General features: G+C 67.6%; 36 protein-coding genes, 1 tRNA gene and 1 pseudogene (1 of these 38 running past the window's edge). 21 read left to right on the forward strand and 17 right to left on the reverse strand.

Going from position 1 to position 45,813, the window contains the following annotated elements; all coding sequences use genetic code 11:
* On the reverse strand, positions 1–1,034 hold the 5' portion of the coding sequence (locus tag ABZ855_RS31155) for a dynamin family protein (protein ID WP_360812509.1). The gene continues 586 nt to the left of window position 1, outside the view; only the first 1,034 of its 1,620 coding nucleotides appear in the window; the start codon lies at positions 1,032–1,034; the stop codon falls past the left edge of the window.
* Positions 1,035–1,356: 322 nt separating this feature from the next.
* Between ABZ855_RS31155 and ABZ855_RS31160 the strand changes: the two genes are divergently transcribed.
* Positions 1,357–1,432: transfer RNA gene (locus ABZ855_RS31160), tRNA-Arg, on the forward strand.
* 246 nt (positions 1,433–1,678) lie between these two features.
* On the opposite strand, the gene ABZ855_RS31165 is transcribed toward ABZ855_RS31160, so the two are convergent.
* The 3 genes from ABZ855_RS31165 to ABZ855_RS31175 all read right to left on the reverse strand — a co-directional run bounded on the left by ABZ855_RS31165 (position 1,679) and on the right by ABZ855_RS31175 (position 4,400).
* On the reverse strand, positions 1,679–3,070 hold the full coding sequence (locus tag ABZ855_RS31165) for a site-specific integrase (protein WP_360812511.1): 1,392 nt from the start codon (positions 3,068–3,070) through the stop codon (positions 1,679–1,681).
* Entirely contained in the window at positions 3,070–3,267 is a 198-nt protein-coding gene (locus ABZ855_RS31170; protein ID WP_319112242.1) for a helix-turn-helix domain-containing protein, read from the reverse strand. Before ABZ855_RS31170 ends, ABZ855_RS31165 begins: the two co-directional genes overlap by 1 nt.
* Positions 3,268–4,076: 809 nt before the next feature.
* Complete coding sequence (locus tag ABZ855_RS31175; RefSeq protein ID WP_360812512.1) at positions 4,077–4,400, reverse strand: hypothetical protein; 324 nt, start codon at positions 4,398–4,400, stop codon at positions 4,077–4,079.
* A gap of 244 nt (positions 4,401–4,644) precedes the next feature.
* Between ABZ855_RS31175 and ABZ855_RS31180 the strand changes: the two genes are divergently transcribed.
* From ABZ855_RS31180 to ABZ855_RS31220, 9 genes are all read left to right on the forward strand, one after another.
* The gene (locus tag ABZ855_RS31180; RefSeq protein WP_360812513.1) at positions 4,645–5,115 is read left to right on the forward strand and encodes a GNAT family N-acetyltransferase; all 471 of its coding nucleotides are present in this window, start codon (positions 4,645–4,647) and stop codon (positions 5,113–5,115) included.
* Positions 5,116–5,296: 181 nt separating this feature from the next.
* Complete coding sequence (locus ABZ855_RS31185) at positions 5,297–6,115, forward strand: hypothetical protein (RefSeq protein WP_360812515.1); 819 nt, start codon at positions 5,297–5,299, stop codon at positions 6,113–6,115.
* A 152-nt stretch (positions 6,116–6,267) separates the two neighbouring features.
* Positions 6,268–6,558: a hypothetical protein gene (locus ABZ855_RS31190; protein WP_360812517.1), complete on the forward strand. Its 291-nt coding sequence runs from the start codon at positions 6,268–6,270 to the stop codon at positions 6,556–6,558.
* Positions 6,559–6,592: 34 nt separating this feature from the next.
* On the forward strand, positions 6,593–7,315 hold the full coding sequence (locus ABZ855_RS31195) for a 2'-5' RNA ligase family protein (RefSeq protein ID WP_360812519.1): 723 nt from the start codon (positions 6,593–6,595) through the stop codon (positions 7,313–7,315).
* 332 nt (positions 7,316–7,647) lie between these two features.
* Entirely contained in the window at positions 7,648–9,180 is a 1,533-nt protein-coding gene (locus ABZ855_RS31200; RefSeq protein WP_360812521.1) for a TIGR02677 family protein, read from the forward strand.
* Positions 9,180–10,616, forward strand: coding sequence for a DUF2398 family protein (locus tag ABZ855_RS31205; protein ID WP_360812523.1), 1,437 nt, complete (start codon positions 9,180–9,182; stop codon positions 10,614–10,616). Before ABZ855_RS31200 ends, ABZ855_RS31205 begins: the two co-directional genes overlap by 1 nt.
* The gene (locus ABZ855_RS31210; RefSeq protein WP_360812525.1) at positions 10,616–14,923 is read left to right on the forward strand and encodes a TIGR02680 family protein; all 4,308 of its coding nucleotides are present in this window, start codon (positions 10,616–10,618) and stop codon (positions 14,921–14,923) included. Before ABZ855_RS31205 ends, ABZ855_RS31210 begins: the two co-directional genes overlap by 1 nt.
* The gene (locus tag ABZ855_RS31215; RefSeq protein WP_360812527.1) at positions 14,920–16,185 is read left to right on the forward strand and encodes a TIGR02679 family protein; all 1,266 of its coding nucleotides are present in this window, start codon (positions 14,920–14,922) and stop codon (positions 16,183–16,185) included. The genes ABZ855_RS31210 and ABZ855_RS31215 overlap by 4 nt, the downstream gene beginning before the upstream one ends.
* Before the next feature lie 142 nt (positions 16,186–16,327).
* On the forward strand, positions 16,328–17,083 hold the full coding sequence (locus tag ABZ855_RS31220; protein ID WP_360812579.1) for a phytanoyl-CoA dioxygenase family protein: 756 nt from the start codon (positions 16,328–16,330) through the stop codon (positions 17,081–17,083).
* Between the two features lie 424 nt (positions 17,084–17,507).
* Here ABZ855_RS31220 and ABZ855_RS31225 read toward each other — a convergent pair whose 3' ends face one another.
* The 3 genes from ABZ855_RS31225 to ABZ855_RS31235 form a co-directional block, all read right to left on the reverse strand.
* Positions 17,508–18,341, reverse strand: coding sequence for an SAM-dependent methyltransferase (locus tag ABZ855_RS31225; protein WP_360812529.1), 834 nt, complete (start codon positions 18,339–18,341; stop codon positions 17,508–17,510).
* A gap of 103 nt (positions 18,342–18,444) precedes the next feature.
* Positions 18,445–18,675 carry a DUF397 domain-containing protein gene (locus ABZ855_RS31230; protein WP_360812531.1) on the reverse strand — a complete coding sequence of 77 codons (231 nt, stop codon included), beginning with the start codon at positions 18,673–18,675 and terminating at the stop codon, positions 18,445–18,447.
* A gap of 3 nt (positions 18,676–18,678) precedes the next feature.
* On the reverse strand, positions 18,679–19,542 hold the full coding sequence (locus ABZ855_RS31235) for a helix-turn-helix transcriptional regulator (protein ID WP_360812533.1): 864 nt from the start codon (positions 19,540–19,542) through the stop codon (positions 18,679–18,681).
* Positions 19,543–19,899: 357 nt separating this feature from the next.
* Between ABZ855_RS31235 and ABZ855_RS31240 the strand changes: the two genes are divergently transcribed.
* The 6 genes from ABZ855_RS31240 to ABZ855_RS31265 all read left to right on the forward strand — a co-directional run bounded on the left by ABZ855_RS31240 (position 19,900) and on the right by ABZ855_RS31265 (position 27,803).
* On the forward strand, positions 19,900–20,313 hold the full coding sequence (locus tag ABZ855_RS31240; RefSeq protein WP_360812581.1) for an ATP-binding protein: 414 nt from the start codon (positions 19,900–19,902) through the stop codon (positions 20,311–20,313).
* A gap of 619 nt (positions 20,314–20,932) precedes the next feature.
* Positions 20,933–21,991, forward strand: a complete 1,059-nt coding sequence (locus ABZ855_RS31245; RefSeq protein WP_360812535.1) for a hypothetical protein — start codon at positions 20,933–20,935, stop codon at positions 21,989–21,991.
* Positions 21,988–22,863: a DMT family transporter gene (locus ABZ855_RS31250; RefSeq protein WP_360812537.1), complete on the forward strand. Its 876-nt coding sequence runs from the start codon at positions 21,988–21,990 to the stop codon at positions 22,861–22,863. The genes ABZ855_RS31245 and ABZ855_RS31250 overlap by 4 nt, the downstream gene beginning before the upstream one ends.
* Before the next feature lie 1,253 nt (positions 22,864–24,116).
* Entirely contained in the window at positions 24,117–24,488 is a 372-nt protein-coding gene (locus tag ABZ855_RS31255) for a transposase (protein WP_360812539.1), read from the forward strand.
* A 511-nt stretch (positions 24,489–24,999) separates the two neighbouring features.
* Positions 25,000–26,430 carry a group II intron reverse transcriptase/maturase gene (gene ltrA, locus ABZ855_RS31260; protein ID WP_360812583.1) on the forward strand — a complete coding sequence of 477 codons (1,431 nt, stop codon included), beginning with the start codon at positions 25,000–25,002 and terminating at the stop codon, positions 26,428–26,430.
* Between the two features lie 320 nt (positions 26,431–26,750).
* Positions 26,751–27,803, forward strand: coding sequence for a transposase (locus ABZ855_RS31265; protein ID WP_360812541.1), 1,053 nt, complete (start codon positions 26,751–26,753; stop codon positions 27,801–27,803).
* On the opposite strand, the gene ABZ855_RS31270 is transcribed toward ABZ855_RS31265, so the two are convergent.
* Positions 27,800–29,254, reverse strand: coding sequence for an IS4 family transposase (locus ABZ855_RS31270; RefSeq protein ID WP_360812543.1), 1,455 nt, complete (start codon positions 29,252–29,254; stop codon positions 27,800–27,802). The two genes, ABZ855_RS31265 and ABZ855_RS31270, sit on opposite strands and share 4 nt — an antisense overlap.
* Positions 29,255–29,621: 367 nt before the next feature.
* Between ABZ855_RS31270 and ABZ855_RS31275 the strand changes: the two are divergent.
* A pseudogene (locus ABZ855_RS31275) lies at positions 29,622–30,145 on the forward strand (glutamate--tRNA ligase); the annotation flags it as partial.
* 31 nt (positions 30,146–30,176) lie between these two features.
* Here ABZ855_RS31275 and ABZ855_RS31280 read toward each other — a convergent pair.
* Entirely contained in the window at positions 30,177–31,349 is a 1,173-nt protein-coding gene (locus ABZ855_RS31280; RefSeq protein WP_360812545.1) for a serine hydrolase domain-containing protein, read from the reverse strand.
* 75 nt (positions 31,350–31,424) lie between these two features.
* The gene (locus tag ABZ855_RS31285; RefSeq protein ID WP_360812547.1) at positions 31,425–32,792 is read right to left on the reverse strand and encodes a transcriptional regulator; all 1,368 of its coding nucleotides are present in this window, start codon (positions 32,790–32,792) and stop codon (positions 31,425–31,427) included.
* Positions 32,793–33,351: 559 nt separating this feature from the next.
* Here ABZ855_RS31285 and ABZ855_RS31290 point away from each other — a divergent pair.
* Both ABZ855_RS31290 and ABZ855_RS31295 read left to right on the forward strand, forming a co-directional pair.
* Entirely contained in the window at positions 33,352–33,570 is a 219-nt protein-coding gene (locus tag ABZ855_RS31290; protein ID WP_360812585.1) for a helix-turn-helix transcriptional regulator, read from the forward strand.
* 356 nt (positions 33,571–33,926) lie between these two features.
* Positions 33,927–34,913 (forward strand): aminoglycoside phosphotransferase family protein, encoded by a 987-nt coding sequence (locus ABZ855_RS31295; protein WP_360812549.1) that lies wholly within the window; start codon positions 33,927–33,929, stop codon positions 34,911–34,913.
* Positions 34,914–34,919: 6 nt separating this feature from the next.
* Here ABZ855_RS31295 and ABZ855_RS31300 read toward each other — a convergent pair whose 3' ends face one another.
* From ABZ855_RS31300 to ABZ855_RS31325, 6 genes are read right to left on the reverse strand one after another with little or no spacing between them, the layout of a single operon-like run.
* Positions 34,920–35,858 carry a hypothetical protein gene (locus tag ABZ855_RS31300; RefSeq protein WP_360812551.1) on the reverse strand — a complete coding sequence of 313 codons (939 nt, stop codon included), beginning with the start codon at positions 35,856–35,858 and terminating at the stop codon, positions 34,920–34,922.
* Between the two features lie 20 nt (positions 35,859–35,878).
* A complete protein-coding gene (locus ABZ855_RS31305) occupies positions 35,879–37,129 on the reverse strand; it encodes an ATP-grasp domain-containing protein (RefSeq protein WP_360812553.1) in 1,251 nt (416 codons plus the stop codon).
* Positions 37,126–38,271, reverse strand: a complete 1,146-nt coding sequence (locus tag ABZ855_RS31310) for a glycine amidinotransferase (protein WP_360812555.1) — start codon at positions 38,269–38,271, stop codon at positions 37,126–37,128. Before ABZ855_RS31310 ends, ABZ855_RS31305 begins: the two co-directional genes overlap by 4 nt.
* Before the next feature lie 41 nt (positions 38,272–38,312).
* Positions 38,313–39,284: an aspartyl/asparaginyl beta-hydroxylase domain-containing protein gene (locus ABZ855_RS31315; RefSeq protein WP_360812557.1), complete on the reverse strand. Its 972-nt coding sequence runs from the start codon at positions 39,282–39,284 to the stop codon at positions 38,313–38,315.
* A 26-nt stretch (positions 39,285–39,310) separates the two neighbouring features.
* The gene (locus ABZ855_RS31320) at positions 39,311–40,708 is read right to left on the reverse strand and encodes a hypothetical protein (protein ID WP_360812559.1); all 1,398 of its coding nucleotides are present in this window, start codon (positions 40,706–40,708) and stop codon (positions 39,311–39,313) included.
* Entirely contained in the window at positions 40,696–41,898 is a 1,203-nt protein-coding gene (locus ABZ855_RS31325) for a cytochrome P450 (RefSeq protein WP_360812561.1), read from the reverse strand. The genes ABZ855_RS31320 and ABZ855_RS31325 overlap by 13 nt, the downstream gene beginning before the upstream one ends.
* A gap of 730 nt (positions 41,899–42,628) precedes the next feature.
* Here ABZ855_RS31325 and ABZ855_RS31330 point away from each other — a divergent pair.
* Positions 42,629–43,477 (forward strand): phosphotransferase, encoded by an 849-nt coding sequence (locus ABZ855_RS31330; protein WP_360812563.1) that lies wholly within the window; start codon positions 42,629–42,631, stop codon positions 43,475–43,477.
* A 305-nt stretch (positions 43,478–43,782) separates the two neighbouring features.
* Here ABZ855_RS31330 and ABZ855_RS31335 read toward each other — a convergent pair whose 3' ends face one another.
* Positions 43,783–44,760 (reverse strand): asparaginase, encoded by a 978-nt coding sequence (locus ABZ855_RS31335; RefSeq protein ID WP_360812565.1) that lies wholly within the window; start codon positions 44,758–44,760, stop codon positions 43,783–43,785.
* 675 nt (positions 44,761–45,435) lie between these two features.
* On the opposite strand from ABZ855_RS31335, the gene ABZ855_RS31340 reads away from it, so the two are divergent.
* Positions 45,436–45,600: a hypothetical protein gene (locus tag ABZ855_RS31340; protein ID WP_360812567.1), complete on the forward strand. Its 165-nt coding sequence runs from the start codon at positions 45,436–45,438 to the stop codon at positions 45,598–45,600.
* Positions 45,601–45,813 lie beyond the last annotated feature (213 nt).

Genomic DNA, 45,813 nt, shown 5'->3' on the forward strand with positions numbered 1-45,813 from the left:
TGCAGCCGCCCCCGTACGCGCGCGTGCTCGCTGTCGTAGGCGCTGTCGACGGCGGCGGTGAGCCGTAGTGCGGCCGAATACTGCGCGGCGGCGGCGCCGGCCAGCTCGGGCATGCGGGACTTGAGGGAGTCGAGGACGCCGTACGCCGTACGGGCCATGGCGTGCTGGCGGCTGGCCGGGTCCTGCGCCTGCTGGATGAGCCAGGCGCGCAGCGGGGCCACCGCCGTGGCCGGAAGCAGCCCACCGCCCCAGGCGGATTCGGGCAGTTCGGGCACGGTGAAGCGCGGTACGTCGCCGAGGCCGGCCTTGGTGAGGAGGGCGCCGTACTGCCGGGACACCTCGGACACCACCTGGTGGGGCACCCGGTCGAGGACGGTGACGAGAGTGGCCCGGTACTCCTTGGCGGTGCGCAGGAGGTGCCAGGGGACGGCGTCGGCGTAGCGGGCGGCCGTGGTGACCATGATCCAGATGTCGGCGGCGCAGATCAGTTCGGCCGCGAGGACGCGGTTGTCGGCGACGAGGGAGTCCACGTCGGGGGCGTCGAGGAGGGCGAGCCCGCGCGGCAGGCTCTCGGCGGTCTCGATGCGCAGCACGCGCGACCCGTCCTCGCCGGGGAGCAGCAGATCGTCGCCGGAGTCCTGTCCCGGCTCCTGTTGGGGCACCCACACGCGCGTGAGGTCGGGCAGTACGCGCATTCCGCTGAACCAGTGGTGGTCCTCGGGATGGCAGACCAGCACCGGTGTCCGGGTAGTGGGGCGCAGGACGCCGGCCTCGCTGACCCGGCGTCCTACAAGGGAGTTGACGAGGGTCGACTTACCGGCCCCGGTGGAGCCGCCGACCACGGCGAGCAGGGGTGCTTCGGGTTCTCTGAGGCGGGGCACCAGGTAGTCGTCGAGTTGCGCGAGCAGTTCGTCGCGGTTGGCACGCGCGCGTGGAGCCCCGGCCAGGGGCAGCGGGAAGCGTGCGGCGGCGACACGGTCGCGCAGGGCGGAGAGTGCGTCGAGCAGCTGAGGCCGTACGTCCAAGGTCACCACATGTGAAGAATGCCCAATTTTAGGGGAATTTTGAAGCATATAGGCATGCCTGCGCGCCGACGGAACACAAGGGACGGAAGGGACGACTGGGGCGTAGGCGCAGTCCAGGCATAACGAGTGCACAACACCCGATGCGCCAGACGGCAAAAGCGGTGCACGATTCGTACCTGCCTGCGATTATCAGGACCGCTTCACCGAACCTCCACATTGAGCCACGGAGGCGAAGCAACCAGGACAAGGACCCGGGAGCCCTATCCTTGTCTGCGGCAACGTCACGGCCGGCCCACACCCGGGCCCACCACGACCGAGGCCACCACACCCGGCCCCCGTAGCTCAGTGGATAGAGCAGGCGCCTTCTAAGCGCTTGGCCGCAGGTTCGAGTCCTGCCGGGGGCGCCATTGCTATACCGCCAATTCGCCGATGTTTTCGCAGGTCAGGCCGCGTTTGGGCCCCTGTCCGCACGAGAGGGACCTGAGTCCTCCGTCGAGGGCTCAGTCCGGCTGACAACGGCCAAATCCGGGCTTCTACGGGTGTCTGTCCCACATACGTCCCACAAAATCGGAGCGCCTGAGCCCTCCTCCCAGGCCCCGCTCACACACGCGAAAGCGGCCTCGGACCCGCTGTTCGCGGGCCGAGGCCGCTCGTCACGCCGCCGCTGGCTGAAGGTCTTCATCCTCCTCGAGGAGCTTGAGGTAGTCGTTCAATTGGCCGGCGATACAGCGTGCGTAGATGGCGAGGAGTACCGGCACGCTGTTACCAGCCCACTCGGCGACCTGGGCGGGCGGGATGCCCTTGTTGAGCCACGTCGTCAGGCAGGTGTGGCGCAGGTCGTACACACGCTTGCCCATCGGCGTCTTGAAATCGCGCTCCGAGAGGACTTCCTCGCGTGCCTTTGCCCATACGCGCCGGAACACTGAGCCCGCGAGCATGCCGCCCTTCTCTCCTGGGAAGAGGAGGTCGTCCTCCCCAAGGAGGTACTCCTTGATGATCTCGCGAAGGATCCTGACAAGGAGTGGGCGGATGGGGACGAGGCGCGTGTCGCCCTCGCCACGCCCCTTGAGGTCTCGTTCTTCATGGACTTCACCGGTGTCGGTCCACTGGCTTCCGACTTCCGGCTGAGCTTCGTGAACGAGGAACTCGCCCCACCCAGTCTCTGGCAACGTGGCGTCCCCGACACGCAGGGCAACTGCCTCCTCGGGGCGAAGTCCCGAGTAGTAGAGGGTGGCGAAAAATGCCCGGTAGAGGCGTCCGCGTCGTGGACGCTGGCCTATCCAGTCCAACATCTGCGCGATCAAGTCGCGGTTCAGCAGGCATCGCTTGTCGATGGCCTGCGCCACCTTCGGGGCAGTGCGTTCCTTGCCCTTCGGAAGCGGGTTCTGCTTCAGGTAGCTGTGCCTGATGGCGTAGCCCATGACCAAGTTCATGATCCGATCATTGCGCGTGACCGAGCTGGCGGCTGCCGCAGTCCCGTCCAAACGCGTGCCTAGCGCGGTGACGACCTTGTCCACGTTCTCGGTCTTCTCCCAGGCGCTCATCGGGAGAGAATTGCGCTTGACCCAGTCGAGGATCGTCTGCACCTCGGCTGGAACAGGCTTGTTGGGGTCATTGCGGCGGTTGACGTTGAAGGCGTACTCCCGCAGCGCCCTGCGTACCTGCACCGGATCGAAGTGTGTCGGCGGCGGTGTGCGCAGCAGAGCAATGGTCGTGGGTGTTAGCGCCTTGGCCATGTTCTTGCGCGTGTTCCCAGAAGCGCGCGGCCACTTCCAGTCGACGTACTCGATGGCGAATTCGAACCACTTCACCTCGGCTGCCTTAGACGACCACGAGACCGGCCGTCCGATCGCGATGTCGAACGGCTCACGCTTCCGGTGCGCGGCCATGAGCTTCGAGCGTTCATCGTCGGCGACGGCGTACTTCTTGTAGGTCTTGCTGTGCTTCTGGGTCGCTACCTTCCAGCGGACGGTGTAGGTGCTGCCCTTGGCTCGCTTATTCGTCTCAATCGGGTAGAAACGAACGTCCAACGAGCTGGTGTCCATCAGGAAGGGTCCTCGCAATCAATGAGCCAGTTTTCAAAATCGCTGCGCCGTATTCGCAGAGAGCCGTTGGGGAGCCGGATACAACGCGGCCCTCGCCCCTTCTGACGCCAGTCGTAGAAAGTGCTGCGAGCAATTCCCAGCTCGTCGCACACCTCATCGACGGTCAGCTTTGCCCCAGGTCGCACTGCTACTGCCACAGCGCTCCCCTGTTATCGCAGCGTGTAACGAGGGCGGTAGCGGTGACTACGGGGGATGCCAAATTGGGGCGAAAAATGGCAGGGGGTATCGCGGATCGGCACATGCGGTAGGGGTTCCTAGCGAAAGGGCGCGCAGGGCGACGGAGCAGAATCAGCAGCCCTGGTTCCCCGCCATCTTGGCGGAGCATCGCTGTCTTTCAGCGAGCAGGGGCTGTGCGTCAGGGCAGCAGTAGCCGAGAGCCGCGCATTTCCTCCTCGTTTCTTTGCGACACGGTCAACTGCGTCCGCCACGGCTCCACCGCCAAGCGCAACCGCCGCGAACACCCTCAATGGTCTTCACGATCGCCGGTTTGGCTAACCGGCGATCGTCGGCTATGTTGCGCCATCGCCTGCCCAGGACCGGCTCGAAGTCATGCGCTTGGCATCAGCCCATCGAGACTCAGGCTCAGCCTGACGAACATGCGCCTCGCGCGTGGTCCGAAGGTTGGCGGCAACCTACGCCCGGCAACCAGGGCTGAAGTTTCGGAGTTGAACGGGCCAGTCGCAATAAAACAAGCACCTCGCCAAAGCCGCCGTCGAGCCGCTCATAGGCCCTATCTCCCTGGGGTGTTGTACGTTGACATAGCCCCAGACCGAGTTCCAGTCTTTCGAGGATCATTCTCGTCTGCCGTGAGCGAATGGGGCCAAGTCCGTTGGGACGCCATCGAAGCGTCCAACGCCTGGCTGCGCGTCGCCAGGATCGCGGCGGAGGAGGTCGGCGACAGCAACGTCCAAGCCTGGATCCTGGCCGAAGACGCGCACGCGCTGTTCTACTGCGGTGATCTCACCGGAGCGGCCCGCGCCGCGCCCAAGTCTCCAGCGTCCAGCCCACCGTCGGCGCAGCCGTGGCCGCTCCGCTGGAAGCTCGGGCCCACGCCGTCATGGGAAACCGCCGGGAAGCCGAGGCCGCCCTCGGCCGGGCGGAAGATACGCTGGCGCACCTGCACGGAGACGACACCGCAGAGTCGGCGTTCGGCTACAACGAGGCCCAACTGCGCTTCCACCAAGTCAACGCCCTCACCCACCTCGGCCAGACGGACCGTGCCCGGGAAGCACAGCAGCGAGCTCTCCAGCTCTATCCGGCAGATGAACATCTCGACCGGTCCCTGATCGAGCTGGACGCCGCCATGTGTCTATTCCTGGACGGCGAGCCGGCCGGGGCCGCCGACAGTACGGCGGAGATCCTTCGAAAGCTCCCGGCGCAGCACCGTTCCGGGATTATCTTGACCAGGGCCTGCCAACTCGAAGGACTGCTCTCCACTATCCCCAGCGGACACCGTTCCGTCCGGGTACTCCGCGACGTACTCGCCCCACTCCAGCAAGGCAAGGAAAGCCGCCGTGAGCGAACTCACCGTGACTCGTGCCGAGTCAACCGATGTGCCGTGCATCGCGGAACTCGTAGCGGACATCGAGCAGTACTACGGCGGCGCAGTCGAAGGCGAGCTGCCCGACCGCGTCGGCCGACTGCGGGACATGCTCTTCGGAGATCATCCGGCCGCCTCCATCCTTCTGGCGCGGATCGGCGTCGACGTGGTCGGTATGGCCTCCTTCTCGCTGCTCTGGCCTGCCGCAGGTGACAGGAGCTCGCTGTACCTCAAGGAACTGTTCGTGCGGGAAGCCCACCGCCGCAGCGGGGTGGCAAAGGCCCTGATGACACAGCTTCACGAGGTCGCCGCCCAGCTCGGATGCAGCCGGATAGAGTGGACCACCGACCGCGACAATCCCGATGCCCAGAAGTTCTACGAGGCACTTGGTGCGGCCCCGCAGGACACCAAGATCTTCTACCGTCAGACCGTCACTCCGGCATAGATGCTTCAGCCGGAAATTGCCTCCGGGTCGGCACTTGGCCATGGCGTGGGGACCGACCAAGAGGTAGCAGCCGGGCGCGCTTGCTCCACCGGCCACAGGCCCAGGAGGGAATTCACAGGTGACCGTGCGCACCAACTACTTCCGTGTACTCGTCCAGGAGCGCCGCTGAACCTACGAAGCCTTGTGCATCCAGTGGAAGAGGGCGCGCGCGGAGCTGGCGGAGAAGGACAGCGACCCGCGCCTGACCGGCGTCGACCTTCCCCGCCGAACCTTCGACCGGTGGATGAAGGGCGAGCTCAGCGAGAGAGGCCCGCGCCCGGACTCCGCCCGTGTCCTGGAGCATCTTTTCGGCATGACGACCGCGGTCCTCTTCGGACCGCCCCCGGACCGCAACACCGCCCGGCGGCCAACTGGTGTTTCCCCTCCCGTTCTCACCAGTGGCGGATGGGGAAGCCCCGGTGAGATCCTCCTCCAGGCGCAGGAGCTGACGACCAGCAACACCGATCCCGCCCTGCTGAGTCTGGCGGCTGAGTCGATCGAGAGCATCGTCCAGCGGTACGAGGACCAGGGCCCACAGCAGCTCGCGGGTGAGGCGCGGCTGCTCCGTAGGATGGTGCGCACCCTCCTTCTCGGTCGGCAGAGCTCCGGACAACGACAGGAGCTCTTCGGTCTGGCAGCCCGGTCGTCCGGCCTGCTGGCGTACATGGCCGTCAACGCTGGCCACGCCGACGTGGCTGAGGCGTACTGCGTGGAGGCCGAAGCGTTCGCCGACCAGGTCGGCGACGTGGGGGCGAAGATGTGGGTTCTGGACACTCGGGCCCTGAACCTCTACTACGTCGGCGAGTACGCCGCCTCCGACGCAGCGGCTGCTCAGGGGATCGCGCTGTCACCGCAGAGTCCGCAGGCGATCAGGCTCTGGGTGAACGGCCGCGCCCGCGCCCTCGCCAGGCAGGGGGACGCCCGCGGAACTGTGCGAGCGATCGGGCGAGCACTCACCTGAGCGACCAGCAGCAACACCTTCCCGGCGGTGTCACCTCCTGCATCTCCTTCGAGGCGTACAGCCCCGCTCGTACGCTCGCCAACGCCATCACGGCCCATCTGTCGACCGGCGATGTCGCGAAGGTCCTTGAGTACGCCGGGCAGATTGAGGACTTGGTCGAGCAGTCGCCTTCCCAGTGGACCCGGACACTTGTGTCCCTGGCCGTCGCTACCGCGTTGCTGCGGCAGCGTCGCCCCGACCTGGAGCAGGCGTCGTCTCTGGGCACCCGGGCCCTTCACACCAGCGGCAGCACGCCCATCCATTCGGTGTGGCAGCGCGCTACCGAACTCCTCCAGCACACGGGAAAGTGGCAAGCCGAGCCCGTCGTGCGCGACTATGCCAGTGAACTGGCGGCACTGAACTACCAGCCGGCCGTCCAGGCGCAACCCGACCCGCCACCGTGACCGACGGCCCGAGCTACCAAGGAGACTTCTGGTGATGAGCCCGCTGATCGACAACAGCAGGGCCTTCCCCGCGGCGCCGCCTCCCGATCTGGACGATCCCCGGAAAATCATCTCGAACGACTGGGACGCCTTCCGTGCCGTCGAGAGGATGACCGACCACTGGGACCGGCCTGGGTGGCCCCCGGGTCACCGGGCCTACTACTGGATGCTGGCCTTCCCCGAGGAGCCGGAGCTGATCGCCCAGGCACGTTCGTGCCAGCAGGCCCTGGCCGATCTGGACATGGACGAGGTTCCCCACGACGGTCTGCACATCACCATGAACAAGATCGGTAGCTGCGCGGACGTCGAGCCCGGCACGGTGGACGCGCTCGCCCAGCTGGCAGACGGCACGCTTAGCGGTGGGTTCGAGATCCGCGCGGAGCCCATGGCGGGGTCCACGGGGGCGATCCGGTTCAGCGTTACGCCCTGGACACCGCTGGTGGACCTGCACGCCGCCCTTCACCGCGCGGGGCAACGCGTCGGCGTCCCAGGCGGAAAGTCGAGCAGTCACTTCCGCCCTCATCTCGGAATTCTCTACAACAACCGGGCCCGGACCGCCTCACCTGTGATCGACGCTGTGGCCCTTCTGAGGAACCGCCCCTCCGTCACGCTCCCGATCAAGCGGGTCCACCTGGTCGAACTGCACCGGGAAGTGCGTACGTACCGATGGCATGTCCTGCACAGCCTGGCCCTGCCGGGCCGGTCGCCCGCCCTCTGACTCCAGCGGCGCAGCTGGTACGGGGGGATTGGGGACCGGGACGTTCCGGTGCCCAATCCGTCGGCTCAGCTGTGCCACGCCACCCGCATGCTCCGGGCCTTGAGGGCGATCTCGGCCGCCGCCTCAGACCGGGTTTCGGTGCCACACCTCGGAAAGTCCTCTGTAGCGGATTGTGTTGCTTCGTTGACGTCCTGTATCAGTCCGCAGGTTGTCGTAGGGACGTGTCAGAGTTGAAACTGATGGTCGCCCGGGTGTCCAGGCTGCAGGGAGGGACGTAGGTGCCGCAGTTTGACGGTTCCGATTCGCTGGGGTCGTTTGATCTTGATGGTCTGGTGGTCGCTGACCGGCTGAGGCTGTTCAACTTCACCCAGCGTGACGACGCGGCATCGTATCTGTGGGTGCTGCGGGCGATGAACGCATTGCGGGCGGTTCACCAGGTGCAGGTGCACACCAGCGACGTGGCGGCGACGTTGGAGGACCTGGCTGCCGGCCACGCCGACGTTCCAGCCGTTGCCGATCTCAATCTGCGGGCGATGCTGGACGTCCTGGCCGGGGACCGGGACCGCGAACGGGACGGCGGCCGGGTCCTGTGCCGGGTGGAGGATGCCGCTCGGGCGGGAAGTCTGGCTGCGTACCGGAACCGGCAGTCGGTGTACCAGTTCACGGAGATCGGCTACCGGGCCTATATGGCGGTGGAGGATGTGCTCGGCGCTCGCGTGGAGGACGCCAACCTGTCCCGGCTGGTGTTCGCCGACATCCTGGCCGATCTCAAGGCCCTGGCCGCCGCGAACCTCAGTGCGGACCGGGAAGAGATCTACCGCAAGCTCTCCCGGCTGGACAGCGTGCTGGATGACATGGCCCGTCGGGCCGCACGGTTCTATCTGACGTTGAATGACGTGGCGCGGACCACGGACATCTCTCCGGAGACGTTCCTGCGGCACAAGCACGCCCTACTGGCACACATGAGCGATTTCTCTGCTGAGCTGGAGCGGTACGCGCCGCGCCTGGCTGACGCGGTACGCGCGGTGGAGGACAGCGGGATCGAGACGCTGCTGGACCGGGCAGCGGAGGCAGACGAGCGGCCGATGATGCGGCCGGAGGCCCGCCGGGAGGACTGGCGGCGGCGCTGGGTTGGGCTTCGCCAGTGGTTCCTGGCCAGTGAAGTGGCGGATGCGAAGGCAGAACAGTTGCAGGGGGCGACGCGTACGGCGATCTCGGGTGTGATCGCGTTGCTGCGGCAGGTCACCGAGTCGCGGCGGAGCGGGGTGAGCCGCACGACGCAGTTGCGGCATCTGGCGGCCTGGGTCGCGGGGGCGCCGGACGAGCAGGCGGCGAACGCGCTGATCGCTGCGGCGTTCGACCTGCGGTCGGCCCGGCATCTGGGCGGGGCCCATGACGACGGTGAGCAGATCTCGTCCCGTTCCACGTGGTGGGACGCTCCTGGCGTCGAGGTGAGCATCAGCTTGTTCCGGCATGGCAAGCGGCCCTCCCCTGGGGGGCCGCAGCCGATCCGTACGGAGCGCGGAGCGCGCGCCCGACTGCGGGAGAAACAGCGGGCAGTCCGGGCAGCTGAGCGGGCGGCGGCCGAGCAGCTGCTGGAGCACGGTCCCCATGAGCGGGTGCTGGACGAGGCCGAGACCCGGGCGGTGCTGAAGCTGCTCACCCGGGCACTGGAGGCCCGGACCGTGGTCGCGGGGCAGCTGCGGTCGGCCACCGGGACGAGCGATGTGATGACGCTGCGGCTCATCTCCAGCCAGACCGGCAGTCGGCTGCGCACTGTGCACGGCACGCTGGTGTTGCCCGGCTTCACGCTGGAGCTCGCCCCTGCCGGACCAATCCGGCACGGCGCGGCGGAGGCGGGCTGATGGCCACCGTCCACCGGGTCGCTGCGGCGGTGGAGCCGGCGCAGCTGGGCTCGTACCAGGAGGCCGCCCGGCTGGTGTTGCTGCACAGCGTGATCAGCGAGGGCCACCCTCGCCCCGGGGCGCTGGCGGTGGTGCTGCGCTGGGCGGACGAGCTGGCTGAGGACTTCCGCTCGCTGTTCGGCTACACCCTGCACACCACCGCCCGGCACGCGAGGCTGATTCGGCGTCTGGATGTGTTCGATGGCAGCCAGGCGATCGTCGCGGCTAACAGCGGCCGGAGGCCGTTCGACCGGCGACGGTTGGCGTACCTGTGTCTGGTGCTGGCGTGCCTGCACGGTTCCCGGGTCGAGATCGCCCTCGCCGACCTGGTGAAGGACTTCAGTCCGCACGCCAACGCCATCGATCACCTCGGCTTCGACCCGACCGCCCCTGGGCACAAGGACGCCATCGTGGACGTCATCGACTGGCTGGTGCAGTACGGGGTGCTACGCGTCTCGGACGGTTCGACCCAAGCCTGGGCTCGAGATCCGGATCGCGGGGACGCCCTGTTCGACATCGACCATGAGCTGTGCAGCGCACTGTTCCGTCCCGGCAAGCCCCTGCAGCACCTGACGAGCGCCGCCGGATTGTTGGAGATCCCAGCCAGCGGTGTCGGCCGCGATGCCCGCCGCCGGCACGGCGCGCAGCGGGCGCGCCGCGCCGTCATCGAGCATCCGGTGGTGTACTTCGCCGACGCCGACCCGGAGACCGCCGCCGCACTGCGGCAGCCCACACTGGCGGAGGATTTGGTGCGGCTGACGGGATTGCAGATCGAGCGCCGGGCCGAGGGCATCATGCTCGTCGACACCACCGGTCACTTCACCGACAGGCGCTTCCCGGGCCGTGGCGGCGCGGTCAACCGTACGGCCGGGCTGCTCCTGGCCAAGATCGCCGACCTGCAGGAAGACCCCGACCGGTCCCGCGAGCTGAAGCGCATGCGACCGCCGGATCCCACGGAAGAGCACGCCGACCTGCTCGCCCGTATCGACCTGGCGCTGCCTCACGCCGGAACTCTGGACGCTCTCGCGCTGGACGCACCCACAGCCGACAGCAGCGCTTCGCCGGAAAGAGCCGAAGCCGATGACGCGGTGGCCGAGCCGCTCCGGGTCGTGGAGCTGCCCCTGGTCGAAGACGCCCGCCTGGCCGAGATGATCAACGAGCTCTATGAGGAGTTCGGTCCGGCCTCGTTCACCAACAAGTGGCAGGCCGACCCGCGTGGCCTGCTGACCGAGGCACTCGTCCTCCTCGCCGATCTGCGATTGGTGCACCCGGTGCCCGGCGGCGTGCTGGTCCGCCCGGCCGCTGGCCGCTACCGCAACATCACCGCCGTCCTGCCCCATCCGAAGACCGACGGGCAGTTCGCATTCGACTTCTCCGCTGCGGAGGACACCTTCTGATGACGATGCTCGCCGAGCCCAGCCCGTCTGGCGACGCTCCGACCATCCGCTTCAAGCCCACGCGCGCCGGGATCATCGGCCTGTGGGACTACCGGGACGAGGAGTTCGTCTTCGCCGACGGCCGTCTCGTCCTGCGCGGCCACAACGGGTCGGGCAAGACCAAGGCGCTGGAGGTGCTCTTCCCTCTGGTCCTCGACGGCAGCATCGACCCGCGCCGGCTGGATCCGTTCAGCGGCGAGGAACGCACGATGAAGTCCAACCTGCTCTACCGGGGCCAGGAATCGGCATACGGGTACGTGTGGATGGAGTTCACCCGCACCACCGCTGACGGCGAACTGCTGGAGGCGGTGACCGTCGGCCTCGGCTTGCTGGCTCAGAAGAGCAAGGAGCGCCCGGGCCGCTTCTTCTTTGTCGCCGAGGGCCGGATCGGCGTGGACTTCGGCCTGCTTACCGCCGATTCCCGGCCGCTGCGCAAGAAGGAACTGGAGAAGCTCCTCGGCCCGGACACGGTCAAGAAGACCGCTACCGAGTACCGGGAGGCCCTCGATGACCGCCTGTTCGGTCTGGGCCGTCAGCGCTATGCCCAGCTGATCAACCTGCTGCTCCAGCTGCGCCGCCCGTTGCTGGCCAAGGACCTCGACCCGGACAAGCTCTCCGACACCCTGACGGCCGGGCTGCGGCCCGTCGACGATGCCTTGATCGCACAAGCCGCACGGGATTTCGAGAACCTCGCCGAAATCCAAGCCGTCCTGGACTCCCTGACCAAGGCCGATGGTGCCGTCCAGGACTTCCTGCGGGACTACACGGCCTACCTGCGGGCGCACGCGCGGGACCGCGTCGAGCAGATCAACGCGCGCCGCGAAGCCACGACCGGTCACTGCGACAAGATCGCCACAGCGGCCCAGGACCGACGTGCGGCGGACGCGGCCCTCCAGGCCGCGAAGTCAGACCGGGACGAGGCTGCGGCGAAGCGTAAGAAGCTCGGCGCCCACGTGGAAGGGCTGCGCAACCACGACGCGCTGCAGCAGAAGCGCGGGCTGCAAGAGCTCCGTGACCGCGTCCGTGGCGAGGGCAAGGACATCGCCAGCACGGAAGGCCGCCTGGAGAAGATGCGGCAGCGCGTGGCCCGCCTGGCATCTGAGGCAGACGGGGTCGAGAAGGGACTCGATCAGCTGCGTGGAGCAGCCGACCGGCACACGCAGACTCTGTTGTCGGCAGGGCAGGCCGCCAGTCTGGTCACCGACGACGACCCGCTGGACCTCACCGTTGATCTTCTGACCCAGGTCGAGAGCCGGGCCACGGTGCGCCGCCATGACATCGGTGAGGTGCGCGGCTACCTGGACACGGCCGAACGCGCTGCCCAGGACCAGCGGCGCGAACAAGACCGGTTCGACTCCGCCGACAAGGAGGTCACGGACTACGACGCCGCCTGCACTCAGTCCGCCGACATTCTCGCCGCCGCCCGGTCCGATGCCGACGCCGAGCTGCGGAAGACGATCGGCCGCTGGACGGGCACGGACCCGACCGCCGTCCTCATCCCCATGGACGCGCCGACTCTCGTCGACGCGCTGGAAGCCGTCGGCGAGCCGGATGCGCCCGCGCTGCCCGAGGTCTTCCGTTCACTCACCGACGAGCGCCGGACCAGCGCTCTTTCCCAGCAGGAATCCCTCAAGCGCCGCCATACCGAGACGCAGGGGCAGCTCGCGGCGGTCCGCGCCGAGCGCGCGCAAGTGGCCGCCGAACGAGATGACGCTCCTCCCGCCAGCGACCTGCGCCCGGCAGACCGTAGCGATCGTGCCGGCGCCCCACTGTGGCAACTCATCCGCTTCGCCGACCACGTGCCACACGAGCAGGCCGCGGCGGTGGAAGGTGCCTTGTATGGGGCGGGGCTCCTCACAGCCTGGCTTCACCCCCACGCCGACGCCACCGTGCAGGCGTTCACCGACACCGAGTCCGACGGCTACCTGCTGCCACTGCCGACTGCCCAGCGCCCCACCGGCCAGACCCTGGCCGACGTCCTCGTCCCTGAGGAACAGTCCCGCGTCCCGGCCGAAGCCGTCGCCGCGGTCCTGGCCTCGGTGCTTCTCACCGACGACCTCTCCCCCGACATGGGCGACACTCCCGCAGTGAGCACCCGAGCGCAGTTCACCCTGGGGATCCAGCTCGGCGCCCACCCAAAGGCCCGGCCCGAGTACATCGGCGCCACCGCTCGCGCCGCCCGGCGCCGCGAACGCCTGCACGCCTTGGACCAGACGATCAACGAGCTGGAAGACGACCTCGCCGACCTGGTCACCGCGCAGCAGGCCGCCGCCGAGACCGTGGCGGACTTCGACACCGCTCGCCAGCAACTGCCGCCCACGGCGTCGATCGCCAAAGCCGTCCGTGACGTCGAGGTCGCCGCCGTCCAGCTCGCCGGCGCTCGGAAACGGCGGGATGCCGCACACCGGGCCCTCGATCTGGCCATCGCCAACACCCACGACAAAGAGCGCCAGTTGCGCCGCGCCGCCACCGCGGCCCGCCTACCCGCCCAGCGCGAAGCACTCGCCGACGTCGAACGCGCGGTCAACGATTTCGTCACCGCCGGCAATGACCTCCACACCACGCGATCCTCCATACGCGGCACTGAGAAAGATCTTGACGACCGCCGTGCGAGCATCACCGAGCAAAGCCAGGACTATGCCGAACAGACCGAGGCGCTGACCACCCGCAAGGCCGACCACGAGGCCCTGGTGGAACGGCTGCGCACCGAGGAAGCACTGCTGGACGCTCCCTTGCGCGATCTTCAAAGGCAGCTCGAGGAAGCCCAGAGCGCGCTGGAGGAAGCCACTACGGCCTACGACCAAGCCGACGCGGAGGCACAGGCGCAGCAGACCCGCCTCACCACCGCCGAGAACGCCCTGGAGCACATCAGCGAAGCCCTCACCACAGCCCTGGACGAACAACTGCGTACCACCGCCGGCCTCAAGCCATACACCCGCCCCGACCTGCTTCGCCTGCTGGAAGCCCCCACCGACACCCCCTGGACACCCGTCAGCGCGTGGCCCACCGCCGAACAGGCCGCCGCCCAGGTGATCACCCAGCTCACCGCGCATCCCCCGCAACTGTCCCCGGATGACGCCGCCCGCAGCGCCCTGCCGTCCACCACAGTCACGCTCCTGGACGCCGTCGATGCCGCCACCCACGGCCGACGGGCCACCGAGAACGTTCTCAAGACCACCACCACGAAGATCTCGACCGCCCTGACCGACCTCGAAAACGCGCTCGCGGAATCCGATCAGGGCTACCACCTTGAGTGGGAACCGGACGGCGACATCATCCTCGCCCGCGTCTCCGACGCCGAAGGCCCCGCCCCCGTCGCCGAGTTCGGCCGCCGCCTGGCCGAGCAGGTCGCCGACCAGCACATCCTGCTGGAAGACCGCGAACGCACCGTCATGGAAGACGCCCTGCTGACCGGACTGGCCCAGCAGATCCACTCCCGCACCATCGACGCACGCAACCTGGTCAAGGCCATGGACGCCGACACCCGCGCCAAACCCATGTCCTCCGGCACCACCGTCGGCATCCGCTGGGTGCAGTCCGACGCGCTCACCGACGAACAGCGCGCCGTCAACCAGCTGCTGAAGAAGGACGCAGCCGCCCTGGGCCCCGCCGGGCTGGCCGAACTGCGCTCCCTCCTACGCGCCCAGATCCGCGCCGGCAAAGCACGCGACCGCCGCAAGACCTACCAGCAGATCATCGCCGACGTCCTGGACTACCGCTCCTGGCGCACCTTCGAACTGCTGCTGTCCCGGCCCGGCGAGAAGGAGGAAAAACTCACCCGCTCCAAGCACAGCGAGATGTCCGGCGGCGAGAAATCCGCCTCCATCCACCTCCCGCTGTTCGCCGCCGCCCACGCCCAGTACGGCTCCGCCCGCCCCACCTGCCCCCGACTGATCGCCCTCGACGAAGCCTTCGCCGGCATCGACGAGCAGTACCGCCCCGATCTGCTCGCCCTGACCGTCAAATTCGATCTCGACCTGTTCATGACCGGCCACGACCTGTGGGTCACCTATCCCACCGTTCCCCGTATCGCGCACTACGACATGAACTACGACAAGGCCAGCCACACCGTCTCCGCCATGCTCATGCTCTGGGACGGACAGCAGATCCTCGACGACCTCGGCTATCCCGGATCCGATGAACTGGCTGCCTCCCTCCTCGGCTTCACGCCCAGCCGGCATGCCCGCGCCGCTGACGGCCTGCTCGCCGGCCTGGACGACCACGACACCCCAGATGATCAGCCGGACGACGAAGCGGACGAGGCATGACCACCCCTGTGACAGCCAGTGAGCGCTACCTGCAGCCCGAATACGCACGCCTGCTGGCAGCCGCACGCCGCTCACTGGAACGCACCGGCGGACGCCTCGACGGCACCATCAGCGTCAGCACACCGGACGACACCGAACGCGAAGCCCTCATCGGTCTCACCGGCACCTACCGCCCACCCGGCACCGCAAAGATCACTGTCCGGCTCGCCGACCTCGACGCCGCCATCCGCACCGCCACCGGGTCCCCGCTCGCAGACCTTCTCACCCAAGTCGGCGGACCGCTGCGCAACCGCCCCGCCGAGAAATCTGCCCTCCAGCACACCCGCACACAGCTCCTCGCCCAAGCCGAGGCCAGCCCACTCCACGCCAGACACCCCTGGTACCGGGCCTGGTTGAGTGACCTCGCAACCGACGGAACAGTGACCACCCTGATCAACAAAGGCGACACACCAGCACTCGCCCGCGCCATCCGGGTCCTGGAACACCTCGACGCCCGCCCCGCCGACACCCCGCCGCTCATGCTGCCCGCCCTCGCGGAGACCGCCACCGGCGACACAAAAGCCCTCAACCACGGCCGCGGCCCTCTGCCCAACCTCGTCCTACGTGCCCTGACCCACGCCCACAGCGTCCCCCTACCGTCCACCGCCGAAGAACGCCGGGAACTCTGGGACGCCTTCGACGTCATCGTCGACGACCTCGCCAGTCGCGTCCTCGTCCTCAACCTCCCCGCCCACGGACAGGGTCTGGGCGAGTGGCTCACCGGTGCCGCCACCTACGGAACCCCCTTCCACATCACCCTCCACCAACTGGTCACCCTGCCCATCACGGTCAACCTGCCGACCGTTTACGCCTGCGAGAACCCAGCCGTCCTGCGCCGCGCCGCACAAGAACTCGGCCCCGACAGCCCGCCGCTGATCTGCGCAGAAGGCCGCCCCTCCACCGCCTTCCACCGCCTCGCTCGCGCCATCACCTCCGGCGGCGGAACCCTGCTGTACCACGGCGACTTCGACTGGCCCGGCATCGACATGACCAACCACCTCATCGCTCGTCACAACGCCCGCCCGTGGATGATGACCGCAGCCGACTACAGCACCGGCATCGCCCAGGACGACGACCACATCCGGCTCGGCGGTAAGCCGCAGTTCACGCCATGGGACCCAGAACTCGCACACGCCATGAAACACGCCAACCAGGCTCTCTACGAAGAGGCCGTCGCCGACGCCCTCCTCAACAGCCTGACGGCATCCGGGCCTGGAAACTGATCCGCCTGCGCGATTCCGAGACAGAGCAAGTCAGCACCGCCCGTCAGAGCCGCTCGCACAGGGCATAGGTGCCCCCGCGGAGTGCCGAGGGTGGCAAACAATTTGGTTGCTGGCGAAAGGCGCTGCCTGCTGCACTGACGGTATGGCAACGACAATCACCAGCGAGACACGGACCGCGTTCCGCCGACAGGGGTTCGTGGTGATTCCCGGCGTGCTCACCGGCGAGCAGATCACCGAAGGGCGCAAGATCGTCACTGCGCTGCTGGAGCAGCATCCCTTCGCCGACGATCACGTCGGACCGTATTTCCTGTGGCCACGCTTCGCTGCGGAGGGTCATCCGCTGCTCGACTTCTACCGCGAGACCGGCATCGGGGAGCTCGCCGCCCAGCTGCTGCGTTCGGATCTCACTGTCGAAGACCCGAATTTCGCGCAGGTGGCGACCACGATCCCGCCCTGGCCGCACCGGCCGGGCGGCCCGCACGTCGACGGCCTGACGCCGTGCGAACCGGACGGGCGCCCCGGCTCCTTCTCGCTGCTGGCCGGCGTGTGGCTCACCGACCATGACCGGCCACACCAGGGGAACCTGTGGATCTGGCCGGGCACACATCTGCGATTCGGGCAATACCTCGCCGAACGCGGTGCGGATGCCCTGGCACAGATCGAGGAGATGAATCCGGGCCCGTACCCGAAGATCGAGCTCGGCGAGCCGCTGCAGGCGGTCGGCCCCGCCGGCAGCGTACTGTTCGCGCACTACCTGCTCGCCCACAACATCGGCGACCACGACGGTACGGCCGACGGGCGGCGGCGCGAGACGGTGTACTACCGGCTCCACGCGGCCAGCCACCGGGAGCGCTGGCAGCAGGTGGTCACCAACCCACTCGCCGAATTCCGCTCATAGGGAGCGGTGCAGGGCGTCCAGGCCGGCGTGTGATGTCCGTCAACCAGGTCCGGTTGGCCTGGGCCCTGTCGAAGCTGTAGACCTTCCACCCGACTCACCTATCAACCCGCCCGTGCAGGTGGGTCCCGTCCCCCAGCCTCGTACGGGGCGGGCCATCCCTGGAGAGCCTCGGCTGGCGACCTCGACCTCGTCAACGCCATGACGAGGACTGGCCCAGCCCGAGGTTGGTGCGGCAGCTCGTCTGCGCCCTGCCACCCGGGAGGGCCGCACGGGATCCGGGGTGACGGTCCCGTAGGACGACGCGTTCCACATCAACCGGATGCAGATCGCCACTATGGAGACCGTACGGTCCGCGCACACCTGATTCTGGACCGGACGCCGGCGTCCCGTGTGTCGAAAAGCCTCATGAGTCGGGAAGCGATGGTCACGGCTTCAGCGCCACGCCCCCGTACATGGCGACGTCTGAGTCCTTGACGTCCTTCTCAGTGCCGGCCGGCCGCCATTTGTGCACGAGCGTCACTCCCGGCTCGACCAGCTGCAGGCCGTCGAAGAAGGGCTGGACTTCGACCTTGGTGCGGTTTCGGGCGGGCATGCCACGTTTGGTGTATTCGGCCACCACGGTGCCGATCGGTTTCGGGCTGGAATCCGTGGTGACCGTGGACATCGCCAGGAAGCTCCCGGGCGGTAGCAGCTGCAGGTAGTGCTTGACGAGGTCGTATGCCTTCTGGTCGTCGAGGACGAACTGCAGTACGGCGATGATCGACAGCGCGACTGGCCGGTCGAGGTCGAGGGTGTCGGTCAGCTCCGGTGCGCGCAAGATCGCATCGGGGTCGTTCATGTCGGCGTGGATGTAGGCGATGCGGCCCTCGGGGGTGCCCGTGAGCCGGGCTCCGGCGTGCGCGAGGACGATGGGATCATTGTCGACGTAGACGACCCGGGCGCCGGGTATGACCCCCTGGGCAATCTCGTGAAGGTTCGGGGAGGTGGGGATCCCAGTGCCGATATCCAGAAACTGGTCGATACCCTGCTCGGCCAGATATTGCACGGCCCTGTGCATGAACTTGCGGTTTTCACGCATGGATATCCGCAGGTTGGGCCAGCCAGCGAGCATCTGATCCGCTGCTTCACGGTCGGAGGGATAGTTGTCCTTTCCTCCGAGTATGTAGTCGTAGACCCGCGCTGAATGCGCAATGCTGGTATCGATCTCAGGAGGTTTGTACGCCAGAGGTCGATGTGTCCAAGTCATGTCATCGGGCATTCACGTACTCCTCCTGATTATGCGCATTGGAACGCTGTGCATCGTGGATGTAAGCCGTTCTGGCATGCTTCGCCCCGGTTCTTGCGCCTGGACCCGAGTGCCGTCAGGGGGACAGCAGACTGGCCTGCCCTGCCTCCCAGCCCTGGGCGAAAACATCGAGCTCGATCTGCGTGAAGATCAGCGCCGGCCCTTCCGGGTCGGTGGATTGGCGGACTGCGAAACGGCCGTCGGGCAGTTTCCTGACCTCGACGCAGCTACCGCCGTTGCTTCCGCTCCATGGCTTGTGCCAGCCTTCCGCCCCTAGCGCCCGAACGGCGTCGTGTATGCGATCCATGGGCTAGAGCTCCTTGCGAATATCACCGAGAAATTCCGCGGTGCGTTGTACGGGTAGGGCCTGCGCGCACATCCGGTCCAGGGCCTCCTGGTAGGTCGTGACATCGTCGTACTCGTCGAGATACACCGCGCCAACGAGATTCTCCGCGTAGACGATGTCCGATATCTCCTCGTGCGGGAACCGGAAGACATGGAATGGTCCGTACATGCCCTCGTGCACGCACAGCCCGAACGGCATGATCTGGAGTTTGATGTGCGGCAGATCGATCACTTCGATAAGGCGGTCGATCTGCATCCGCATCACATCGGGCGCAACCATGGGGCGGCGCAGCACCGTCTCGTCCATCACCACCCACAGTTCGGGCGGTTGGGACCCGCTGAGCAGTTTCTGACGCTCCATGCGGACGGCGACTCTGCGCTCCAGTTCCTCGTCCGCACCGCGGAGGCCGGCACGCAGGACGGTCCGCGCGTAGTCCTCGGTCTGGAGCAGCCCGGGGATGTAGTGCGGCTCGTATGCCCGGATGAGGCTCGCCTCTTCCTCCAGGCTCACCATGGCGCTGAACCAGGCGGGCAGCGCGTCCCGGTAGCGGTGCCACCATCCCGGCTGATTGGCCTCCTTCGCCAGGGCGAGGAAGGTCTTGGCCTCGTCTGCGGGGACTCCGTATGCCCCCAGCAGGGTCTGGATGTACGGGAGCTTCCACTTGACCTTGGCGAGTTCCATCCGGCGGATCGTCAGGGGGGTGACATCGAGCACGAGTGCGGCGGCGTCGAACGACATCCCGGCGCTCGTCCGTAGGTCGCGCAGCCGCCTGCCCAGGACCATCAGGCGGACGGTCGAGGCGCCAGTCGCAGACTGAGCTGGGGTCACGTCCCGCCTCCTCGCACAGCATCCATAGGAGGAGTGTGCCACTCCGGGTGATACCGACTCCCCTGGCCATGTCTCCGTGAAATTATCACGGAGCACCTTGCTTCGTGACCATGTCGGCGAGCATAGTGGCGTGGTGACCGCGTTCACTCAAGCGTGGCAGCCGACAGGCACGCAGACCTGGGCACCAGGTCTGCGCGCGAAGCCCGCATCGGATGTCCCACCTGCGGTGCAGACCTGTCCCGCTGCCGTACGGCCCTGGCCCGGGACTGCATTCACGCCGTTGCGGTTCGGCCCCTGACACGGCCACGTGCGGAACTCGCCCCCCATCGTTAGGAATCAGCCGTGGCACTCACTGACATGACGTTCCAACGGGCTCCCTCCACCCCGGACTTGTCCTTTGGACTTCCGGCGCACGGAGCCTCCGTCGGTGAGGCCCGGCGCCGTGTCCGCGCCCACCTCAGAGATCAGAGTTGCTGTGAGGACACGTGCGAGACCGTGGTCTTGCTGGTCAGCGAACTGGTGACCAACGCGGTGCGGCATGCCCGGGGCCCTCTGGTGAAGTGCTCCGTCGGGCTGGAGGCGGGCGGGGTCCGTATCGAGGTGGAGGACCAGGGCGAGGTTGGCACCCTGGTCGCGCTGCTCCAGGCTGCCGCCGACGACGTGCACGGCCGCGGTCTGCACCTTGTGTCAGTGCTCTCACAGGACTGGGGGGTCCGGGAGCGAGACGGCGGTCCCGGCTGCGTGGTGTGGGCTCTTGTGACCGCCGAATGAGTACGCAGGAGGCGGCGGACCGGGATGGCGTGGACCGCATGACGTGCCGGATGTGAGCGAGGGGCGGGAGGTAATGACAGCGGAGAGTCGCATGAAGGGCCCTGATCGCAATGGCCGCGGCGTTAAGCCGCCCAGGACCATGCTGGCGGCTGCTCGCCGCGAGATGCTCGCCCTGGGAATGGATGCCGGGCAGATCGCCGCCGACTTTGTGCGCAACCACGGGCTACGGCCGCGTGCTGCGTACCGGCACGCGCATGGATGGACCCAGGAACAGGCAGCCGAGCAGATCAATCTCCAGTCCGCGGCGACGGGCGACAGCGCCGGCGGACAAGCCACAGTCTGGGCAAGCCAAGTCTCCGGGTATGAGGCATGGCCTCACGGCGGACGTCGGCCCCCAGCCAAGCATCTGCGCTGGATGGCCCTCGCGTACCGCACCGCGGTCCGCAACCTGCTGGATGAGCAGGACCGTGAGCACTTCCCCCCAGACGACCTGCGCAGTCTCGCCCCGGACGTTTCACCGGCCATCATCCGCCTCCCCACCAGCCACTCGCACGCAGGAGCTGCCGGTCAGGACAGACAGAACCCGGACACAACGAGGGACATCCACGTTGGAGACCACGTGCGTATACCGCGCACACTGGAAGTCTTCGACGAATGGGACCAACTCATGCGGCGACGGACCCTCCTCACCGCTGGCGGCACCTCTGCCATCGGCATGCTCGCGCCACAGCTCATCACGTCCCCGCCCCTCACCATGCAGCCCACGGCCCCCGAGATCTTTCACCTGCGGGCCCAGCTCACCGACAGCTACCGGCAACTGGACAACCTCCTGGGCGCCGCCGCCGTCTACCAACAGACCCTGGACCACCACCGCCAGCTGGTGGCGTGGCGGCGTGCGGTGCCCGCCGCCGAACGGCCCCGCGCCGCGATGCTGGTCGCAGACTCCGGCGCCCTGATGGGCTGGCTGAACACGGACTTGGAGCAGTACGCCGAGGCGGGCAACTGCTACCGGGAAGCGGCCCAGGCCGCTGGCGACGCCGGTGACGCGAGCATGTACGCCTATCTCATCAGCCGGATGAGCCGGGTGCTGAGCGATTGCGGACTACATCGCGACGCGCTCGGTTTCGCGAACGCGGCCAACCGCGCTGCGCGTCGCGCCCATCCGGTGGTGCGCTCCTGGGTGGCGGTCACCCGCGCCTACGTGCACGCCTGCCTGAAAGACGAGTGGTCCTGCCGCCGCGATCTCGACGCGGCCGAGCAGTTGCTGGACACTGCGACGGCCGATGGGCAACCCCCGCCGGCGTGCGTGAACTTCTTCGACGCGGTCCACTTGCGCAAGTGGACCGGCTACTCCCTGATGCGGCTCGGGACGGTCCGTTGGACATCCGCGGCGCAGGCAGCCCTTGATCAGACCGCAGCCCAGTGGTCGGGAGACTTTGTGCGCGGATCGGCCGAGGTGAGCACCGCGTGCGCCACCGCCCGGATCGCCCAGGGCGAGATCGAGGAGGCCGTCCGGTGGACGCGCCGGGCGTACGACGTGGCCGCCCGCACCAGCTCCGCACGCAACTTGCGCCGGGTCCACGAGGCCAGGGCCCGGCTCGCCCCGCACGCCCGGACGCGAGCGGTCCAGGAGCTGGACGAGTACCTCCTCACCATGGCGGGTAGCGTCACCGGGTGACGCGCCGGGACGCAGCCCTCCTCATCGCGCTCGGTGCGATCTGGGGTGCGGTCTTCCCGCTGGCATCCGTGGTCCTGCAGGAGTTATCAGCGCCCATCGTGGTGGTAGCCCGAACCGGCCTGTCCGCGCTGCTGCTGGTACCCCTGGCCCTTCGGGGCGGCGCTCTGGTCCGCGAACTACGCCGCCACCCCGCTGCGCTGCTGATCGCCTCCGTGCTGCAGATGACCGTCCCGGTCGTGCTGCTCACCGTCGGACAGCAGCACGTCAACGGCGGGCTGGCCGGGATCCTCCTGGGCACCCAGCCCGTATGGGCCACGGTGCTCACCGCCGTGATGGACCGCCGGCTCGGCTCCGGGGCGGCGATCGGAGTCACGCTCGGACTCACTGGCACCGTGCTGCTGTTCTGGCAGGACCTGGGCGGCGGTTCCGCTCCAGCCCACGGAGTCCTGCTGGTCGCTGCCGCCGGCGGGTACGCAGCCGGAGCCGTCTACATCCAGCGGGTTCTGCCGGACGTCCCCCCCATCACAGTCGCCGCAACCGCCCTGGGCCTGAGCTGTCTCCTGCTCGCGCCCACACTGGCGCTGGTGCCCAGCCGACTGCCCAGCCCGGCAGCCGCCGGGTGGCTGATCGTACTCAGCACGGTGGCCACCGGCGGCGCCCTGCTGCTGTTCTACCTCCTGATCGGCCGCATCGGCGCCGTCCGCGCGAACCTCGCCGCCTATCTGGCCCCGGCCTTCGCTGTCCTGTATGACGTGCCCCTCGGACATCTGCCATCAGCCAGCGCCCTGGCCGGTCTCGCCCTGATCCTCATCGGTTCCGTCATGGCAGCCCGCACCCCCGTTCACCAAGGGGAGCCGTGCCCGAGTATCTGACCTCACTGGGGTCTCCCGTAGTGCCGGTACCCACAAGGCATGACGTTCCGGTTTTGAACAGACTGGCCAATCCCGAGTCCAGCAGTCCGGAACCGGCGACCAGTAACGCCGAGCACCACGATATCCAGGAGAACGCCGAACGCCGCAGAAGAAACCCCACAAGCGGCAGTCCACCGACACTGGGTATCTCTATCCGCTCCGCATCCTCCGCGTTCTGTCCAGTAGGCGGAGGGCGCTACGAGCACCTTGGCTAAGTTCTCGCACGCGACTCCCACATATTGCCAGGTCACAGCCTTTCAGATTGTTAAGTTGACACCCCCGTTCCAGTTATGGACTGCCCCCCAAGCCAAGGCAGAGAATCAGACAGTGCCGAAGAAACAAGAGCTTCACAGCTGATGCTTTTGCTACGCGGACCCGATGCCACGCGGCAGCCCATGCCGAAACCGCGAACAGGAAATCATGTGAACGACAAGGGTTGGCCACATTGCCGCGAGGCGGATGACTCCGAGACAGCACCGCCACCCGCCTCCCGCGACGTATCACCATGGGCAGCGTATTACACGAGCGTGCTGGGTTGGCCGGCTTTCACAGCGGTCACGACCCGACTGACCGGGCATAGCGAGCAAGCGCTGCAGGGAAGTTCCTCGCCGGATGGGCACCACGTGGAGGAATCCAGCGCGCTTCCCGAGAGTCAGGTGCCGACGGACTCGGGAATACCTCCTGCTTCTGTTGTGACCCCCTGTATCGCGTTTGACGCCCTGGCCTTCCCCCGCGACTTGGGCTTGGCGTTCTTGGCGGAAATCTGGTCGAGCATCCCTCCCTGCTTCACCACCAAGACCACCGTTACGGTGCTGGTCCAACCCGGCACCGGCGATGCCCTCCTCGGCCAAGACACCCGGCTGGAACTCCGCAGGGGGCATGACGAACAGGTCACTCTCCCTCCCTCACCCGGCCACGAGTGGGATACCGCACCGTGGCTCACGGAACTCACCCATGGTGATGAACTCACCGGTGCGCTACAACGGGCCAGTTCGGCATATCCGCCCGCTCCCCCCGCCCAGACCAATGGACGAGCCGAAGACACCCCGACAGCCAACGTGCATCGTCCCGCTTCGCCACAGGAAGCTGCGCAAGGCACCCGGCGAGGTAGCACTGAGCGACACTTTCGGGAATCTTGAGGACGGCATTTAAACGATCGTGACGTTGCGTCAGGCTCGCTGGAACGTCCCGTCCTCGTTCCTCAGGAGCCCGATGTGTCCCTCCAACCTCACTCCGGAGCCGAGATCCCGCCGCTGACCGCCCGGGTTGCCCGCGCGGCCAACCCCACGGGCACCACCGCGATGTGGATCCGCGACCGCCTCGACGGCCTCTGGAGTGACGAGGACTTCACCGCCTGGTACCCGCGTGACGGCCGCCCTGGGCTCTCACCCGCCCAGCTCGCCACCGTCTGCGTGCTGCAGTACGCGATGAACCTCTCCGACCGCCAGGCCGCCGAGGCGGTGCGCTGCCGAATCGACTTCAAGTACGCCCTCGTGCGCCACGAGGCGCCGCTATTTCCGGGCGGGGGTGGAAGACCCCCGCCGCTGGTCTGTCGCAGCAGGCTGGTGAAGCTGAGGGCAGCCTGACCGCGGAGACGCGCGGGAGGGCGGCAAGCAGCCCTGACAACGACGGGACGTACTGGCACTGCCAGACGGTACGGGCCCGGCAAGCGAGACGAGAAGCCGTACGAGAGGAACCAGCGCCCGAAGCCTCGTAACACTTGAACCGGCTCGAACCTGGTGGATCTGGGCCGGGTGCAGTGCGCGCGACCGCTGAATGGCGGTGGTCGCGACTCCGCCACCGGTGAAGTGCGCTGGTGCGGAGGCCATGTTGAAGGTCTGCGGCGTAGACATGGCGATGCTGCCGGGGTACAGCTGGGCGGCTCACTCGACAACCGGATAGCGGTGAACGTGGGAAGCGGTCCGATGCCGCCCAAGGCCCGGCAGCCATCTGGGTGGAGGGAAGGCCCGTCGTCGGCTGATGGCGCCGGACCGTGGCGGAGTCCTCGTAGTAGTCCGAGCGCGCGAGAGGCGCGTACATGGCGAAGGGGGACAGCAAGTCAGCAGCCGAAGGACTGGAAGACCAGGAGGATCGTTGGTGAATACCGACGAGTTGGAGTACGTCCTGACCAGGGCGGAACGCCGGGTACTGGAGATCCAGACGAAGCTGCACCGATGGGCCCGTGAGGACCCCCATCGCACATTCAGTGATCTGTTCAACCTCGTTGCCGACCCTGCGTTCCTGTTGGTCGCGTGGGCTCGGGTGCGGGGCAACAAGGGAGCCCGCACGGCCGGAGTGGACGGCGAGACCGCCTACTACGTGGAGACCGTGCGGGGCGTCGAGAACTTCCTCGGCGGACTGCGGAACTCGATCAAGGACCGCAGTTTCTGCCCGCTCCCGGTCCGGGAACGGATGATCCCCAAACCGGGCGGCAAGAAGCGCCGTCTGGGGATCGCGACCGTGACCGACCGGGTGGTGCAGGCGTCCCTGAAGCTGGTACTGGAGCCGGTGTTCGAAGCGGATTTCCTCCCGTGTTCGTACGGGTTCCGCCCGAACCACCGGGCCCATGACGCGGTGGCCGAGGTCCGCCACTTCACCTCCCACTCCTACGAGTGGATCGTGGAGGGCGACATCAAAGCCTGCTTCGACGAGATCTCGCACCCCGCCCTGATGGACCGGGTGCGCGCTCGCGTCGGGGACAAACGCGTCCTGGCCCTGGTGAAGGCGTTCCTGAAGTCCGGAATCCTCGGCGAGGACCGGGCGTTCACGGAGACCAGCGCCGGAACCCCGCAAGGATCAATCCTCTCCCCGTTGCTCAGCAACGTGGCCCTCTCCGTCCTGGACGAGCACATCGCCCGGGGCCCGGGAGGTCCAGCGAGCACCTTCAACGACCGCCAGAAACGCCGCCGTCGCGGACTGCCGAACTACCGGCTGATCCGTTACGCCGACGACTGGTGCCTGGTCGTGTCGGGCACCAAGGCCGACGCGGAGGCGCTCAAGGAAGAGGCCGCCCATGTCCTCTCCACGATGGGCCTGCGCCTGTCACCGGAGAAGACGCTGGTCACCCACATTGACGAGGGCCTTGATTTCCTCGGCTGGCGCATCCAGCGCCACCGAAAGCGAGGCGCCAACAAGCAGTACGTCTACACCTACCCGGCCCGCAAGGCCCTCGCGGCCGTGATGGCCAAGGTGAAAACGCAGTGCCGCAGAACAGGCACGGACGTGCCCTTCGACACCCTGCTCATCTGTCTCAACCGGATGCTGCGGGGCTGGTGCGCCTACTTCCGGCCGGGAGTATCAAGCGCCGTCTTCCAGTACCTGAGCTCGTACGTCTGGGGCCGGGTCATCTGGTGGCTACGACGCAAACACCCCCGGATGAACTGGAAACAGCTGCGCCGCCGCTACTGCGGCGGAGGCTGGTGGCCGGCCAGCGAGGAACGGGAACTGTTCAGCCCGGCGAGAGTGCACACCACGCGCTATCGCTATCGCGGATCAGTCATTCCCTCCCCATGGCCGATCACCGGATGAGGACAACTCTCAAGAGTCTCAAGGGGCTTGTGGAGCGCCCGTTGCGTTGAGAGGCGCACGGCGGGTGCGGGAAGCGGTCCGGAGAAACGGCCCGGCCGAAAGGCCGGGACCGCGCTCCGGGCCGACTTCACGGACTGGACCTGGACGACCCCGGGTTCCACCACAGTGTCCCGGCCGACTTCCGCGACCGGCTCGCCGAAGGCGACCGCGCCGACCGGCTACTGGGCCTCGCACTCACCCGGATCCGACGGGCCGGCCTCGTCAAGGGGCGCGTCACGCAGCGCACCGACTCCACCCACGTCCTGTCCGCCGCACGGGAGTTGACCCGCCTGGAGCTGGTGACCGAGGCGGTCCGCGCCGTGCTGGAAGAGGTGGCCCGCGACGCGCCAGAGGTGCTGGATGAGCTGGTCACCGCCGAATGGGCCCAACGCTACGGCCGACCGGTTCGCCTGTGCTCCCAGCCCAGCCGCCCCGTCGCCCGCCTGGAGCAGGTGGGCGACGACGCCCGCGAACTGCTTGGGCGCCTTGACGCCCGGTTCCCCAGCGGCGCTCCGGCGCAGGCGAAGGTGCTTCGGACGATCCTGGTGCAGCACTTCCTGGTGGATGCCAAGGGGCGGTTCAGGCCGCGCACGAAGCGCGACGGCCGGCCGCCCTCCCGGATTCAGATCGAGTCGCCGTATGAGACCGAGGCGCGCTGGTGTCGCCGCGGCGACACCCGCTGGACCGGCTACCTCGTGCACGTGACCGAGACCTGCGACGACAAGCGGATCAACGTCATCACCGACGTGGCCACCGTCGTCTCCAGCGCGGACAGCCAGGCGCTGCCCGGCATCCACGCCCGCCTCAGGCGGCGGCGCCTGCTGCCGGACCGGCACCTGGTCGACGGCGGCTACACCTCCGTGGCCGGCATGGACGCCGCCGCCCACCTGCACCTCGTCACGCTGATCGGGCCGCTTCCGCCGAGCACCACCCCGCAGCACCGGGCAGGCGACGGATTCGGCCGGGAGAACTTCGTCATCGACTTCGACCAGCGCGAGGTAACCTGCCCCAACGGGCAGGTCAGCGGTAACTGGCAGGACCTGCCGGTGGCCGAGCCGACCAAGGTCACAGTGCGGTTCGACGCCCGCCAGTGCGGCCGCTGCCCCGAGCGGGCCAAGTGCACTCCGGGCCCGTTTCGCAGCCTGTACTTTCCCACCCGCCGCCTGCACGAACTCCAGACCAAGAACCGCGCCGACCAGCAGGATGCGGACTGGCGCCGACTCTACGGGCGACGCTCGGGGGCCGAGGGCACCATCGAGGAGTTCGCGGGCAGCCACCGCGGACGCCGGTGCCGCTACCGCGGCCTGGCCAAGACGCAATACCGGGAAGTTTAGGTTCGCCATCGCCGTGTTCGATCGGTGGCTGTGGTGATGGTGATGGCGATCTTCGCGTTCGGGATCGGAGTGTTCTTCCTGGTCATGTTGTAGGCGAAGGTCGAGATCGGGCGTTTGACGCGGCGTGGCTGGATCCTGGTCGGGCGGTGCGAGGCGGCCAGCTCGCGGGGGTGCAGGATGGCGCGGCGGATCACGGGAGTGGGCGGCCACGCCTGCCGTGTCAGGGTTCCGGTCGCGGTGATCACGGTGTTGCGGGCGGTGCGGATGGTGACGGCCAGCGAGATCCGGGACGGATCGATCCCTGCGTCCAAGGCGGCGCCGACAGCGACATGTCGTGCGACCTGATAGACGATGAGCAGGGCGAACAGTTCCTGTTGGGCGTCGTCGGTGTGGTGCGAGCGCAGGACACGGTCCGCCCCGCGTAGCGTGACCTTCAACCCGAGGTAGGCCGTCTCTGCCTGGCACCTTCGGTGGTAGAGCTCGGCGAGTTCGGCAGCTGGGTAGCGCTCGTGGTCCAGCAGCGTGGTGACCAGCCGCAGACTCGTGGGTGTGGTCGTCCCGTCGGTGGCGCGGACCGTCACCGTGGCCTCGATCACCCGAATGGCCACGCCGGTGATCTGCGGCGCTACCGTGCGGCGATGTCGGCTCCACCGGCGCAGCCGGTCCCGTTCGTTGGTCCCCGTGGACATCGACAGGTAGGTGCCGTCGGGAAGAGCGTGCAGCACCGGCGGTTGCAGGTCGGAGCTCATCCGCCACAGCAGTTGCGCGCCGGTCGCTGCGGCTGACCGGCAAAGCGCGAAGCCCTTGCTGCCCCGGTCGGCCAGCAGCAGCATTCCCGGCCTCAGCGCTCGGCACAGCACCGTGCACTGCGATTCCTCGGCCTGGGTCCATGGCCCGAGCACCGCGTCGACCAGCACCCTGGTGCCGCACTCCACCAGTGCCGACATCCGGATCATGGGGAATCCGCAGACCCCATTCTTTCCGGAGGCCCGACCGCAGTAGGAGCGGTTGGCCTCGCTGTCCGCGACCAGGAAGCCTGTGCTGTCCCAGGCCACCGTCCGCAGCCCCCGCCACCACGAGCTGACCGCGTCCTCAGCCGCTACCGGCCCCTTCAGCTGATCGAACAGTGCGGAGAGCGGTGCCGAGCCGAGTCGGCGGCGGGCCTGGCGCAGGGCCGCCGCGGACGGGTCGACGTCCGGCATGCCCGGCGCGGCAACCAGTGCGGCCCACACGCCCCGATACCCGCACTCGCCGAACAACGCCATGGCCAGCACGAAGTACACCATCACTCGCGAAGGTAACTTCCGCACCCGCGACTGCACCCGCCCGGTCCTCGACAGGACCGCGTCCACCAGCGACGGTGTGATGATCTGCGTCAACTCTCCCAAGTGCCCGGCCGCGAAAGCCTTTCCACCGGCATCAGCTCGTACAGGCATGCCAGACTGAATCATCGGGGCTCCTCGTAGAGCGGTGTCTTGGTCGACTTCCGTCCTACGCGGAGCCCCGCCTCTCTACATCAACTTTGCTGAACCGCTTGACAGCAGCCCCGGACCGCAAACTTCCCGGTATTGGGCCAAGACGCACGTCCAACACGTCCTGACCGCACTCGCGATCAACGTCGAGCGGCTGAACCTTCAAGAACCCGCCGACGGCTCGTACCGGCCCCGCCCTCCCACAGCATTCCAGCAGTACCTCGACACACGCGACTTACCCCGGCCGCTGTGGTGGCGCCAAGGAAAGTGACGCCCGTCCTCAAGATTCCCGACAGAGTCGCTCACTGGACACCGTGGTGCGCCGTCGTCACGGGGGTTCCCGTGACCGGCCTTCTTCGACATCAAGAAGCTGACCGCCTTCAACGGCGAGTACATCCGAGCCCTGCCGCTGGAGACGTTCGTCGCGACCTGCGAACCGTGGCTGCGTGCCCCTACGCCAACTGGACGCCCGAGGACTTCGACTAGGCCGCGTGATAGGCGATCGCCCCGCATGCCCAGACCCGCGTGGCCGTCCTGTCGGACATCACGGCCAACGTCGACTTCCTGTTCCTGAAGCAGCCGGTGAAGGACGAGGCGTCCTGGGACAAGGCGATGAAGGTCGACCCGGCGGCCCTCCTCACCACGGCCCGCGCCAAGCTGGAGACAGCCGACTGGACCAGCCCCGACTCCCTCAAGGAGGCGGTCCTGGCCGCCGGCGAGAAGCACGGCCTGAAGCTGGGCAAGGCCCAGGCCCCGGTGCGCGTCGCCGTCACAGGCCGTACCGTCGGCCGGCCCCTCTTCGAGTCCCTGGAGTTCCTCGGCAAGGACCACATGCTGGCCCGGATCGACGCGGCTCTGGCTAAGCTCGCAGGCAGACTACTTCGTGATCAAGGTCTCGCCACTACCCCAGTGACCTTCGCACTGCGTCAACCAGCGACGTTGCACGCACATCGTTGGGGCCGCCGATGATGTGGTTCATCACATAGCCGAAGGCGATGCCGTGCTCTGGGTCGGCGAAGCCGAGCGAGCCGCCTCGACCGGTGTGGCCGAGAGAGTTCGGGCCGGTCATGGGGTTGGTCTGAGTGGGCAGCATGTATCCAGAGCTGAACCGGCTCGGCGCCACCATCACCTGGTCCACCCCGCTGGCCTGCTCCTTGAGCGCCGATGCGAGGGTCTCCGGCGTGAGCAGACGTACGCCATCCACCTCGCCGATCAGCGCGGCGTACATGCGCGCCAGACCGCGCGCGGTGCCGATGCCGTTGGAGGCCGGGAGCTCCGCAGCCTGCACCTCGGGCGAGTTGAAGTCGATCTCGGCCGGATCGGTGACCTGGAACGCCCTGTTGCTGAATGAGTTCGGGTCACGCCAGGCCGCGACCAGTTCGCGGAGTTCCTCGGGGATCGCCTCCGGCGGCACGGTGGTGAAATCGACCTCGGGCTGCCGGTACACCATCCGGCTGACCCTGTCGCGTTCACTAGTCGGCAACCCAATGAAGAAGTCCAGCCTTAAGGGGCCGGCGATCTCGTCGGCGAAGAAACGGCCCGGGGTGTGGCCGGACACCCGGCGAATCACTTCGCCGACCAACCAGCCAAAGGTACGACCGTGATACCCGTGCGCGATACCTGGAGTCCACTGGGGACGCTGAGCGCCCAGCGCGGCCACCATCGGCTCCCAAGCCAACGCCTCGGCCAGCGGCACCGGTTGGTCCAGCGCAACCAAGCCTGCCTGGTGGGACAACAGCCAGCGCACCGGGATGTCCGCCTTGCCGTTCGCGGCGAACTCCGGCCAGTACTCGGCCACCGGCGCGTCCAGGTCCAGCGCGCCGCGCTGGGCCAGCAGATGCGCCGCAGTCGCGGTCGCTCCCTTGGTCGCCGAGTAGACGAGTTGCAGCGTGTCCCGCGCCCACGGACGACCGGCGAGGAGATCGGCCACCCCACCCCACAGGTCCACCACCGGCCGGCCATCCCGGTACACGCAGACTGCCGCGCCGATGTCCCCGTGTTGGGCGAAGTTCGCCGCAAACGCCTCGCGCACCGGCTCGAACCCGGCCGCGACCTCCCCGTCGATAGTCGTCATGCCGCCCATCCTGACATTTCGGCCGTCAGCTCCGAGGGGGAGCTGGCCCGCTCTCGGTCGTCAAGGCGATACCGATCAGGCTGTGACGGGCAGCGCCTGAAGACGCTCGCGGAACTCACGGACGGCTGGAACGGACTTGTGCGGTTGGAGCTGCTCGGAGAACTCCTTGAGCCGGTCCAGAGCTCGAACGGAGCTGACCTTGTCTTCGAGGAGATCGGCGCCGTAGTTGGCGGCGTCGAGCGCCCCATCCAGGTCGCTACCGGCGAGCCGAGCCTCGGCCAGCCGGCTGGACCGTACTGCCTTGTCCCGGGGGGCGGCCTTCTTGACGGAGGTCTCCAGCGAGCTCGTGGCGCGTTCCACCTGGCCCGAGCGCAGCAGGACCTTTCCCTCGGTGGACTTCAGTTGTGCCTCGCCGAACCAGTCGAGCCAGTCCGGGTTTTCCTCCAACGTGTGGCGTTCCCAGAGGGAAGCGGCACGGTTCAGCGCCGCTCCAGCTCTCCGGTGGTCGCCGTCGCGGGATAGCGCCTCGGCTTTGTGCAGGTAGAGGAAGGACTGGGGGCGGAGCGACAGCGTTCGAGGAGCGTTGTCGATGGCAGTCGTGATGAGATCGACCCGCTCGGCGGTCCGTCCGGCCTCGGAGACGTGGACCCCCATCTCCGCCAGGACGAAGGCCCCGAAGGCGTCGTCTCCAGCGGTACGGGCGCTACGCAGGGCCCCGACGTAGTACCGCTGCCCGGCGGACCGTAGCCCCGCGTCGTAGGCCATCCAGCCGGTCAGGTGGGACACCCGAGCCGCCAGCTCGTACAGGCGGATGCGGATCTTGTCCGAGTACCGGCCAGCGTCCAGGAGACCAGTAATCAGGGCGAGATCGCCGCGGGCCTGCTCCAGAAGTCGGGCCCCCCCGAGTTGATCATCGAGCGTACGGAGTGTGCTGATGCGCTGCTCGATCGTCGAGACCATGGTGTCGGTGACTCGATCTCCGTTGAGTGCTGAGGCGAATGTGGAGGGCGCCTCAGCCCAGCTCGCCACGAGCCCCGTCATGGCGGCGCCGGTGATGGTGAGAAACCCCCGACGGTCCATGCGGCCACTCCCAACCAGGTCAGCCAGTGCCTCGACGGTACCGGCCTCGGTCCAGGGAGCGGTGAGCCCGGTGACTTCCCATACGGGGAGCCAGCGCGGCCATCCTTCGTCCTGGACCTGTTCGTACGGGACGCGCAGCAGGTCAGCGAGGACGCGCTGAGCGTCGGCGTCCGGCTCCTGGCCTTGCTCCCACTTCCATACGGTTGTGCGATTGGTGGCTAGGGGGACGCCAAGTTCCTTCCCTCGCGCCTGCATGATCCGGGCGAACTCTGCCTTCCCCCACCCGCTCGACTGGCGGACGAAGGTCAGTGGGTGCACTGCTAACGACTCGCCGGCCACGTCGTGCCTCCCCGTGAAGCTCATTCGGTAATTGGGAGGTTACCCGCGCTGACGTGTCCATGAGCACCCTCGACGTCGAGAGAAACCCCCTAGAAACGTTCCCGCCTGGTCACCTGATGGCTTGACTGATGCACCAGGCCGCTAGTCGTCGAGCCCGAGGACCAGGATGTCGTCGGGTTGCAGATACACCGCTGGCAAGTGAGCCCGGTTCTGCACGAGATCACCGATCTACTGATGGAGCCTCGCCATGCGCTATCCGGCGACGAGCACCCCCTTGTCGACGAGTCGGTCCGCGATCACCCCCCACCCGGTGGGCGATGTACTGCTTGGCGCTTCCATTCGGCGGGGTTCATGGACGGAGGGCAGCGCCGACACCGGCGAGATTCGAGATGTCCGCCGGTGCCAGCGCTGCCAATGCGTCCTCAGTCGGTATAACGAGGAGCCGTACTGCAGCGGCTGTTCACGCAGGGCGCGGCATCAGCCTGGGCCCACTCCCTGCGTGCCGACTGCGGTTTGGGCGCGTGCGGACGTTCGGCAAGCCCTGTTCGCTCGCGACTTCGGCAGGCTGTGCCACCTGGTGCGCGTGGCGGGCGATCTACGCCAGAGCGACATGGCCGAGCTCACAGGACTGAGTCAGGCGTTCTTATCCATGCTGGAGTCAGGCGCACGAAGGCTGACCAACATCGACAAAATTGTCGAACTCCTGGGCGGACTCGACACTCCGGCGGAACTTACTGGGCCCATGCTCCGAATGCCGAACCGGATGGACGAGCCAGACGGATGGCGTGCCGTGCGCGAATGATCGGATGCTGAAGGGCTGGTCGCCTGCGGCCAGAACATCACCAGAAGTCACGGGAGGGAATCGGACACCATCATGTGAAGGGTCCACACTCCCCGGCCAAAGATCGCGGGGTGGGCCACGTGGATCACAGGCAGCGCCATCACGTCCATGGTGGGAACGAAGATGCTCGGGCGGTTTACTGAAGGGGTCTCACCTCACTGTCAACATGCCGGCAAGTGCGCTGTCCGCCTCTCCAACTCTGCAAACCGCGATTGTCTCAAACGGATACGCTCGACGCGTTCTAGTCCAACCTCTGAGGCTTCCGTCGTGATGCGCCTCGGACAGGACCAGGGGGAAGCCAAGTGATGGGGAGCAGCATGGAATTCCGGCCGATCGAGCGCACTTCTGAGGCGTTTCAGCAGTCGGTGACCACCAACGAGATCCACGGGATCTGCCGACGTGTCTTCGGTGCCGACGCCCGGGTCATGTCTGCAACCGAATTGGGCGCAGGCATGTACAACAACACCTACCGGATTGAACTCGAAGGCCAGGACCGGCCGGTCATCCTGCGGGTTGCGCCGGAGCCAAGGCGGCAGTTCCGCTCCGAGCACCAGTTGATGCGCAACGAGTACGCCAGCGTGCCGTGGCTCGCGGTGATCGCACCGCTGATGCCGCAGGTGATCGCTGCGGACTGGTCGCATGAGGTTATCGGCCGGGACTACATGGTCCAGACTCTCCTCGACGGTGTCCCCGCGCCGGATCGCATCGGCAACTATCCCCGTACAGTTTGGCCGACGTTCTTTCGGCAGATGGGCAGGATCGCCCGCGACGTGCACTCGGTGCGCGGCCCGCACTTCGGTCCCGTCGCCGGTCCGGCGTACGGCAGTTGGAGCGGGGCGGTGATGGCGTCGCTGGAAGAGATCGCCACTGACCTGGACAGCGTCGGTCTGGACGCCGCCGATCTGCGTAAGGTCGCCGCCGTGGCCGAGCATGAGCGTGCTGTCCTCGACGAAATCACCGAACCCCGGCTTTTGAGCGGCGACCTCTGGACCGTCAACGTGATGCTCGACGGGACCGCGCCGGAGCCAACAATCACCGGGGTACTCGACATGGACCGCACCTGGTGGGGGGACAGGGCCGCTGACTGGACGATCCGGATGGCGATGGCCAAGCCTGACGAGCGGGAGGCGTTCTGGGAGAGCTACGGCCTGCCGGATCGCTCTGCCGCAGCGGTGTGGCGCTCGCGGATCTATGAAGCCCGGCACCTCGGCGCCATCCGCTTGGAGCGCCATCGCCTCTTCAACACCGACGGGGTACGCGAGAGCTATTCCGCGATGAGGATGGTACTGGCCGATCTGACCTGAGATGGCTCACTGGTTGGTGCCGTTCTGGGTAGCCCGTAGCTCGGTGACGAATGTGTCCTGCGTACGTACGTAGGCGCGGAGGTCGACGTCGTGTACGAGGACGGGCGGGGAAGGTAGTAACGAGGCGCCCGCTGTGATGAGGAAAATACGGGCGGTTGCGTCGGCCCCGCGTTTTGTGCGGGGGGCCTGGTAGAGGAGATAGGCCGCCTGGAGCCAAGCGGTCAGTGTGGCTGCGGGTGTCGAGTGCTCGGCGGCGAGCAAGACCATGGCCTGGTGGAGGATTGCGTGCCGGTCGGCCTCCGGACCGGTGGCGCAGTAGATCAGGTGCCCGTCCGTGATGATGCGGGAGGGGTCCCCTCCTCGGGTGGTGATTCGGGCGGCCATCTCGGCGGCGGCCTGATGGGCGGCTGGGCCACGCATGAGTCGCATGCCTTCGGCGATCCGGCCGTCGGGCAGGGCGATGCGGTTACTCACTACATCGCCCTTGCACGTCTGCAGGAAGCGGTCGGTGGCGTATGCCTCGAAGTCGCGCATCGTGCGGCTGGCCGGAGTGTCGGTGCCGCCTTGGTAAGTGCGCGTGTCCGGGTCCCACGTGGCGCCGTCCCGGAATCGGGCAGGTTCTCCGATGCGGAAGAGATTGGGGTTGTCGTCAGTGATGGGAGTACGGAAGCGTTCTGCCCAGCGGGCGCTGTAGCGGCCGTCGGGGTGCTGGCTGTTCGCTGCAGCCCGGTACCGCCAGTCTTCTGCCCCTGTGAACGCTGCTTCGAAGGCTTGGGTCCGCTCGGCGATGTCATGGCTCCGGCGCAGCGCGGTGACCAGGGTGTGGTGAAGGAGGGACGCCGCCGTGGCCTGCTGCTGAGCGAAGCCTCGGATGATCTGTTGGGTGAACTTGTCGTGGGTCCGCAGGAGGAGTCCTGGGACGGGGAAGCAAGCTGCGGTGATCACTGGGGGAGCAGAGGGAGGGGTCAACTCTGGCTCCCGGGGACGACGGTAATGGTGATCTGGCGCAGGATGCGGTCGGCCTGGTCGTCGACGGCGCGCGAATCGTGGCCGGTGACGATGACATGGCCGAGGCGACCGCGGTTGGAGGTCACCGGGCCCACGGGCGCTCCGTCAACTGCCCGCACCTGCACGGCGGGGATGGTGGTACTCACCGTCGGCAGGCCGGTGACGGCAGCCAGCCGCCCGACGTGGCGCGTGGTCAAGAACCGGACGGTGGCGTACCCGCCGCGAGCCGGAGTGGCGGCGGTCGAGCGGCCGAGGGCGATGTCCCATAGGGTGCGCCACGGGTTGATGCCGAGAGCGTGCTGGATCAGGACGCCGATGTGTCCGGCGCCGAGTCGGGCCCCGATCTCCAGGACAGTGCACCGTCCATCGGCGCGGAGGACAAGTTCGGTGTGGGTGGCGCCGTTGCGTATGCCGACCGCGGCGATCGCCCGGTCAGCCTCCTCGAACAGGGCGCGCTCGGTGGCCGCGGGCAGCCGGGCGGGCAGCGTGTGACCCAGCTCGACGCGGTGGATGCCACCGGTGGTGTGTTTGCGGGTGATGCACAGATGGGTGGTGACCCCGTGCTGGGTCACCGACTCGATGCTGAACTCGGGGCCGTCTACGTACTCCTGGACCAGGACGCGCTCGTCGCGTGGCAGCCCGTACATCACGCTCGCTGCGCGGGCGGCGTGCCAGCCCGGCTCCAGCTGTTCTGGGCCGATGACCACAGTGACGCCGGCCGATCCGGCGCCGTCGGCTGGCTTGATGACGCAGGGGAAGGTGATCTGCCCGACCGCGCACCAGCGCCACAGCTCGTCGGCGCCGTCGACGATGCGGGTGCGGGGTGCGGTGACGCCGTGGCGGGCGAATGCCTCGGCCATGTCCGCCTTGTTGCGGGCGGCAGCTGCGCGGGCCGGGTCGTTGCCTGGCAAGCCGAGGGCGGCGCACGCCTGCGCGAGCAGTTCCGTAAGGTACTCGTTGGTGGTGAGCACCGCGTCGGCGCCGATCCGGCGGGCGTAGCCCACGATGTCCTTCAGGGCCGTCTCTGGCCGGGAGAAGTCAGTGAGCAGGCAGCCGGTCAGGAGTCGTTGGAGGTCGGGGCTGTAGGTGGCGTGGGTGGTGGGATCGGTGACTGCATGGACCTGGTAGCCGGAGGCGGCTGCTGTCGCGGCGATCGCGCCGGACTCGGGGCCGGCCGCCTCCAGCAGCAAGACACAGGGCGGTCTCACGACAGGTAGTCCACGCAGGCGCCGTCGCGGACCGTGTCGAGGGTGAAGCAGTGGAAACCGCCGCCGAACAGTCGCCGGTGCCGGTGTCGTACGGGCACTGCAGTGAAGCCCTCGGCTTCAAGGGTCTTGATCAGGCCCGTGCAGTCCTCGTTGACAAGCACCGTTTCCTCGTCGAGAGACAAGACATTGAGGTCGATGTACGGGCTGGTGAGGACCAGGTCGGCGGCGTCGTAGGCTGGGAACGCCCCCGGGTCGGGCTCGGGCGGGACGATGAACTTCCACGTCTGCAGGGCCTCGGGTAGCAGGTCGCGGATGCCGTCGTGCCGGGCGAGGAACACCCCAGGTCGCAGCGCCAGCAGCATGGAATCGATGTGGTTGTCGGCCATCCGGTGCACCCGATGGATGCGGTATCGGTCGCCGAGGTGCCGCTCCAACCAGTCCACGCCCTGGCGGTGGTTGTCTTGGGCGATGTTGACCACCAGATCGCGGCCCAGGCGCAGGATCTGGGCGCCGTCGAGCATCATCTCGAAGCCGACGTCGTACGGGCTCGGCTGTGAGTCGGCGACCGGCTCGGTGGGTCCGCCCAGGGTTGTCGCGGCATCTCTGGCGTAGGACAGGTCGAAGGAGAGGTCGGTGAGGGTGGGGCGCGGCATGGTCGTCCACCGTGCGCCGGCCTCGTAGTAGCGGCGGAAGAGCGGGGCCAGGAGGCGAGTCTCCAGGTAGCGGGAGCGGATGGCCGGCGGCGTCTCGATGATTTCGTCGCCGAGGATCAACGTGTTGTCGCGGATGTTCAGGGCCGGGGTGGGCGCGGCCTGCCAGCCCAGCCCGGCGATGGATGCGGCGTCCGGTGGCAGCGGTAGAGGCCGGTGCACGGTGACGCCGAGACTGGCGAGCGTGGCGGCCAGGGCCTCGACGTCCTGGTGGAGTTCCTCGGTGAAACGCCGCTTGATGCTCCAACTCTGCGGCGTGCCGCCTCCTGCGGCGGCCAGGCGGGGGTAGGCCCAGTCGGAGCGGAAGCCGGTCAGGTTCTCGTGGTGGAACAGTTCGAAGGTGACGTCACGCTCGTGGGACAGGTAGTTCTCGGCGGAGCCGACGATGATCTCGCGCAGGGTCGTGAAGTCGTCGTAACTGGTCAGTTGCATCGGGTTCCTCATCTGCGACGGGGTGGGATTCGGCAGGGCGGTCACCGGGTGCTCGCCCCGGCCGACAGGCGGCGTTCAGTGAGCTGGCGGCCGTGGCGGGCACGCAGCACCACGCCGTCGTCGGTGAGCTGGAGGGTGCGCTGCTCACTCCATCCGGCGAAGCGGAACTCTCTCTGTCCCACCGGGACAAGCGCGAAGGCCCGGTCGGCGGTGATCAGCCTGAGATGTCCGTCAGCCTCGCTTAGCTGGACGGGCTGAAGGGGACCGTCCAGCGGCTGGTCATGATCGAAGTCGATGAGACCGCTCGGAAGGTTGGCGGGGTACGGGAGTGCGATGGGGCAGGGCGCGGCTGCGGGGGCAGGATGGTTGAACAGCACGTCGGCACGGGCGAGGGCGATCTGCCAATCGACGGGGAACAGCTCGGCCAACTCGCGGGTGAGCAGGGCATCGATGACTGCGTGCACCCGGGTCGCCGGTCCCGTGTTGCGCACCAGGTGCTCCCGGGAAAAGTCGCCGTACCAGAACTCTCCCGGCTGCCAGCAGTGCTCCACGCCGTCGAGGACGAGGACCGCGTCGGGGTGGGTGACGAGGGGGATGTGCAAGCGCATGAACCCACGGTGCAGCGCGTACTTCGGGTCACGGTGGGGCCGGGAGGTGGCTCCCGGGCCGAGCGCCATCAGCCGTACGGCGTTCAGCGGCGCCGGAATTGCATCGAGAATCTCGCGCAGGTACGGCAGCCGCTCCATCCACACGGTGGGCGCGAAGTCTACCGGGCCAGGGCCGCCGGGGTCGGTGCGGTCTGAGTCCCCGCCAGGGCTGCGCAGCGGCAGCACCCGCCAGTCAATGGTGGCCGCCTGACCAATGCTGCCGCCGGGAGTGTGGATGCGCTGGGGCTTCCAGCGGTGACCGGTGACCTTGGCCAACTCGCTTTGGAGACGGTCGGCGTCGAACGAACAGGCGAGCCGAACCGCCTCGGCGAGCGCTGCGCGCTGGGTGCGTTCGGGTGCGCTCATCACGGATTCCCTCTCCAGGTCCGGGGTCAGCAGCGGGGCCGCGCCGATACGCCGACGTGGTCGCTCGCGGCGTACGTGTCCGCGGACACGGCCGCAAACCGCTGGTCGAGCGCGTCCCACACCGTCTGGCGATCGGCGTCGGTGGCATAGGCGAGGCAGAACACGAACTGGGCGCGCCCGGGTTCGATGGGGATAACCGGCATGGAGACGATGACGCCAGTGCGCGTGGCGGGGTCGTAGCCGCAGCCGATCTCGTGGGCGGCCTCGAGAAAAGCGTCGAAGTCGGGGACGGCCCAGGTCGGAGGAACGTGGTACTCCACCACCGACCGCTCGGGAGCGGCTGTGGTATCGACGATGCGCTGGGCGATGACCTGGTAGATGTGCAGGCTTCCGGAGACCTGCGCATTGACCTCGGTGAACACCACCCGTCCGTCGGGCAGCGCGATCGCGTCCGCGCTCAGATGCCCGCGATAGCCGAGTGCCCGGTAAACCTCCGCCAGCCGCGTCCCACCCCCCAGCAGCTGCTCACGGATGTTCTCGTCCACCCCACGCAGAGGCACGATCTGGTGGCTCAGGCGCCGCCCGACGTACAGCAGCATCCCCATCTCCGTCGGCCGCGTTACGTCATCGGCGGCGTAGTGCTCGGAGTACACGGAGGCCGCGCCAGGGACGAACTCCTCAACAACGGCAGGGAACCGACCGGAAGCGGAAGCCCAGTCCCAGCGCTCCTTCCAGTACGCCTCGATCACCTCTCTGCCCCCGCTGTCGAGGCGGTGGAGGTGGCGCGCTCCGACGTGGTCGACCGCGAGGGAGGCGTCGCGCACCAGGAGCTGGTTGCCCACGCCCGCCCCGTTGTGGGCCTGCTTGACCATGACCGCGCCGACCTCGTCCAGCAGCGTGGCAGTGGCGTCGATAGCCTCCCGTTCGCTCCGGGCAACGGCTCCGGCGGGGATCGGCACCCCGGCTCCGGCCGCAAGGGCCCGAAAGGTCGCCTTATTGTTGCCCAGCTCCCCACCGCCCTGAGCGAAGAAGTCAGCCCCTGCAAACCGGTCCCCGACGCCCAGCCCGGCCGCAAAACGGGCCACATGTGCCGATGGCCACAGAGCGAAGACCTCCTCGACGCCGCCCAGCCCGCGCTCTCCGAGTACGTCGCGGACGCTACGGACGAACTTGTCACTGGTGAGGCTCTCGGGATCCAGCAAGTGGCCGCCGTAGCGGCCGACCGGAGGCACCAAAATATGCAGTCTGCCCGGGTCTACGCCCGTGAACGAAGCCTGGTAGGTGAGGAACTGCGGGTCGGGCTCGTCGCACAGCACGACCACGTCGCCCGCCCGGGCGAACCACAGCACACGCTGTGTCCAGGCCCGCAGGTCGCCGCGGTCGCGAATGGCGGGGTCGATGTGATTGCCGATCAGGATCCGCACCTGTGTACTCCCTTCTCGGGATGGAAGGCGGCAGGCAGCACGTCGAAGGCGCGCATGGTCGCGGTGCGGCGGCGCTGCGGCTCGGCAACCGCTTTCAGAGGCGCCGCGTGCTCCACCAGGCTGGACACCAGGGCGCGCAGGGCCATCTGGGCGGGCACTGTGCCGATGCAGGCGTGGGTGCCCCAGCCGTAGCCGAGGTGGCGGTTCGGTGAACGGTCCAGCAGCAGCCGGCCGGGGTCGGGAAACTGGGCCGGGTCGTGGTTGGCTGCGGCGAACAGGACCGTCACGGTCTCGCCCGCCGTCACGGTGACGCCGCCGATCTGGCAGGTCTCGGTTGCGATCCGGCTCGTGCCCTGCACCGGCCCGTCATAGCGAATGAGTTCGTCGACGCCGCTGCGGAGCAGGTCCTGATCGCGCATTCGCTGAAGGGCGTGGGGGTTCTGCAGCAGAGAGTGCACGGCGTTGCCGATGGCCGCGACCATGGTGCTGTAGCCGCCCTGGAACATCACCCGGGCGGTGTTGCGTACGAAACGGTCGAGGCCGGCATCGCTGGCATGGCGGGCGTGGTCGCGGACGTGCGATAGCAGCCCAGGTCTGCCACTGGTAAGGAACCACGACTCCACCAGCGTGCTCAGCTCCTGCCGGGCGATCCGGCCCGGCTCGACAACGGATGGATCGAAGCCGCCGTCCATGCTCCTCATGATCGCGTCCGAAACCTGGGCGAAGGAGCCATGGTCGGGCTCATCGACGCCCAACAGGTCCGAGATGACTGCCACCGACAGCGGCGCCGCGACCTCCGCCATCACGTCGAACTCCGCGCGACCGGAGAGCTGGTCGAACCGGGCGGCCAGCAGTTTTCGGGCACGCACCTCGATGGCATCGAGGTCCTGAGCCCGCAGCGCGTTCATGAACAGTGAGCGCACCGGCGCCTGCTGCGGCGGGTCCAGCGACTGCACGCTCAAGGACGGCTCCGGCACCTCGCCGCCCGCACGCCGCCGGTCGCGGGCGAACCTGGTGTGGTCGCGGAGCACGGCGACACAGTCCGCGTACCGGGTCAGGGCCCAGGACCGCATGCCCTCATGCCAGAACACCGGCGTGGTCTCCCGCAGCGCGGCAAGATGCAGGTAGGGGTCGGCGAGCGTCGCCGGATCCAGAGGGTCATACGTGAGCATGGGTACCGTGGATGGCATGGGCTCTCCTCTCTAGTCAAGGCGGAGTGTCCAGAGCGGGCCGGGGCCAGTGAGTGCTGGCCCCGGCCCGACGCTTGGCATCAGTGGTCGTACGACATGGCCGTCCTCCTTCCCCTTGTTGCCGGTTGGCGGCGGTGCAACAGGCCCGGGGGACCTTCCCCAGGCGGCCCGCCCCTTGGACGGGGCAGGAGCCCTGAGCGGGCGGGCGGTTCATAGGCTGGTCTGCTGCGGTAATGCACGGCTGTGCCCAACTGCTTCCGCCCCCACAGCGGGTGTCGGCGCGGGTGCACCGACCAGCGAGGCGGCACGAAAACCCGCATCAGGTCTGCCGCAGGCCCGGCGGGATCAGCCGGCCTCTGCTGTCGCCGCACGACGCCTCAACCATCCAGTCGTTGTAGGCGCGGACGCACGCGAGCCCCGGCAGACGCGCCAGCTACCCGTTGCAGCGTTGGCCCGTCCTTGAGGGTGCGCTGAATTCACCGGAAGGGCACATCTCGGTGGTGATATCACGGAGGTGATACTCGCCTTGTCGCTTCTTCGCCGACGCTATATCACTCTGCCGGAGCGAGATTCCGATTCGCACAAGGTGGCAAACTTGGACTCCGCACACCGCGCCCGGGTACTGCACCTGGACCGCACCGGTTACCTTCGGATGAAAAGCGCCGAAGTAGGAGGATCCTGCGTGGGTCCGCTTCTGACCAACATTGTGGGACAGCAGCCAAGGAGCTCAATGACAGCGTCATCGCCTACGGTCACGTCCATCGATCTCCGTATTCAGCCGATTGACGAGGTACTTGAACACGTGCAGTGTGCGCTTGACGTGCGGGTGGATCCGGAATCGCTGGTCCGGAAGCGGCGGACGGTTGGTGCGCGAACGGACCGCGGTACGTGGGTGCGGATCGAGCGACGGCCCCTCGAAAATATCAACGGGCAGGGCTGGAACGGCACAGAGTGCGCCTCAATTCTGGACGGCGTCGCGAAGCCCACGTGGTTGCGGGGCATGTCCTGGAGCGACGTTGCCCGAGCAGCGATGTGGCGCGCCGATGAGACCGAGCTGCTTCCCGGGAAGCCGGTGGGTCCCGATTCGGTGTCGGTACTTCCGGAGGAGTGGTGGGAGGCGCTGAACCGCTCTCTGGATGCGCTCGCTGAACAGCGCACGACGCGCGTGGCAACGCCAGATACCGTCCCTATCACTCAGGCGGGAGTCACGTCGGTGATCAGGGAGACGTTCACGGAGGTGCCGGATACGACCGTCGAGGATTGGGCGCCGGCGCATGCGGACCTGAACTGGGCGAACGTGACTTCTCCACAGTTCTGCATGTTCGACTGGGAGGATTGGGGTATGGCTCCGCGGGGTCTGGATGCGGCGTGGCTGTGGGGGAACTCGCTCGTCTTCCCGGAGTTGGCCGAGCGCGTTCGGCGGGAGCGGCAGCGCGACCTGGAGAGCCGGGAGGGCAAGCTCATGTCGCTGTTCTTCTGCACGAAGATCCTTGGCTCGCATGCCGATCCTGGTGATCCCCGGGCGGGGCTCGCACGGATCGAGGCAGACCGTATCGTGGCGGAGCTTCAGGCTGGTTGAGGGGTCATAGGCGATCGTTCCCGCACAGATGGCTTCGACGTTGTGACGTAAGTCCTGTCCAAGGCCGGGCGTTCGGGTCTTGGAGTCTGCCGCAGGCGCCGACGATCTCTGCTTCGGCGGACGCGCCGATGAACGAGGGAACGTAGCCCTGCCGCACTCCGTAGTCACGACGGAACGCGGAGACCGAGTCGAAGAAGTCCTCGCCGCATTCGAAGCCGCGTTCGAAGGTGGTGCCGAACGTCCAGCCCGTATTCAGTACGTGGGCAACCATGTGGGCCCTCTCGGGCGGAGCTGAGGCACGCAGGTCAGCGCGAGAAGTCGGCGAACTTTCCTGCGATCGTCTCGCGGTCAGCGTCCTGGGCGACCAGCACCTGGAGCAGTAGGCGTGCCTGGTACGGCCCGAGGCCGCCAGCCGGAATGAGCCCCCGGCTGATCAAATCCTTCTCCGACCCGGGGAAACCGTACGTTCCGGTCAGGACCGGGCCGTTGCCAATGCGCGAGGCCAGGACCACGGGGATACGTGCGGCGGTTCGTTCGAGGTTCTCGACGAGTCGCTGAGGGACGTGTCCCACACCGAAGGCGGCGACGACAAGCCCGTCGCACCGGTCGTCCCACGCTTCGAGCAGCGTGCCGTCGTCGCCGAGGCTGACCGTGTAGATGCCCACGCGTACGTCACGGGTAAAAGGTGCCAGGGAACCGAATCGTGCGGGGAGCTGGGAAGTCAGCCGTACGCGGTCCTCCGCGATCCGGCCGACAGGTCCAGTGCTGGGTGACGTGAAGGCGGCCGGGCTAGTGGTGTGGGACTTACGGACATGGCGTGCCGCATGGATCTCATCGTTGAGGACGACCAGCACCCCAGTCCCTCGCAGTTGTGGGTCGCTTGCAGCGATGACGGACGCGTACAGGTTGGCCGGTCCGTCAGGGCCGGCCATGGTGGGGTTGCGCATGGCGCCGGTAACGATGACCGGCTGGTCGTGACGGTGGTGGAGGTCGAGGAAGAACGCCGTCTCCTCGATGGTGTCGGTGCCTTGCGTGATCACAACCCCATGGACATCGCGGCTGTCGAGGACCTTGTCGATCGCCGCGCCGAGCTCCGTGAGGTCGTCAAATGTGAGCGAGGCACCGGGTACCCGGCGGAAATCGAATACACGAAGGTCGATGTCGTGACCGTCCAGACCGGGCACCGCTGCCAGAAGGTCATGCGCGGAGAGGGCTGGCACGACCCCGCTGGTCGTCCGGTCGGTGGTCATGGCAATGGTGCCACCGAGAGAGTAGACAGCCACTGTTCGCGTCATGCCCACCGTCGCCCCCCAACTTCCCAGCCAGTCAGCCTAATTGGATCTCTCACTCGGAGATCTTTCCGTGCAGGCTATCGGGTCTCTCCCACTGAGGGGGAGGCCCCAGGCGCCAACCTCAGGCAGTAACTCCGCTGCCACGTACGTGCGCGCCCGGTCCCAAGCTTCAGGGCCGAGGTGGCGGCTTCGTGGTCTGGCGAGCCCGGTGGTTCCGACGGAGGCAAGCTGTCCGCAGCGGCGGGCCAGCCAAGCACGGTCAAGGCCGGCATAGTCGAGTGTTGCCGCCAGACGCTCCCAGGATGCGTTCCCATAGTGGCGGTGTGTACTTGGGCGCGACCGGTGATGTCCGCGAAGGAACGCAGCGAACGCGCCCCGACAGTCAGAGCGGTCTGGGGAGCGCCTTCAGTACGGACCCAGGTCTCTATGGCCGCCCTGGTCCGGGGACGAGCGTGAAGCTCTCCGTGTGCTGGAGTTCCGACTCTGAGATCGGGCGCTGTCCGAAACCCACTGGATCACCGAAGAGATATCACCACCGTGATGTGCGACCGCCCACCGCCTGCAGCAGGTTGTGCACCGGGGCGAGCAAGGGATGAAGCGGTTGGACCTGGCCCCAAGACAGCCCATCGGAGCCCCGATGGGAAACGGAAGTGGAAGGAGCATGTGGTGAACGAGGACGCACCCCCGGCACCCGGCAGTGGCCTGCTGGTGGCCGTCGAGGTTCTTGCGGCCGTGCACGACCGCAACGACACCAGCGCCTCCGACCCGTCGCAGGGCGGGGGTGGTGACGGCCCGTGGCCCGGCGGCGACGGCCTGAACCACCCCGCGTAACAGGCAGCGCACGACAGGGCGGGGACCGCGCGACGGTGCGTGGTCCCCGCTCCGCGCAACCCGCTTCCACTCGAACGATGGGGAGAACATGGAGCATCGACTGATACATGCCATCGAGTGTGGGCGCTCACGGAATGTTCCCGGGGTCGGCTCATGTAATGGGACCGACCCCGGTCTGTTGAGTGGGTCTACTTCGTGGTGGCCGTCGCCTTG

The sequence above is a fragment of the Streptomyces sp. NPDC047042 genome (assembly GCF_040644035.1).
Taxonomy (GTDB): domain Bacteria; phylum Actinomycetota; class Actinomycetes; order Streptomycetales; family Streptomycetaceae; genus Streptomyces.

Excerpts from the sequence above, each read along its gene's own strand:
- ABZ855_RS31165 (WP_360812511.1), bottom strand. The coding sequence starts at position 3,070 with ATGGACACCAGCTCGTTGGACGTTCGTTTCTACCCGATTGAGACGAAT.
- ABZ855_RS31175 (WP_360812512.1), bottom strand. The coding sequence starts at position 4,400 with ATGTTCATCTGCCGGATAGAGCTGGAGAGCTCGCTGCTGTGCTTCCCG.
- ABZ855_RS31195 (WP_360812519.1), top strand. The coding sequence starts at position 6,593 with ATGAGCCCGCTGATCGACAACAGCAGGGCCTTCCCCGCGGCGCCGCCT.
- ABZ855_RS31205 (WP_360812523.1), top strand. The coding sequence starts at position 9,180 with ATGGCCACCGTCCACCGGGTCGCTGCGGCGGTGGAGCCGGCGCAGCTG.
- ABZ855_RS31210 (WP_360812525.1), top strand. The coding sequence starts at position 10,616 with ATGACGATGCTCGCCGAGCCCAGCCCGTCTGGCGACGCTCCGACCATC.
- ABZ855_RS31215 (WP_360812527.1), top strand. The coding sequence starts at position 14,920 with ATGACCACCCCTGTGACAGCCAGTGAGCGCTACCTGCAGCCCGAATAC.
- ABZ855_RS31220 (WP_360812579.1), top strand. The coding sequence starts at position 16,328 with ATGGCAACGACAATCACCAGCGAGACACGGACCGCGTTCCGCCGACAG.
- ABZ855_RS31225 (WP_360812529.1), bottom strand. The coding sequence starts at position 18,341 with ATGCCCGATGACATGACTTGGACACATCGACCTCTGGCGTACAAACCT.
- ABZ855_RS31230 (WP_360812531.1), bottom strand. The coding sequence starts at position 18,675 with ATGGATCGCATACACGACGCCGTTCGGGCGCTAGGGGCGGAAGGCTGG.
- ABZ855_RS31240 (WP_360812581.1), top strand. The coding sequence starts at position 19,900 with ATGACGTTCCAACGGGCTCCCTCCACCCCGGACTTGTCCTTTGGACTT.
- ABZ855_RS31270 (WP_360812543.1), bottom strand. The coding sequence starts at position 29,254 with ATGATTCAGTCTGGCATGCCTGTACGAGCTGATGCCGGTGGAAAGGCT.
- ABZ855_RS31280 (WP_360812545.1), bottom strand. The coding sequence starts at position 31,349 with ATGACGACTATCGACGGGGAGGTCGCGGCCGGGTTCGAGCCGGTGCGC.
- ABZ855_RS31285 (WP_360812547.1), bottom strand. The coding sequence starts at position 32,792 with ATGAGCTTCACGGGGAGGCACGACGTGGCCGGCGAGTCGTTAGCAGTG.
- ABZ855_RS31295 (WP_360812549.1), top strand. The coding sequence starts at position 33,927 with ATGGAATTCCGGCCGATCGAGCGCACTTCTGAGGCGTTTCAGCAGTCG.
- ABZ855_RS31310 (WP_360812555.1), bottom strand. The coding sequence starts at position 38,271 with ATGCAACTGACCAGTTACGACGACTTCACGACCCTGCGCGAGATCATC.
- ABZ855_RS31315 (WP_360812557.1), bottom strand. The coding sequence starts at position 39,284 with ATGAGCGCACCCGAACGCACCCAGCGCGCAGCGCTCGCCGAGGCGGTT.
- ABZ855_RS31325 (WP_360812561.1), bottom strand. The coding sequence starts at position 41,898 with ATGCCATCCACGGTACCCATGCTCACGTATGACCCTCTGGATCCGGCG.
- ABZ855_RS31330 (WP_360812563.1), top strand. The coding sequence starts at position 42,629 with ATGACAGCGTCATCGCCTACGGTCACGTCCATCGATCTCCGTATTCAG.